We start from the raw sequence: 53,555 nt of genomic DNA, 5'->3' as shown, positions 1-53,555 counted from the left end.
TGAAGGCGTGCGCGGCCGAATAGACCGCGAAGCAGATCTGGTTGTCGAGCCGTAGCCATTGGTCGGAGGCCTGCGGTTTTCGGGCCATTTTCTTTGTTCCTGTCATGATTCCCCGCCATTGTGGGCCGCACAGCAGCAACATTCAATTGCGAACAATTAAATGTGAGGCCGCACTTTTTATATTGTGCACAATCTAATTGTTTGCAATACAGAGCGCGCGATCAAAATCAAACAGGAGAAGCCCAATGTCCGTGAACGTGCTCTACAAGACCCAGGCCAAGGCCACCGGCGGCCGTGACGGCGAAGCCGCAACGCTGGACGGCGCGTTCAGCGTGAAGCTCTCGACGCCGAAGGAACTCGGTGGTGGCGGCGGCGCCGGCAACAATCCGGAACAGCTTTTCGCCGCAGGCTATGCCGCCTGCTTCATCGGCGCGATGAAGTTCGTCGCCTCGCAAGGCGGCCCGAAGGTTCCCAACGATGCATCGGTGACCTCAACGGTTGGCATTGGCCCGCGTTCCGAGGGCGGATTCGGCCTCGATGTCGCGCTGCAAGTTTCGCTGCCGGGCGTGCCGCGCGCCGAAGCCGAGGCGCTGGTCGCCAAGGCCCATCAGGTGTGCCCCTATTCCAACGCCACGCGCAACAACGTCGACGTCAAGCTGACGGTGGTCTGACGGAATTCCGCGGGGCGGCCCATCTTGCGAACGGATGGGCCGCCTGCGGCAAAATGCATTGATGCGGCCCGCGAAGACCGCTAGCTCTGAAAACCTATTCGGATTTGAGCGAAGGTTTTCGATGACTGAAGCCAATTCAGGCGCGATGACGGGCCTGCGCGTGATCGATCTCACGCGCGTGCTCGGCGGCCCCTATTGCACGCAGATTCTCGCCGATCACGGCGCCAACGTGATCAAGGTCGAACCGCCGGCCGGCGACGAAGTCCGCGACTGGGGCCCGCCCTTCCATGAGGACGACGCGGCCTATTTCGTCGGCATCAACCGCAACAAGCGCTCGATCGGCCTCGACCTCGCCTCCGAGGGCGGCCGCACCGTGCTGATGAAGCTGCTCGAGGGCGCCGACGTTCTGATCGAAAATTTCAAGCCCGGCACGCTGGATAAATGGGGCATCGGCAACGACGTGCTGCGCGCGAAATTCCCGCGACTGGTTCACTGCCGGATTTCCGGCTTCGGCGCCGACGGGCCGCGCGGCGGCAATCCCGGTTATGACGCCATCATCCAGGCGATGACCGGCATGATCATGGCGACGGGCTCGCCGCAATCGGGTCCAACGCGGATCGGCGTTCCCGTGGTCGACATCACGACCGGACTTTACGCCGCGATCGGCATCCTGATGGCGTTGTCCGAGCGGCAGCGCTCGGGCCAAGGACAGTTTCTCGAAACCACGCTGTTCGAGACGGGTCTGTCGGTCATGCATCCACACAACGCGAACTACTTCATGCATGGCAAGCCGCCCGCGCTCACCGGCAACGAGCATCCGAACCTCGTTCCTTATGCGATCTTCCCGACCCGCACCGACAACATCTTTATCGGCGTCGGCAATGACGGCACCTTCCGGAAGCTCTGCAAGGAGATCGGCAAGGAAGAACTCGGCAGCGATCCGCGCTTTGCCCGCAACCGCGATCGGATCGCCAACCGCGAAGCTCTGCGCGAGGAGCTCGCCGCGGTGTTCAGCCAGTACGAGGCTGAGCCCTTGTGCGATCGCCTGCTCGCCGCAGGTCTCCCCGCGGGCCCCGTGCAGTCGATCGCCCAGGCCCTGACCAGCGCCCATGTCGCCCATCGCGGCGACGTCATCGAAAAGGATTGGTACAAGGGCGTGGCTTCGCCGATCCGGATGTCGCGCAGCAAGGCGAGCCTGCTCAGCGTTCCACCCAAATTCGGCCAGCACACTCGAGAAGTGCTCGCCGAGTTCGGCTATTCCAAATCGGAGATCGAGGACCTTTCAGCGAGGGGCGTGATCTCAACCCAGCGCCGCCGTTAACGTTCCGAAAACGCCTTTGGGGGAAGGTCTTGGCGGGGCGGCAAGGTGCTTGAACCCCCTGGAATTATGCCCATATTGGTTTTGACCGGAGGGTGAATCCACCTTCAGGTCATACTGGGGTGCCGCAAGGGCCCTACAAACTTCAAAGTCGCTTCGAGAGGGCTTTGCAAACTATGTCTCGTGTTCCCTCGTTATCGAGTCCGTTTCTGCTGGGGTTTGACGAGATCGAGCGTGCGCTCGATCGCGTCGTCAAAGGCGCTGACGGCTATCCTCCTTACAACATCGAGCGTTGCGATCGTGCCAACGGGCAGCCGGAACGGCTGCGCATCACGCTCGCGGTCGCCGGATTTACCCGCGACCAACTTGATGTAACCACTGAGGAAAATCAGCTCGTCATCCGCGGACGCCAGCAGGACGACAAGGCCCGGCAATACATCCATCGCGGCATCGCCGCGCGCCACTTCCAGCGCACCTTTGTGCTGGCGGAGGGGATGCTGGTGCTGGGCGCGGATTTGAAAAACGGGCTGTTGTCGATCGATCTCGCCCGGCCGGAGCCGGAAAGGGTCGTTAAGACAATCGCTATCAATGAACACGAATAATGGAACGAGTAGCGGACTCGACCGCTTGGACTTGAGAAGGAGTCGAGACCATGACTGAAGGTAATTTTGCTCTGGAACCTCGCGTCTCCCTGGAGGCGCTGGCAAGCCTCGGCGAAGGCCACATCGCCTATGTGAAGCAGATCCGCTCGGAAGACGTGCCGGGCCTGTTTCCGGAAGCGCCGGAGATCGCGCCGGGACTGAAACTGTTCGCGCTCCATGCCGCCGACGGCACGCCGATCATGCTGACCGATTCGCGCGAGGCCGCGATTGCCAACGCTTGGAGCAACGAATTGCAGGCCGTGAGCGTTCACTGACGCGCGCGCCGTAGAAGCGAATTCAAGAACGGCGGGCTTGCCGAAGCTCGCCGTTTTATTTTGGCAATAACGGCGATCAGATTTAGCTTGGAAGAATTACGCCGCGCTCGCAGGCGGCAGGGCCAGCACCGAATAGATGGCCTGGGCCTCGCGCGAGGCGCGCAGCTTCTTTGCGACATCCTGATCGCGCAACAACCGCGCAATGCGCGCCAGCGCTTTCAGGTGATCGGCGCCCGCGCCTTCCGGCGCCAGCAAAAGAAACACGAGGTCGACCGGCTGGCCATCCATCGCCTCGAAATCGATCGGCCGCTCCAGCCGCGCGAACAGGCCGAAGATCTTTTCGAGCTTGGGCAGCTTGCCGTGCGGGATCGCGACGCCGTATCCGACGGCGGTGGTGCCGAGTTTCTCACGCTGCAACAGCACTTCGAAAACCGAGCGCTCGTTCTGCCCGGTCAGCTCTGATGCGCGCGCGGCCAGTTCCTGCAGCGCTTGCTTCTTGCTGTTGACTTTCAATGCCGGGAGAATCGCCTCGGGTGCGACCAGATCGGTAATCGTCATGGGGCGTTCCGAGGTAAATTGCGAGACAAGTCGATCGTCGGGTTGCGAACAGGTTTTGGCGGATCAACGAGATGGCGAAGGCGGCCGTCCGCCGCCCCGGTCCTAGTTGGGTGGGCTTCTACTCCAACGCAAGAGCAGTGCCAACACCCGTAAAGATACCGCCAACCCACATCGTTAAGGGCGCGGAACATAGGGAGGGTCCCCCTGCTCGTCAATGCCGATTTTCCCACAGGAGCGGATTTCTGATTCAATCGCCATGACGGATTAATCCGTTGTTTCGCCATGATTTTTCCGCAAAAACGGACGCTCGTTTTGCTGCTCCCCGCGTGCCTTCTCCCGTCTCATTCCTCAGACTTCACAGCGGGCGGATCGATCCACCCGACATGGCCGTCGACGCGGCGGTAGATGATGTTCACCCGGCCGGAGGAGCCGTGCTGGAACACCAGGCAAGCCGCGCCGGTCAGATCCAATTCCATGACGGCTTCCGAGACCGAAAGGCGTTTCAGGGAGGTCGTCGCTTCGGCGATGATGACGGGGCTGTAGCCGGTCACTTCCTCGTCGCCCTCGCCCGGCGCCTCGATCACGTAGCTCGGCGCATCGAGCGTCGCCAGCGCCTCGCTCGCCGCGTGCGCCTTGCGGGCCGAGCGATCCTTGAGGCGGCTCTTGTAGCGGCGCAGCCGCTTCTCGATCATCAAGAGCGCCTGGTCGGCGCTGGCATAGGCATCGGCGGCGTTGGAATCGGCTTCCAGCGTGATGCCGGAATCAAGATGCAGCGCGCAATCGGTGCGGAAGCCCGAGCCGTCCTTGCTCAGCGTGATGTGGCCGGAATAGTTGCCGTCGAAATATTTGCGCAGCACTTCGTCGGTGCGCTCCGAGACCCGCCCGCGCAAGGCGTCGCCGATCGAGATGCTTTTTCCAGAGATCCGGAGAGTCATGGTGTGCCTCAATCGTTGAGCCAACACTATTCCGATTCGAGGAGGACGCAATCAGGCGGGCTGAGGATCCTTCGAGCGGTCGGGAGATGCGGCGGGCGCTGAAAGGGCATTGCCAAGCATACCTTGTTTGTCGCGCCGCCGCTGGACCGAAGATGGTATACGCATCGCCTCCCGGTACTTGGCGACGGTACGGCGGGCGATATCAATGCCGGTTGCGCGCAATCGTTCCACGATCGTGTCATCGGAGAGGATGAGCGCAGGGTCTTCCGCATCGATCAACTGCTTGATGTGGTGACGCACGGCCTCGGCCGAATGCGCCTCGCCGCCATCGGCGGAGGCGATCGACGCCGTGAAGAAATATTTTAGTTCAAAAATTCCGCGATTGGTCGCCATGTACTTGTTGGCGGTCACGCGCGAGACCGTCGATTCGTGCATCTGGATCGCGTCCGCCACAGCCTTCAGGTTGAGCGGCCGCAAATGCGCAACGCCGTGTGTAAAGAAGCCGTCCTGCTGACGAACGATTTCAGTCGCCACCTTGAGGATGGTGCGGGCGCGCTGATCGAGCGCGCGAACGAGCCAGGTCGCGTTTTGCAGGCAATCGCTGAAATAGGATTTGTCGCCGTCCTTGCGGATCGTCTTCGACAGCTCGGTGTAATAGCTCTGGTTGACCAAGACGCGCGGCAGCGTTTCGCTGTTGAGTTCGACATGCCATCCGCCGTCGGGACCGGGCCGCACATAGACATCGGGCACCACGGTCTGCGCGCGCGAGGCGCCGAATTTCAAACCCGGCTTGGGATCAAGCCGCCTGATCTCGCCGATCATGTCGGTGATGTCTTCGTCATCGACGCCGCACAGTTTTCGTAGCGCGGCGACGTCACGCTTGGCCAGCAGTTCGAGATTTTCAACGAGCGCGCGCATCGCGGGGTCGTAACGGTCGAGTTCGCGCAGCTGGATCGCGAGACATTCGCTCAGGGAGCGCGCGCAGACGCCGGGCGGATCGAATTTTTGCAAGACGGCGAGCACCGCCTCGACATCGTCTACCGAGGCGCCAAGCCGCTCGGCCGCCTGTCCGAGATCGCCCGGCAAATAACCGGCCTCGTCGACCAGATCGATCAAATACTGGCCGATCATGCGCTGGGCGGGCGCGGTGAAGGCCACAGCCAATTGCTCTGCCAGATGGCCCGCCAGCGTCACCTCGGCGGCGGCAAAGGCCTCGAGATTGTAGTTGTCGTCGCTAGATGCGCCGCCGCCCCATTCGGTATAGGTGGTGGGCGCCGCATCCTGTGCGGTGCGCGCGGCGGCTTCCGCGGGTTCTTCGGAAAACACGTTGTCGAGCGGGGTATCGAGCGTCTGTTCGATCTCGGTGCGGCTGCCGAGGTCGCGGCTCATCCAGTCTTCCTGGGCGGATTCAAACTGGGAAGGCTCGAAGCCGTCGGCGGCGGATTCGGACGCCTCGCCGGAAAATTCCTCGCCAAAAGAGCCTTCTGCGGTCTCGGCAGAGCCGGCGGCCGGCTCCCCGGCGACAGGCGCCTCGGGACCGTCGCTCTCCCGCTCCAGCAGCGGATTTCGCTCCAATTCCTCCTCGACGAAGGCCGACAGGTCGAGATTGGACAGCTGAAGCAGCTTGATCGCCTGCATCAGCTGCGGCGTCATCACCAGCGACTGCGACTGGCGGAATTCTAATCTCTGCGTCAGCGCCATGGAGGCAAGAACTCGATTCCCAAAAACTTGGTCCGATTCCTGCTTATCCTAGTCGTCAGCCGATGTACACGGCTTGACTCCATGGAAAAAAGGCTGAAGTCGCGAGCGGGTTAAGGACCGGTCAATTCCGCTTAGAGACGGAATTCCTCGCCGAGATAGAGCCGGCGGACATCGGGATCGCTGACGATCTCGTCCGGGCTACCTTCCGTCAGGATCTCACCGGCATAGACGATATAGGCGCGGTCGGTCAGGCCGAGCGTTTCACGGACATTGTGGTCGGTGATCAGCACGCCGATGCCGCGATTGGTGAGATGGCGGACGAGGTCCTGAATGTCGCCGACCGCGATCGGGTCGATGCCGGCGAAGGGTTCGTCGAGCAGCATGTAGTTCGGGCGCGTCGCGAGCGCGCGCGCGATTTCGACGCGCCGCCGCTCGCCGCCCGAGAGCGCGATCGACGGCGACTTTCGCAGGCGCGTGATGTTGAACTCATCGAGCAGGCCATCGAGTTCGGCCTCGCGCTTCTTGCGCGAGGGTTCGACGACTTCGAGCACCGCGCGGATATTCTGCTCGACGGTGAGGCCGCGAAAGATCGAGGCTTCCTGCGGCAGATAGCCGATGCCGAGCCGGGCGCGCTGATACATCGGCAGCTTGGTGACGTCGTGGCCGTCGAGTTCGATGGCGCCTCGATCGGCCTTGATCAGGCCGGTGATCATGTAGAAGACGGTCGTCTTGCCGGCGCCGTTCGGTCCTAGCAACCCGACGGCCTCGCCGCGGCGGACATAGATGCTGACCCCGCGCACGACCTTGCGGGTCCCAAAACTCTTTTCCACGCTATGCACAGCCAGGTATCCGGCACGCGGGGCCTGCCGCGGCGCGGCGGCGCCGCTTGGCCTTGATGCCGCCGGTTTAGGCGCCGCCTGTGGGCGGGGAGCCGGCCGCGGCGTAGGCTGCGGATCCTCGACGCGGGGTAATTCCAGCACAGGCGATGGCGCCGTGCGGGCAAGCGGCGGCGCATCGCGCACCGGACCCCTCAGCATGTCGCCCATGCTGTCGCCGAGCGCGGTAATGTCCTCGCGCGAACGCGCAAAGCCTGCCTTCCCGCGTTTGGCGGGGCGCCGCCGGAACATGCCGAGTAAATCCACCATCCCCGCTTCGTCCGAACCCTCTGTAGAAGTCCGCTAGTCTGGCGCGGCGAATGATTCGCCCGCGCAGCATGAATGAACGGATGCCCGTTGCCCAGCGGATGCCCATCCCAGAAGTGTTTGACCCCGCGAGCTAGATACAGGCTCGGGAGACCGGCTTCAACCGAGCCCAAGCTTCACTTTTGTTAAAGCGTTGGCCTTACTTGGGTTTATTTGGCGACAGGGACTGGGGCGCGCCCGGCTGCGGCGAAGCCTGCGGCGCAGCGCCGGGGAGCCCCGGTCCATTCCCGCTTTGGCCGGACGAAACAAACAAGCCCTGGACGCGGCCGGAATCGGATTCGACGCGGGAAACGCCGGTGGTCATATCCACCAGCAAGCGATCGCCCTTCAGCACGTTCTTGCCTTGTGTGAGCACCACGCCGCCCGCCATCGTGATCAGGTTGGTCTTGGTGTCGAAAACAGCCGTTTCGCCGGTCACGACCTGGTCCTTTTGCGTCACGATGACATCGCCCTTGGCCTCGAGCCGCTTGATCGACGATGCACCACCGGGGCCCGGCGCCGCCGATTGCATCGGCGCGGATTGTGCAGGCGCCGACTTCGCAGCGGCCTTCGCATTGCCGCCGGCGGGCGTTGCCGGAGCCGCGTTCTGATCTTTCGATTCGTAATAAACCACCAGAACCTTCGACGTCATGGTGGTGTCGCCCTGAATCACCTTCACATTGCCGGTGAAGGTCGCTTCTTTTTTCTTGTCGCGCATCTCGAGCGAGACTGATTCGATTTGAATCGGCTGATCGCGATTTTGCGAAAAACCCTGCATCGCGTTTGGCACGCCGCTCACGGTGCTTTGCGCGGCAGCGTCGCTTGCGACAGGAGAAGCGAACGCAAAGGCCGCGCAGGCGATCCCGGCGGCGAGGCGGCCTCTCAGAAATCTCGGGTGGGACGGCGTCATCGGATCACTTCGCGTTGGAGGATTTTGCGTTGGGCCGCGATTTCGTGGGCTTGGCCGGCGCAGCGGGCTCCGGCGGCGGGGTATCGGCCGCCGGCGGCATCTTGTCGATGTTCATCACAACATGGCCGTCGAAGCGGACGGTTTCTCCGCCGCCCAGCACTTTCATGGTGTCGGCGGATATCCGTCCGTCGGACCACTTGACGTCGACATGCTCGTCGGATGTCACCGTGTTCTTGTTCATGTCGACGAAGGCCTGGCTGAGCCATGCCTGATAGCCGTTGCTGGTCTGGACATAGATATCCTTGTGAAGATCGAGCAGTTGCTGCTTGGTGTCCATCTTTCCGTTGACCGCCTCCAGCGTGACGGTCGATTGATCTTCCATCAGCATCTTGCCCCGCAACGTGTGCAGCTCGACATGATCCGAATCGGTCACGTCCTGAACCGCGGTGTTGGCCCAGACCTCGTAGGGGCGCCGGTCCGTCGAATAGCCTGCCAAATGTGGCGATTCCATCGTCACCTTGGTGCCGGAGACAACGAGGTTGCTCATGTCGACCGGCAACTTGGGGAGCAGCATTCTGAACGGGTTGAACACCGACACCAGGATGATGGTCGCAAGCGACAGGGCCACCGCCGCCGGAACGGCGACCCGCAAAACGCGCACCATCCGGCTGTGGCGCGCCGCGATCGCAAAGCGCGCCTCCATGCCGGCGACGTCATAGGTGGGATTCTGGGCCGAGTTCAAAAATGCTCCACTTCCGAAGTTCGCAAAGACCCGGCTATTTTACCCTGATAGCAGGGGTTGAGACACACCCCTTTTTACTGGAGGCGTCATTCACGGTGTAACCTAGTGGAGTGGATTTGACATTCGCTGCCCACCCAACCGTGAGCTCCGAAAGCGAATGTCAAATCCCAAACTCCACTAGAAACCTATATTTTGCTAGTGGTCCTTTGATTCTAACATTCGCAAAAGGGCCTGCTGAGAAGGGATGCGAATGTTAGAATCGGACCACCAGTGTGTCCGAAAAACGGCGGGATTCCGCCCGATCGGGCGAGCAATTGCTTCGTTTTGCTTCAGCAAAATCCAAGCAAACGTCGACCACTCACACTCACATAGATTCTTATTGGGCGCGGCAGCGCAACGCGTCAGGAGTGGGCGAAAATGTCCTCGGCTTCCCAGCCCTGCAGATCGAGCCTTGCGCGCGTCGGCAGGAATGTGAAACAGGCTTGCGCCAGCTCGGTGCGGCCTTCGCGCGCGAGCATCGCATCCAGGCGCTCGCGCAGCGCATGCAGATGCAGGACATCGGAGGCCGCGTAAGCGAGCTGCGCTTCGCTCAGGGTCGACGTCCCCCAGTCGCTCGATTGCTGCTGCTTCGAAAGCTCGATGTTGAGCACCTCGCGCACCAGGTCTTTCAGGCCATGGCGATCGGTGTAGGTGCGGCAAAGCCGCGAGGCGATCTTGGTGCAATAGACCGGCGCAGGCATGACGCCGAGCGCATTGTAGAGCGCGGCGAGATCGAAGCGGGCGAAGTGGAAGATCTTGGTGATCTTCGGGTTGGCGAGAAGCGCCTTCAGGTTCGGCGCGTCGTTTGCGCCCTTGCCGTAGTCTTTCGGAATTTGCACGACGTCCGCGCTGCCGTCGCCGTTCGATAGCTGCACGACGCAAAGCCGGTCGCGATGCGGATTGAGCCCCATGGTCTCGGTGTCGATCGCCACGGCGTCGGTATAGCGGGAGAGATCGGGCAGATCGCCGCGATGCTGGCGTACGGTCATGACTACTAGGCCTCTGGTCGATTCGGAGGAGAACCAAGTAGTAGTAGCGCTCATTATGGTGAGAGGCGAGCCGCGCACTCGTCTCGTGTGGCTTTGATCAGCAAATTCCGTCCCGGCCGTAGGCCCGGCGACGTCTCAATGCGCGTCTTCGTCCGGCAGTCTCGGCGGTTGAAGCTCGTGGCTGTTGGCCCAGCGCTCCAGATTGTCGATGATTTTGTGGTGGCTCGGACGCAGCGGCTTTGGTGGGTTCGGTTCGTCCGAAAGCGCGCGAGGCAGCTTGATTTGGTCGGCCATGGGAAGGTCCTCCCGTTGGCGAATGATGACTCCTCCGTATCCCAAAATAAATACTAAGATATTGTTTTTATTGAAATTTTTTACTAAATTAACTGCCTTGAAGGAACCTTTGCCACCTTAGTGAATTGAGTAGGTTACTCAACTGGCTAAAATTTGGGTGACTTCCATGAACGACGTCCGCGGTGAGCGTTTGCAGGTCATGCTTTCCCCCGAGGAACTGGCCCTATTGGACGATTTTCGCTTCAAACACCGGATGCCGACGCGCGCAGCCGCCGTGCGCGAGCTCCTGAAAATGGGGCTGACGGTCGTGACGACCGACGGAGTCGCCGGCATGAAATCCAGCAATTTCGGCGTCTTCGACCGCGGCCCTGACGGGCACAGGCAGGGGGACGTGCCCGAGGATGCAGCATAGCTCGGACGGACACGTGGTTATCATTTTCTAATTTTTTACAGTTTTTGCACGGCTTTTGAGCCATCCCGGTGACCGGTTCTCTACCCGTTTTGCAGGCTGCGAAGGCGCTGGCTCCGGGCCGTGATACAATTCCGTCATGCTCAAAACGCGTCGTCCCGAACGTTGCGCCACGATCAAGGTCCATTCCAGACCCGTCATCGAACCTCATCGCAAACAGGGGTGGGAGCTTGTCCTGTGGACAGGCGACGCCTTCGATCGCTCGACCCCGTTCCGGGACATGCTGAGCGACATCGCCACGGTGCTGAACAAGGAAGCGCCGACGTCAGTCGAATTGCCCGGCTACAAGGCCTCGGAGGACGACGTCGAGGGCGTGCTCCGGTTCGGCGATGAAGAGATCGGCATCTACTACGAGCACTCGCTGAGCTATCTCTCGCTGATGAGCGCCAACGCCAACACGCTCAACATCATCGCGGACCGGCTTCAGCCGCTGGTGGCCCTCGCCGCCTGATCCCGTCAGAGACGGACGATCTCAGCTGATCGATAAGGGAGTGGTGCCCAGGAAAGGACTCGAACCTTCACGACTGTTAGGTCACTGGCACCTGAAGCCAGCGCGTCTACCAATTCCGCCACCTGGGCATGGGGCCGCTAGTTAAGGTTCGGTCGCGCGCTTGTCAAATTGGCGCGCGTGAACCGAAAAAACTGTACAGAAATCGGGCGATGGCGTATCGGCAAATCGCCGAATACTAGTGCCCACTTTCCGAAGTTCGTGCTCCATTGCAGCAGCCACTTTCCACGAACTTCGGAAAGTCATGGGCACTAGCAAACCTATTGATTCTAGTGCCGCTTTCTATTTGAAGTTCCTGGATCGAATTCGCCGCTTGTGGTGCAGGAACTTCAAATAGGCGGCACTAGCCCCATCAGACCCAAAGGCTCAAGAACATGGCATCGAATCTGGAAACCCTGGTCACGGTCTATGGCGGGTCGGGCTTTCTGGGCCGGGCGGTGGTCCGGGCGCTGTGCAAGCGCGACTACCGGATCAGGGTCGCGGTGCGGCGGCCGGAGCTGGCGGGGCACCTGCAGCCGCTCGGCAAGGTCGGCCAAATCCACGCCGTGCAGGCCAATTTGCGTTATCCAGCCTCCGTCGCGGCCGCGATGCGCGGTGCCGAGATCGCGGTCAACCTCGTCGGCATCCTCGCCCAATCAGGCGCACAGACCTTTGACGCCGTGCAGGGCGAGGGGGCGGGCACGGTGGCGAAGGCTGTGGCCGCAGCCGGCGCGCGGATGGTCCATGTTTCGGCGATCGGCGCCGATGAGAATTCCACCTCGCGCTATGCCCGCTCCAAGGCGGCCGGCGAACAGGCGGTGCTTGCGGCCGTCCCATCGGCCACCATCTTCCGCCCCTCCGTCGTGTTCGGCCCCGAAGATGATTTCACCAACCGCTTTGCGGGCCTCGCGCGGATCTCGCCGGCGCTTCCGCTGATCGGCGGCGGGACGACCAAGTTGCAACCGGTCTATGTCGGCGACGTCGCGACCGCGATTGCGGACGCCGTCGACGGCAAGGCCAAAGCAGGCGGCGTTTACGAGCTCGGCGGACCGGAAGTGCTTTCCATGCGCGAGATCATGGAAATGATCCTTTCGATCACCGGGCGCGAGCGCATGCTGGTGTCGCTGCCGTTTGGCCTCGCAAAACTTCAGGCGCTGTTTTTGCAGTTCGCACCCGGCCCGTTCAAGCTGACCGGAGATCAGGTCGAGCTCCTGCGCAGCGACAATGTGGTGTCGGACGCCGCAAGGAGCGCCGGCCTCACACTGGAAGGGCTCGGCATCGCACCGGATTCGATCGAAGGCGTCGCGCCGCAATATCTCTGGCGTTTCCGCAAAGCGGGCCAGTTCGCGCAGAAGAACGCGTAAACTTCCTCTCAGCCAGAACAGGCCCATCCTGAGGAGCGGCGACTTCGCCGCGTCTCGAAGGATGGGCGCATCATGGCCTCATGGTTCTCCTGGCGATGCGAAGCATCGTCCAGCGACGGCGCGTTATATTTTGTGCCGTTCGCTAACGGCCTCGCTGCTGCCCGGCCTGCTCGGGCACGCGCGCCTCCTCACCATGAGGAACCATCAGTGCCCCAGCGCGAGCGCGATCAGACCGAGCGTGCCGACGACCACGCGCCACCACGCAAACAGCGCAAAGCCGCGGCGTGACACATAGCCGAGAAACGCCTTCACAACGATGATGGCGACGACGAACGACAGCACGAAGCCGATTGCGACGGTGCCGAGATGGTCCGCCGTCATCTCGGCGCGGTTCTTGTAGAAATCGTAGGCGAACGCGCCGATCATGGTCGGGATCGCCAGGAAGAACGAGAATTCCGCCGCTGCGCGCTTGTCGGCGCCGAGCAGCATCGCCGCGACAATGCTGGCGCCGGAACGCGACACGCCGGGAATCATGGCGAGGCACTGCGCGATGCCGATCCAGAGGTACGTCAGCAGCGGAAATTTCGTCGCGTCGTGCTCGGTGGGCTTGTGATCGAGCTGGTCAACCCAAAGCAGGATCGCGCCGCCGACGATCAGCGAGAAGCAAACCACCCACGGATTGAATAGGACCTCCTTGATGTATTTGCCGGCGATCAGGCCGATGATCACCGCCGGCAGAAACGCGATCAGGACGCCGATGACGAAGCGGCGGTCGTCGCGATTCGAAAACATGCCGAGCGCGATTTTCCACAGCTTGGCGAAATAGAGCACGACGATCGCGAGAATCGCGCCGAGCTGAATCAACACGATGAAACTGTTCCAGAAGGCGCCCTCCCCCAAACCGAAGAAGCGCTGCACGAGCAGCATGTGGCCGGTGGAGGAAACAGGCAGAAACTCGGTGATGCCCTCGACGATGCCGAGAATTACCGCCCGCAACGAATCAGTCAGCATGATTGGGCATCCTCTTTGTCAGGTTATCGGGTTGGTGATTGCACGATCGCGATCCGCCTGGGACCGTGCGCAGGCGATAGCGGCTGAAAATGGCCGGATTCTTCTCGCTTATTCGAATGCATGCCGCAACGGTAAAAACTCGGAAACTAGTGGAGTGGATTTGACATTCGCTACCCGCCTAGCCACAAGCTCTGAAAGCGAATGTCAAATCCTAAACTCCACTAGAAACTCTATATTTGCCAGTGGTCCTTTGATTCTAGCATTCGCAAAGGTGCCGGCTGAGAAGGGGTGCGAATGTTAGAATCGGACCGCTGGTAGGGTTGCCACCGTCAAAAGCTTCGGTAGAAGAGCTTCATGTTCACGCTGTTCCATCACCCGTTCTGTCCGCATTCGCGCTTCATTCGCCTCGTGCTCGGCGAACTCGGCGCCGATCTCAATCTGGTGGAAGAACGAACCTGGGAACGGCGCGAGGCTTTCCTGGCGCTCAACCCCGCAGCCACCACGCCGGTGCTGATTGCAGAGCGCGAAGGCGCTGTTCCCGGCGCCGGCGTCATTGCCGAATATATCGACGAGACCTTTGGCGCCGAGATGGCCGAGCGGCGGCTGTTGCCGCAGGCCATTGCGGAACGCATCGAAGTGCGGCGGCTGATGGCGTGGTTCAACGAAAAGTTTTTCGAGGAAGCGTCCGGTCCGCTGGTCACCGAGCGCATCTACAAGCGCTTCATGAGCGAGAACGACGGCGGTGGTCCGCCGTCCGCCGACGTGATGCGCGCCGCGAAAACCAACGTGCGCTATCACCTCGCCTATATCGGCTGGCTGGCCGGGACGCGAAATTATCTGGCCGGCGACCGCCTCACCTTTGCGGACCTTGCCGCGGCCGCGCATCTGTCGGCGATCGATTATCTCGGCGACGTGCCGTGGAGCGAGGACGATGCGGCAAAGGCCTGGTATGCGCGGGTCAAGTCGCGGCCTTCGTTCCGCCCGCTGCTCTCGGAATGGCTCGCCGGCGTGCCGGCGTCACGCACCTACGTCGATCTCGATTTCTAGGCGAGATGACGCTTCATCTCCGGCCGCGCTTTCAGCGCCGCGCCCTGTTTGGCGAATATCCTGGCGATTCGTTCCGGCGCAAAGTTCATGTCGACGAAGGCCGGCGCGGTGTTGGCGACCTCGTGGTAACTGGCAATCTTGCCATTGCGCAGCTTCATGATCGCCACGCCCTCGAACATCACCCGCGCGCCGTTCGCCTCCGCCAGCAATGAGCGGTAGCTGAACGTGTAACGCGCATAGAGCGTCTCGCCGTCGCTGAGCGGATCATGCATGTCCCAGCGGAAGTCGGTCGCGGTCCGGCCAAACACCTCGTCGATCATCTCGGCGATTTTGGCGCGGCCCTCGAAGGCGCCGTAGAACACGTCGTGATAGACGCCGTCATCAGTAAACAAATCGGCAAAGGCCTTGCCGTTGCGCGCTTCGGCGGCGTCGCAAAAGGCGCGCAGAAGTTCTTCGGTGGTCATGGCACTCTCTCCTCGCGAGACGAGACCAAATTTTGTTTTTGACGCGTTTTCTTCACGCGAACCGGTTCCCACTTCGCTTGAAAACGCTTTAGCCGAATTCAGCGACGGCTGCGAGAATCCGCGCAATGTCCTGCGGCCGCGACAGGCGGTGATCGCCGTCCTGGATCAGGGTCAGCACCACATCGTCTGCCGGCAGCCGATGCACCAATGCAAAGGCATGTTTCCACGGCACATCGGGATCCTTTGCGCCCTGCAGGATATGCACGGGACAGCCGACCTCGATCGCAGCCCCGAGCAGCAGGTGATTGCGGCCCTCTTCGATCAGGCTCCTGGTGATCGGATAGGGATCGCCATATTCGGACGGGCGCAGCCAGACGCCTGTCGTCTCGATCTGGCGCCGCGTTTCGGGGGAAAATCCCTTCCACATCAGTTCTTCGGTGAAATCGGGCGCCGGCGCGATCAGCACGAGCGCTTTGAGTGAGGCGCGGGAAGCTGGGCGCCGCACCAGTTCGCGCGCCAAAAGCAGCGCCATCCAGCCGCCCATCGAGGACCCGATCACGACCTGCGGCCCTTCACAGAACCTGTCAAACACCGCGACGCTCTCTTCGAGCCAGCGCCCGATGGTCCCGTCGGCAAAATCGCCACCGGATTCCCCGTGGCCCGAATAGTCGAACCGGGTACAGGCGCGGCCGCGCTCGGCGGCCCAGGCGTCGAGCGCGAGCGCCTTGGTCCCCCGCATGTCCGACTTGAAGCCGCCGAGCCAAAATAGCCCGGGCATGGCGCCCTTGCGGGCGCGGACCGCGATGCGGCGCGGCGCACCGGCCTCGCCGACCTCGATGAAGACGGGGGTTTGCTGATCGGTTTCGGAACTGGTCATGACATCACTCCGAAAACCTCTGTGCGCGAGCCGAAAGAGTCCGTCAACCAAATGGGGGTTGGTGCGTTATCGAGCTTGCGGAAAGCGCCCTCGCGTCCTATGTCGCCGCTGACCCAGCATTCCCGTGGCCAAAATGCCTCTCATTTGATGCTTTTTGGCCCGTCAAGAGCAAGTCGGCTTGCCCGCGAAGCCTTAATCCTTCAAACTACAACCTTCGTTCACAACTTTGGAGAAATACCCATTCGCCGTCCCAATAGAGCCCCGCCCGTCGTCGCCAAGGATGGGCCGCGCACCAATGATGAGATCCGCAACGCAACGGTTCAGCTAATCGATCAGAACGGCACCAACCAGGGCACCGTCGAGACGATCGTCGCCATCAGACAGGCGATCGAAGCCGGCATGGATCTCGTGGAGATTTCGCCGAACGCCTCTCCTCCCGTCTGCAAGATCATGGACTACGGGAAGTACAAATATTCGGCGCAGAAGAAAGCGGCAGAAGCCCGCAAGAAGCAGAAGACCGTCGAGATCAAGGAGATCAAGCTTCGGCCGATGATCGACGATCACGACTATGACGTGAAGATGCGCGCGATGCAGCGTTTCTTCGAGGAAGGCGACAAGGTCAAGATCACCTTGCGCTACCGCGGCCGTGAAATGGCGCACCAGGAAATCGGCACCAAGCTGCTCGACAAGATCAAGACGGACGTCGCGGAGTTTGCCAAGGTCGAGCAGGACGCCCGCTTCGAGGGCCGCCAGGTCGTGATGGTTCTGGCGCCGCGCTGATTCCTTCGCTGAAAATAGCCCGATCGTTCACAGTCTCCCGCTCGCGCGGAGACTGTGCCGTCAGGGTTGCCGCGAAGATCGGCCTCACGTCCGGCTCGCCGCCCAGGTACCGCTGCACTTGTCGCCGGAGATGATGCCGGTCCAGCGGCCGGTGCCGGAATTACCGACCAGGCGGCCCCTTCCGCTCGCGTGCGACAGGCCGACCGAAATGTTGACGGCTACCGCGCCGCCGCGGCTGATGCCGCCGGTCACTTTGCCGCCGCCAGCCGACGAGACCTGAGTGCCCGCAACGTTGAAGGGCGCGCTGTTGGTCGCGCTGCAATTGCCGGCGCGGGTGGTGAAGGTCACGTTCCAGGTGCCGTCATAGACGCCGGGCCTCGGACCCGCATTGGCGGGCGTAGAAATTCCGCTCGCAAAAGCAACCGCCGCCAGGGCGAGCAGCCCCAGCGTTGCGCGGAGTGGGAAATTCGAAGATGACTTAATCGATTGGGCTGAAATGCGCATTTTGACCTGGCCTGATGAAGACGTTGGTGACGCCAAATGCCGGCATCCTGACATCAGTCGGCGAAGCTGATTTGACGGTTCATCGTTGCCAAAATGAACTTGTTCTGCCATAAGCCCGACCTTCATCGCCCGGCTCATTTAGGGCTGCCGTGGCGATGGCCGTGCGGGTTTTGTCGAACGACATAAAAACCTGAGCACTTTCAACGCTCTAACGAGCATTTTAGCCGCCAAAGCACCGCCTCGGGCGGGCTTTTTCTGCGGCCATAGGAGAGCCAAATGCCCAAGCTGAAGACCAAGTCGGGCGCCAAAAAGCGCTTCAAAGTGACTGCCACAGGCAAGGTGCTGCACGCCCAGCGCGGCAAACGCCACGGCATGATCAAGCGGACCAAGAAGCAGATCCGGCAGCTGCGCGGCACGCGCGTGCTGTTCAAGACCGACGGCGACAACGTCAAGAAGTACTTCCTGCCGAACGCCTAAAGCTTCGTCCGCCGCGCCGCGTCCGCGCGGCGATCCGTCACTCATTTTTCCGATTTCGAAGGAGCTTCGTCATGTCTCGCGTCAAACGCGGTGTGACCGCCCACGCCAAGCACAAGAAAGTCTACAAGGCCGCCAAGGGCTATTATGGCCGCCGCAAGAATACGATCCGCGCCGCCAAGCCTGCTGTCGAAAAGGCCGGCCAATACGCCTTCCGCGATCGCAAGCGCAAGAAGCGGACCTTCCGCGCGCTCTGGATCCAGCGGCTCAATGCGGCCGTCCGTCCGTTCGGCATGACCTACAGCGTGTTTATCAACGGCCTGTCCAAGTCGGGCATCGTGGTCGACCGCAAGGTGCTCTCGGATCTCGCGATCAACGAGCCGGCCGCGTTCCAGGCGATCGCCGAGAAGGCCAAGGCTGCGCTCGCGGCGTAAGGCGTAAGCTCGCCCGACAAAGATCGTCATGGCCGGGCTTGACCCGGCCATCCACGTCTTCCTTCTCGCAAACACCTAAGACGCAGATGCCCGAGACAAGCTCGGGCATGACGGCTAGGAGCACCGGCTTAGCATCCTGGCTAAAAAGGATCGCCATGTCCGACCTCGCAACGCTCGAACAAGAAATCCTGAAGCAGATCGCAGCTTCGTCTGACGAAGCCGCGCTCGAAGCCGTGCGCGTCGCGGCGCTCGGCAAGAAAGGCTCGATCTCGGCGCTTCTGGCAACGCTGGGCAAGATGTCGCCCGACGAGCGCAAGACGCAAGGCGCGGCGATCAACCTCGCCAAGGACAAGGTGAGCGAAGCGCTGAGCGCGCGGCGCGAGGTGCTGAAGTCGGCCGCGCTCGATGCGCGGCTGGCGTCCGAGACCGTCGACGTCACGCTGCCCTTGCGCGATGCGCCCGCGGAAGCCGGCCGCATCCATCCGCTCAGCCAGGTTTGGGATGAACTCACGGCGATCTTCGCCGACATGGGATTTTCGGTCGCCGAAGGGCCGGACATCGAGACCGACGACTACAACTTCACCAAGCTGAATTTCCCGGAAGGCCACCCGGCGCGGGAAATGCACGACACGTTCTTCTTCAACCCGAAGGAAGACGGCTCGCGCATGCTGCTGCGGACCCACACCTCGCCGGTGCAGGTGCGCACGATGTTGAGCTCGAGCCCGCCGATCCGCGTGATCTGTCCGGGGCGGACCTATCGCATCGATTCCGATGCGACCCATACGCCGCAATTCCACCAGGTCGAAGGGCTCGTCATCGACAAGCATTCGCACCTCGGTCACCTCAAATGGATCCTGCACGAGTTCTGCAAGGCCTTCTTCGAGGTCGACCACATCAACATGCGCTTCCGGCCGTCGTTCTTTCCGTTCACTGAACCCTCGCTCGAGGTCGACATTCAGTGCCGGCGCGGCAACGGCGAGATTCGTTTTGGCGAAGGCGAGGACTGGCTGGAAATTCTCGGCTGCGGCATGGTGCATCCGAACGTGCTGCGCGCGTGCGGCATCGATCCTGACGTCTATCAGGGCTTTGCCTGGGGCATGGGCATCGACCGCATCGCGATGCTGAAATACGGCATGAGCGATTTGCGGCAGCTGTTCGAGAGCGACGTGCGCTGGCTTTCGCATTACGGCTTCAAGCCGCTCGACATCCCGACGCTGGCGGGAGGGTTGAGCACGTGAAATTCACCCTCTCCTGGCTGAAGGACCATCTCGACACCGACGAGTCCGTTGAAAAGCTCGCCGACAAGCTCACCATGATCGGGCTGGAGGTCGAGAGCCTCGAAGACAAGGCGAAGGCGCTGGCGCCGTTCACCATCGCGCGCGTGATCTCGGCCGAGCAGCACCCGAATGCGGATCGCTTGCGTGTGTGCATGGTCGACACCGGAGACGGTGCCGCGCCGGTGCAGGTGGTCTGCGGCGCGCCGAACGCGCGCGCAGGGCTCATCAGCGTGTTCTCGCCCCCCGGCACCTATATTCCGGGCAAAGACATTACGCTCGGCATCGGCACCATCCGAGGCGTCGAGAGCCGCGGCATGCTGTGCTCGGCGGCTGAACTGCAAATCTCCGACGACCACGACGGCATCATGGAATTGCCGGCCGATGCGCCGCTCGGCAAGCCCTACGCCGCATGGGCCGGGCTCGGCGATCCCGTCTTCGAAATCAACCTGACGCCGAACCGGCAGGATTGCACCGGCGTCCACGGTATCGCACGCGATCTCGCCGCCGCCGACATGGGCAAGTTCAAAGACCCCGGCATCAAACCGATCAAAGGCGAATTCCCCTGCCCCGTGAAGGTGACGGTGGAAGATGCGAGCCTCTGCCCCGGCTTCGCGTTGCGCCTCGTGCGCGGCGTCAAGAACGGCCCCTCTCCCGACTGGTTGCAAAAGCGCCTGACCTCGATCGGCTTGCGGCCAATCAACGCACTGGTCGATATCACCAACTTCATGACCTACGATCGCGCCCGGCCGCTGCACGTGTTCGATGCGGCGAAGGTAAAGGGCAATCTCGTGGTCCGTCGCGGACGCGATGGCGAGACGCTGCTCGCGCTCGATGGCCGCACCTACACGCTCGATTCGTCGATCTGTGTGATCGCGGACGATCACGGCGTCGAGTCGCTCGCGGGCATCATGGGCGGCGAAGCGTCAGGCTGTTCGGAGACCACCACCGACGTGCTGATCGAATCGGCGCTGTGGAACGAGATCAACATCGCGCAGACCGGCCGCAAGCTCGGCATCAATTCCGACGCGCGCTATCGTTTCGAGCGCGGCGTCGACCCGGCCTTCATGGTGCCGGGGCTGGAAATGGCGACCAGGCTCGTGATGGAGATCTGCGGCGGCGCGCCATCGGACAACATCGTGGTGGGCAATGCGTTCGGCGACGACCGCATCATCGAATTCCCGATTACCGAGGTGAAACGCCTCGCCGGCATCGACGTCGCATTCCCCGAGATGAAGCGCATCCTCGGCCATCTTGGTTTCATGGTGGCGGGAAGCGGCGCGGTGGTGAAGGTCGCGATCCCCTCCTGGCGCTCGGACGTGCACGGCAAGGCCGACATCGTCGAGGAGATCGTGCGCATCGTCGGCGTCGATCAGGTGCCGATGACGCCGTTCGAGCGCGGTGATGCGCCGCGCAAGCCTGTGCTCAAGCCGACGCAGCTGCGCACCCGCCGCGCCAAGCGCGCGCTCGCCGCGCGCGGCATGGTCGAGGCCGTGACGTGGTCGTTCATCTCGAAACCGCATGCTGAACTGTTCGGCGGCGGCAAGGCCGAACTTTCGCTTGCCAATCCGATCGCGGCGGACCTGTCCGACATGCGGCCGAGCCTGCTGCCGGGTCTCGTCGCCGCAGCGCAGGCCAATTCCGACCGCGGCTTTGCCGATGTTTCATTGTTCGAGGTCGGCCAGGTGTTTCGGGGCGACAAGCCTGAAGATCAGCTCACCGCTGCCGCCGGCGTTCGTCATGGCTTTGCCTCGCAGGCGGGTCTCGGGCGCAACTGGACCGGCTCGGCGGCGGCGAACGCCTTCGACGCCAAGGCCGACGCCTTTGCCGTGCTCGCGGCCGCCGGCGCGCCGATGCAGGCGCTGCAAGTCGTGCCGGGCGGCGCGAGCTGGCTGCATCCGGGGCGCTCCGGCACCATCCAGATCGGCCCGCAAAACGTGCTCGGCACTTTCGGCGAGTTGCACCCGCGCGTTGCGGAAAAGCTCGGCGCCGACGGCCCGCTGATCGCCTTCGAGATCATTCTCGATCGAATCCCCGAGGCCAAGCAGCGGGCAACTCGGGCCAAGCCCGCGATCGAGCTATCGGCGTTCCAGCCGGTGTCGCGCGATTTTGCCTTCATCGTCGACCGCGCGGTGAAGGCGGGCGACATCCTGCGCGCCGCGCAAGGCGTCGACAAGAAGCTGATCACCGGCGTGACGGTGTTCGACGTCTACGAAGGCAAGGGCATCGACGAGGCCAAGAAATCGGTCGCGATCGCCGTGACGATCCAGCCGCGCGAAAAGACCATGACCGATCAGGAGATCGAGGCGGTCGCGGCCAAGATCGTGGCCGAGGTCAACAAGAAAACCGGCGGCGTTCTGCGCTAGGCAAGCAGCGCTAACCCCTCATCCTGAGAAGCGCGCTTGCACGCGTCTCGAAGGATGAGGCCGTACTAGTGGCCTCATGGTTCGAGACGGCGCTAACGCGCCTCCTCACTACGAGGGTCGTGGAGCGGTAAGCATCAATTGTATGCCGCGCCTCACCTGCGGCGGCGAGCCGGCGTGCGCGCCGGCGCGGCGTTGGGATCGACGAGCGCGCCGATCTTGCGCAGCGCCGCTTCGGCGGAGCGCTCGCCGCTTTCCCAGGCGCCGTCGACCGTGCCCCACAATGTCTCGTGCGTGGCCTCGCCCGCCAGGAACAGATTGCCTGTGGGTTCTGTGAGAATTTTTCGCGAGCCTTGCGCGCCGGGCGCGGCCACCGACATGGCGCCGAGGATGTAGGGCGAGGCGTTCCAGCGCGTCACGCTCGATTTCTTCACAGCGGATGCGAGATCGTTGCCGAACAACTTTTTCAGCCATTCGGTGGCAAAGGAAATCATCGCTTTCTCGCCCTGGCTGGACAACTCGCGGCCAAAGGAGCCTCCGACGTCGAGCAGACAGACCGCCGAGCCGGCGAGATTGGCCGACAGCAGCGCCGTGGCGGTGGAATTGCTCTGCTCGATGACCGCTTCGTCATTGGCGAGCGCGAGCGGGTTGCCCGGCAGCAGCAAGGCGATGCGATCGTAGCTGCCGAGCGACAGTTTTGACGCGGCGTCCAACTGACGCTTCGGTTCCGGCGTGAACTTGATGTTGCCCGCGGCGAGCACATTGCTCGAAACGGTGACGATCGCGGCTCGCGCGGCGATCTTGCCCGATGGCGTTTCCACCACAACGTCGTGGTTGTTCCAGATGACTTGATTGGCCGGGGTCGATAGCGCGATCGGCACCGGCTCTGCCAACTTGGCAATCAGCGTGCCCAAGCCCTGACGGCAGCCGATCGCCGCCATGCGATCCTGCGCGCGCGCCTTGTCCATGACCGAAACGTCGCGAAGGTCCTTCCCGACTCCACTGGCGCCGAGCGCGAAGTCCACGGCGCCGGCCCAATCGCCGAGATCTTTCGGCAGCACGGATTCGCAAGGAACGTCGGCCTTGCCACCGCGCGAAGCATCGTCGATGGCGCGGTTGGCGCGAACCAGCGCAGCAAGAAACTGCTCGATTTCGCCGGCGCGGGCATTGCGCAGGCCGATGCGGATTTTCTGACCCAGAGGCGCTGCCGAAATATCGAGCCCGGCGCTGCGCGCCAGCCTGATCATCGGATTGGTTTCGGGATTGTGCAGCCAGCGCGCGCCGCGGTCGAGCGGCACGTCGAAGGTGGCGCCGTCGGTCCAGCAACGGCCGCCGAGGCGCGTATCGGCCTCGACCACGATCACCTTGCGACCCGCCGCCTGGACACGCCGCGCTGCCGCAATGCCGGCCGCGCCCGCACCGATCACGACGATGTCGGCCTCTCGCGGCAACGCCGCCGCGAACGCACGGCGGCCGAGGCCAGGCAAGGCCGCGACGGCGGAGGCCGCCAGGAAATCGCGCCGCGTGATGGCCATACCAGGTTTCCGGAAAATCTTGAGAACAAAGTGAACAACTAGTAGACCCGCAAATAACCCCGCGGGCACTTTTTCAGACTAGCCGCATCCAAGCATGAGCGGCAAGCATCATGGTAAATCAATCATGATTGAAGCACTTTTGGCATGAACCAAATTGCAACGGCTTTCGACCATGATATTGATTGAAAAAAGCAGCCGAAAAGCTGCTTGGGGGGAACAATGGGCGTAATGCTCGACACCTTCGGCAAGTGGATCGCTTCCTATCTTCAGCAGGAAGTGCATGGCTACGAGCCGTTCACGCCGAGCGACCCCGACCATCTCCGCGGCATCGTCCAGCCCGGCGACGTGCTGCTGGTCGAAGGCAACAACCGTGTTTCCGGCATCATCAAATACCTGACCCAGTCGACCTGGTCGCACGCCGCGCTCTATGTCGGGCCGGTCGACGGCGCCGTGGAAGCCGACGGTGAGCAGCATGTGCTGATCGAGGCCAATATCGGCGAAGGCGTCACCTCGGCGCCGCTGTCGAAATATTTCAGCTATCACACGCGGCTGTGCCGGCCGGTCGGCCTGTCCTTCGAGGACCGCTACACGGTGTGCCGCTATGCGATCAACCGCATCGGCTTCGGCTACGACACCAAGAATATTCTGGACCTGATGCGCTTCCTGATTCCGCTGCCGATCCCGCAGCGCTTTCGGCGTCGGATGATCGCGTTCGGCTCCGGCGATCCCACCAAGATCATTTGCTCGGCCCTGATCGCGCAAGCCTTCGACGCCGTGCGCTATCCGATCCTGCCCAGGGTCACGCTGGCCGGTTCGCGGGCAGCGCGCCGCGAAATCCTGCACATCCGCGACTCCTCGCTGTACATGCCGCGCGATTTCGACATCTCGCCCTATTTCGAAATCGTCAAGCCGACCATCATTACCGGGTTCGACTACACCGCACTGCACTGGGCCGATAAACAAAAGCCGCTCCAGGAGGTAGCGGGCCAGTTCGGTGTGTTTCCAGAAGCGCTCGAAGCGCCGTCGCTTGTTCCTGAAGCGGTTGACGAAGAAGCGCCGCTTCCAACTGCGTAAATAGCGCGCGCGAAACGCCGCTCCCTTCACAACATCGCCACTTTGTCGATCCCCTTGAGCCGAGACTGCAAGAAGTAGCATCAGGCCAAGGCCTTGCCGAACGCATCCACCGTGGCTACCTCTCGCTGACGCTTCGTGGGAAGGAAAAGTGGATGATTGACGCGGCCATCAAGGCGCTGTCGCAAATGCTGTCGCCGCCAATGCGCTCGATCCTGTGGCGATCGATTGGCATGGCGCTGGCGCTGATCGTGGTGGTGGCGATCGGATTGCAGCGGCTGCTCAGCTGGCTTGCGACGTCGGGCGAAGTCTGGGCCGAGGCGGCGCTCGGCCCCAAATTCCAGACGTCACTCGATATCCTCGCTTGGATCATTTCGATTGCCGCTGGCCTCGGCATCGTGGTCGGCGCGGTGTTTCTGATGCCGGCCATTACGTCGCTGGTTGCGAGCTTCTTCGTCGACGAGGTGGCCGACCATGTCGAGCGCGAGCATTATCCGGCCGAGCGGCCCGGCACCGCGCTGCCGCTGAGCATTGCCATCCCTCAAGGGATCAAGACGGCGCTGCTCACCATCATCGTCTATCTGATCGCGCTGCCTTTCGTGTTGTTCGCCGGCGCCGGCTTCATCATCTTTTTCATCGCAACGGCCTGGCTTCTGGGACGCGAATATTTCGAACTGGCAGCGATGCGATTCCGCTCGCCGCGAGAAGCCAAAGCGATGCGCAAGGACAATTCCGCTACGGTGTTCACCGCAGGGCTCTTCATCGCAGCCTTCGTTTCGATTCCTGTCGTCAACCTGGCGACGCCGGTCTTCGCCATGGCCTTCATGGTCCACGTGCACAAGCGCCTGAGCGGGCCAAGACCAGAGCTGATCGAGCCGGCCCGAAAGACGAGACTGCCAGTGGCGTGATGGCGTGGTGCCTAGTGCCCACTTTCCGAAGTTCGTGTTACGTCTCAGCAGGCACCTTTCACGAACTTCGGAAAGTCTTGGGCACTAGCAAACTTATGATTCTAGTGCCGCTTTTCTATTTGACGTTCCTGGATCGAGTTCGCCGCTTGTGCTGCAGGAACGTCAAATAGGCGGCACTAGTCGGCGACGTAGCCTTGCGGAAGGCTGACGATCTGGCCGCCCCTTGTGAGCGTGACCGCGCCCGGAAAGTCCTGCTCGAACGTCACGCCGCGATCTGCCAATCGGCGAAGCAATTCGCCAAGGCGCGCCAAACACCCGCCTTCGATGTCGTGCAGCACGACGACGCTCCAGGGCTCCGTTGAGACCTGCGCGATACAGCGATCGACCCAACCATCGGGGTCCTTCCAGTCGCCGGGCACGTTGTTCCAGGTGATCGTTCGGTAATTTTGCGCGAGGAGGTGGTCGAGCGCCGCCCGGCTGAGGAGGTGCGGTCCGAGATGCCCGGAGTTGCCGTAAGGCCGAAACAGTTTCTCGGCATGTGCGCAAGATCCGATGCGCGCTTGCGCACCTTCGATCTCGCTCAGCGCGTAGTCCCGCCCGGTGCGATCTCCGAGCGCAACCGTATGCGAGAGCGTGTGATTGCCGATCCAGTGGCCGGCCGCATGCGCTCGTCTCATCAACCTGGCGGCAGCGGGATTGTCGAGATTCCGTCCGATGACGAAGAAGGTCGAGCGTATCCGCGCCTGCTCGAGAATCTCCAGCACGCGTTCGGTGACGCCAGGCACAGGTCCATTGTCAAACGTCAGCGTGACGCGCTTTGTGGTCGGCTCAGCGTGCTCTGCAATGTTCATCGGCCAAGATTAGCAGACACCGATCGCGGCCGACACATCGCATGACGCCGGGAAGCTGTGCCTGTCCCGCGCAACTAACGCCCGCCCGGTTTGGTCGTCTCCGAAAGCCATTCGTCGATCTGGGAGGGCTCGATCACTCTCTTGGGCGTCACGGGGTTAAGCGTTCCAGCGCTGACCCTCGTGCCGACCGAAATCTGGCCCGCAGCATATTTCTTGGCCTCGGCTTCGCTGGCGAAGCCTTCCGAACGACGGGAATAGTGTCCAGTTTTTTGATTCTCTGGCAGGTGGATCGAAACGTACCAAGTATTTGGTTTTCTCTTAATCACGACGGACGGGCGCCCCTACTACCTATGTTTGCCGACATGGTAGTCGCCGTGAGCTGGCTATCGGTTCAGGGGCAGAGGCCGCCTTTTTCTATGCGGAAAAGGAAGTTAAGGCCTTTTCCGAGAGAAATTCAGTGCGCGACACCAGAGCTCCGATTCCGAAGTTCGTCCGCCCTCGCGGCAGCCTCTGATACGAACTTCGGAATCAAAGGAAGCTCTGGCAATATTGGCTTCTCATGCGGCTTTGAATTTGAAGTCCCTATGACGAAACCTCAGCGACATTGATAGGGACTTCAAATTCACCGCACGAGCGGGCAGCCGCCATCGGCCAACGAGCGGAACGCCTGATCGCCGGGGATGGTGGACAGGATCTTGTAGTAGTCCCACGGCCCCCGGGATTCGGCCGGCGTCTTGACCTGGGCCAGATACATGTCGTGCACCAGACGGCCGTCCGCGCGCAGGTGCCCATTTTTGACATAGAAATCGTTGACCGGGCGCTCGCGCATTTTTGCCATCACAGCTTTCGCCTCGTCGGTGCCGGCGGCAGCAATCGCACCGAGATAATGCGTGATCGCCGAATAGACCGCGGCCTGCGGCATGGTCGGCATCCGCCCGAACTTTTCAAAGAAGCGCTTCGACCAGGAGCGGGTTTCCTCGTTGCGGTCCCAGTAAAACGCGGTGACGAATTTCAATCCCTGCGCGGCCTGAAGCTGCATGCTGTGCACGTCGGAAATGAAAACCAAAAGCGAGACGATGTTCTGGTTTTTGGTGAGACCAAACTCGTTCGCCTGCTTGGTGGCGTTCACCATGTCGCCGCCGCCATTGGCAAACGCGACCACCTTCGCGCCGGAAGCCTGGGCCTGCAGCAGGTAGGAGCTGAAATCCGCGGTGTTGAGCGGATGGCGCACGCTGCCGAGCACCTTGCCGCCGGCCGCTTTCACCGCCGCGCTCGCATCGGCTTCCAGCGAATGGCCAAAGGTGTAGTCGACCGTAAGGAAGAACCAGCTGTCGTGCCCTTCCGCCACGACGGCTTTCGCAAGACTGGTGGTCAGCGCGTAAGAATCGTAGATCCACGACGCCTCCAGCGGCGTGCAGGATTTCCCGGTAAAGGCGGTCGAGCCGACGGCGCCGGCAATCGCGATGCGATTTTTCTCCGCCGCGAGCTGCGAGACGGCGAGCGCCACGGCCGAATGGTCGAAGCCGATCGCCATGTCGACCTTGCCGACATCGAACCATTCGCGCGCAATCGCAGCACCGACGTCGGATTTGTTCTGGTGATCGCCGGATACGATCTCGATCGGCTTGCCGAGCACCTTGCCGCCGAAATCCTCCACCGCCATTTTGGCCGCGACCACCGAGCCCGGACCGCCCAGATCGGCGTAAAGGCCGGTTTGATCGTTGAGCACGCCTATTCTGACGACATCGTCGGAAATTTGCGCGCGCGCCGGCAGCGCAGCAAGCCCCGTGACCATCAGCGCTGTTACCAGCGCAAGCCGCAACCGCATGGCTTCTCTCCCCTTGTCGCGCGGCCCTTTTTGACGGGCCTTGTTTGACGAGCTTTGGCGCTTTTGGCGTGAGCCTAGGCTGCGCGGTCCTCCGGGACAAGGTCCCAATCGTCGCGGCGTCTATCCCCTCATTGTGAGGAGCGCATCTTCGCGCGTCCCGAACCATGTGGCCCCGATGCGGCTATCCTTCGAGACGCCGCGCATGCGCGGCTCCTCAGGATGAGGTCGAGCAGGTGGCTCACCTTATTCACAAAGTCTTTTCGGGCCAGCGGCAGAGATCGTTGATCAGACACACCGCGCAGCGCGGCTGACGCGCCAGACAGGTGTAGCGGCCGTGCAGGATCAGCCAGTGATGCGCGTGCAGCATGAATTCAGCGGGAATGACGCGCTCGAGCCCCAGCTCCACTTCCAGCGGCGTCTTGCCGGGCGCCAAACCAGTTCGGTTGCCGACGCGAAACACATGCGTATCCACCGCCATGGTGCGCTCGCCGAAGGCCATGTTGAGAACGACATTGGCGGTCTTGCGCCCGGCGCCCGGCAGCGACTCGATCTCCGCCCGCGTGCGCGGCACTTCACCGCCGAATTCGCGGATCAGTTTTTCCGACAGCGCAATGACGTTCTTCGCCTTGGTGCGGTAGAGGCCGACGGTCTTGATGTAATCGCGCAACTTCTCCTCGCCGAGCGCGATCATCTTTTGCGGCGTATCGGCAACTGGGAACAGAGCGCGCGTGGCGCGGTTGACCCCCGCGTCCGTCGCCTGCGCCGACAGCACAACCGCAACCAGCAACGTGAAGGGATTGAGATGTTCCAGTTCACCCCTCGGCTCCGGATTGGCTTTGCGAAAGCGTTCGAACGCCTCGCGCACTTCGGCTTCGGTCCAGGGTTTTGGTTTTTTCGCAACCGCTTTGGGTTGCGGCTTGACCACCTTGGCCTTGCCGGATTTCGCCGCGGGCCTGGTCTTTTTGGTCCTGGTCTTGGACTTCGATTTGGCTGCGGCGCGGCGGGTGATTTTCGGCATGTTCACCAGTGTCCCGGTTCTGACATTCGTACGCCATCGCGGCACGTTCGTTTACGAATGTCAGAACCAAAGGGACACTAGCAAACTATAATTCTCCAGTGTGGTTTTGGATTTGACATTCGCATTGGAAACCCGCGGCGCCACTGACGCGAATGTCAAATCCACCACACTGGGATATAGTAGCAGGTCATGACCCCAGGCAACGATTTTGATCCGAACGAGATGGAGCTGTTTTCGGCGCGGCTGCGACCGCACCGCTCGCTGGGCCGCACCGGCTTCCTGGTGCTGATGGCCTTTGTCAGCGTGGTGAGCTTTGCCGCCGGTGTCGCATTTCTGCTGATGGGGGCGTGGCCCGTGTTCGGCTTCTTCGGGCTCGATGCACTGGCGATCTATTGGGCCTTTCGCATCTACTTCCGCCGCGCCAAGGCGCGCGAGGAAATTCGCGTCACGCCGTCCGAAGTCCAGGTGCGGCGGATCAGCCACCGCGGCCATGTGGTTGAATTCAGCTTCAATCCGCTGTGGGTGCAGCTCGATCGCGAGACACATGCGGAATTCGGCATCGAGCGGCTTTATCTCGTCTCCAAGGGACGGCGGATCGCCATCGGCAGTTTTTTGGGCGCCGATGAAAAAGCAAGTTTTTCCAATGCCTTGATGGCTGCGCTCCAGACCGCCCGGCGCGGGCCGACCTATAATCCGATCCGCTAGAGGTCGTCGGAAATCGGGTGGTTTGGACGATACGTCGGGCCTACATCGGTAGCATGATCAATCGTGCCATGAATGACGCCATGACATCAGCCATGAACGACCTCCGCCTGGCCAAGCCGGGCGCCCAGAACGCCGCGCTACGCGATTACGATTCCGTACGCCGCGCCATCGCCTTCATCTCGGAGCGCTGGCGGACGCAGCCGACCATCGAAGCGATGGCGGAAGCGGCAAGCCTGACGCCGGATGAGCTGCACCATCTGTTTCGCCGCTGGGCCGGGCTGACACCAAAGGGCTTCATGCAGGCGCTGACGCTCGATCATGCCAAGAATCTGCTCCGCGATTCCGCGAGCGTGCTCGACGCCGCACTCGATTCAGGCCTGTCCGGTCCCGGCCGGCTGCATGACCTATTCGTCACCCATGAAGCGATGTCGCCGGGCGAATGGAAGGCCGGCGGCGCCGGCATGACGCTCCGCTACGGCTTTCATCCCTCGCCATTCGGCACCGCGCTTGTCATGGCGACCGATCGAGGTCTTGCCGGTCTCGCCTTTGCTGATGCCGGCGGGGAGAAAGCGGCGCTCGCCGACATGACCGGCCGCTGGCCTAGCGCCATCTACATCGAGGATTATCTCGCCACCGCGCCGCTGGCGCAGCGCATCTTTGACAAGAAATTGTGGCGCGCGGATGAGCCGTTGCGCGTGACCTTGATCGGCACCGACTTCGAGGTCCGGGTCTGGGAAACGCTGCTGAAGATCCCGATGGGTCACGCCGTCTGCTATTCGGATATCGCGAAAAAGATCGAGAGTCCGAAGGCCTCGCGCGCCGTCGGCGCTGCAGTCGGCAAGAACCCGATCTCGTTCGTGGTGCCCTGCCATCGCGCGCTCGGCAAGAGCGGCGCACTGACCGGTTATCACTGGGGCATCACCCGCAAGCAGGCGATGATCGGCTGGGAGGCGGGACAGGTGGGGATGCAGTAGGCGTTCGCCGTCGTCCCGGCGAACGCCGGGACCCATAACCACCGAAGTCCGCGGTCGCGCAAAGCCGTGGCCACAGCGTTCTAGAACAGCCAAAATCTGTGGTTATGGATCCCGGCTCGCGCTTCGCTTGGCCGGGACGACAGCGGGAAATTATCTCAGCCGCTTCCACATGATCGCGGTGGCGCAGAGACGGCCGTCGGGAAACAGCGCGTAATCCGGCACCGTGCCGCTCTGCTGCCAGCCGGCCCGCAGATAAAGCCGGTGACCGCTTTCGCCGGGCACGGTGTCAAGCACCAGCAGCCAGCGGCCGCGCTTGAGCGCCTCATCCTCGATCGCCTTCATCAGCGCCATGCCGATGCCGCGGCCGCGCACCGAACGATGAACCAGCATTTTCTTGACGTCGGCGCGATGCGGCTGGTTCGGTGGCGTATCGAGCCCGAGCTGCACGGCGCCGACGATCTTGCCGCCAACGCGCGCCGCCAAGAGAACCAGATCGCCACCAGCAATGCCGCCTTCAACCTTGTCGAAAAACTTGCGTGCGTCGCTTTGCGAAAATCCCGCCATGAAATTGACGCTGGCGCCGCCGGCGACGCAATCGACCAAAACTTCCGCCAATTCGTCGAGCGCGCGAGCGCCGATCGGCGCGGCTAGAGCAACGATCTCGATCTCTTCGCTCACGCGAGATCGAGCTTGGACGCGACGGTGGAGTCGGCGTTCAGGCGATAGATGATGGGCGCGCCGGTTGCGAGTTCGCGCTTCAAAATGCCTTCCGGCGACAGCTTTTCCAGCACCATGATCAGTGCGCGCAGCGAATTGCCGTGGGCTGCGACCAGGGTACGCTCGCCGCGCAGCACGCATGGGAGAATTTCCTGAACGTAATAAGGCAGCGTGCGCGCGAGCGTATCCTTCAGGCTCTCGCCGCCGGGCGGCGGCACGTCGAAGGAACGGCGCCAGATCAGCACCTGATCCTCGCCCCATTTCTTGCGCGCGTCGTCCTTGTTGAGGCCGGAGAGATCGCCATAGTCGCGCTCGTTGAGCGCAAGGTGCTTGTGAACGGGAAGATTCGTCTGGCCAAGCTGGCTCAGCATCAGGTCGAGCGTGTGCTGGGCGCGCGTGAGCACCGAGGTAAAGGCGACGTCGAACACGAGGCCTTGCTCTTTGAGTTTACGGCCGGCCGCATTGGCCTCGGCGATGCCCTGCTCGGTGAGATCAGGGTCCTTCCAGCCGGTGAAGAGATTCTTCAGATTCCATTCGCTCTGGCCGTGACGCACCAGCACGACAAGACGTTCGCCCATGTCCAAACTTTCGTTTTTGACGTGATCAGAAATTGGTGAGGCCGAGCACGTCGGCCATGGTGTAGAGCCCCGGCTTCTTGTCGCGCGCCCACAGCGCCGCCTTCACCGCGCCTTGCGCAAACATCGTGCGATCCTCGGCGCGATGGGTGAGCTCGATGCGCTCCATGGCGCCGGCAAAGATCACGCTGTGATCGCCGGTGACGGAGCCGCCGCGCAAGGAGGCAAAGCCGATATCGCCCGACCGGCGCGCGCCGGTCTCGCCATCGCGCCCGCGCGCCGAATTGGTGCCGAGCGCAATCCCGCGCCCCGCGGCGGCCGCCTCGCCCAGCATCAGCGCGGTGCCCGAGGGCGCATCGATCTTGGCGCGGTGATGCATTTCGAGAATTTCGATGTCGAAGCTCGCATCAAGCGATTGCGCAACGCGCTTGACCAGCGCGGCGAGAAGATTGATGCCGAGGCTCATATTGCCAGACTTCACCACCGTGGCACGCGAGGTCACGCTCTGGATCACCGCATCGTCCGACGCCGACAGCCCGGTGGTGCCGATGACATGGACGAGCCCGCGTTGCGCGGCGATCGCGACATTGGCGATGGTCGCGCCCGGCACGGTAAAATCGAGAATGCCGTCGGCATTGGCCGACATCGACCACAGGTCGGCCGACAGCTCGATGCCCTTGGCAGGAAGCCCTGCAAGCACGCCGGCATCCTTGCCGAGCAGGTCCGAGCCCGGCGCCTCCAGCGCCCCGGCCAACACGGCTCCTGGCGTCTCGGAAATCACACGCGTGAGCGCCCGGCCCATCCGGCCGCCGGCGCCTGCAACAATCAAACGCATATCGGACATGGCAATACCTCTCCCCGCCGTATTAGCGGCCACGGGAAGTTCCGGCAACCGATCAGGCCCGCTTATTGGCCAGGCTGCGGGCCGTCGTACCCTTCGATGATCACGAGATCGCCTTCGGAATGCGGCGCACGAAGCGCCACCAGGCGCACATATTCCGGCGAATTGTAGCAGGCGATCGCGGTGTCGTAGTCCTTGAACTCGATCACCACGTTGCGGGTGCGCGCGGAGCCCTCCTTGGAGACATGCCGGCCGGCGCGCACGAGAAACTTGCCGCCATATTTCGCAAAGACCGGCCCGTTCTGCGCGACGTAATCCTTGTAGCCTTCAGGGTTGTGCACATCGATGCGCGCGATCCAGTAACCTTTCGCCATGCTGGTCTCCTTCTTATTCTAGCGCTTGCGCGATTTCGGCCTGGATGGCGTCCGCCGCGGCTCTCGGATCGGCCGCCTCCATGATGGGCCGGCCGACCACGAGATAATCGCTGCCGGCCTTGATTGCACGTGATGGTGTCATGATGCGCTTCTGATCGCCGACGGCACTCCCCGCGGGGCGGATACCCGGCGTCACGAGAGCCATCTGGGCGCCGACGATGTTGCGCACGGCCGCGACCTCTTCCGGCGAGCATACAATTCCGTCGACGCCGATGTCCTTGGCCTGGCGGGCGCGAATGGCGACGAGGTCGGCGATACCGTGCCTGTAGCCGGCCGCTTCCATGTCCACCTGACTATAGGATGTCAGCACCGTGACCGCGAGAATCCCAAGGCCGGAATTGCCTCGTCCCTCGACCGCCGACTGCATGGTCTGAGGATAGGCATGCACGGTGACAAAGGTCGCTCCGAGCGAGGACAGGCTTTCGACACCGCTTTTGACGGTGTTGCCGATGTCGTGCAGCTTGACGTCGATGAACACCTTCTTGCCGGCGTCGCGCAGCTTTTGCGCCAGCGGCAGGCCGCCGCGATACACCAGCTGATAGCCGATCTTGTAGAACGTCACGGCATCGCCGAGACGCTTGATCATCGCCTCCGCCGGCTCAAGACCCGGCAGGTCGAGCGAGACGATCAGCCGGTCTTTTGGCGCGATAGGCAATGGCATGGTTCCTCACATCAGGCGTTGAGAGACATCGATCAATTGCCGCACCAACGCGGTCAACGCCTCGATGTCGGGCATGTTCTTCAGGCGATCCATATCGTCATAGGCATCATTGGCAAAGGCCAGCGAAAGCTGGCTCGGAATCACCAGCGCATGGCAGGCCGTCAAAATCAGGCGCAGCGCGGCAGCCGCGCGCGCGCCACCGAGCCGGCTTTGCGAGGCGGACGCAACCGCAAAGGCGCGGCCGCGAAACACCTGTCCCCTCGTCTCATGGGCATCCTGCACGCGGCTGACCCAGTCGATCGCGTTCTTGAGCAGCGGCGGCACCGACGAGTTGTATTCCGGCGTGACGAACAGCACGCCGTGATGGGCGCCGATCATGCGCTTGAGATCGACCGCGTTCTTCGGCACGCCGGATTTCGTCTGCAGATCGCCGTCATAGATCGGCAGCGGGAAGTCGGCGAGCGAGAGTTTTGTCACTTCCGCGCCGGCTTGTGCGAATTGATGGGCGGCAACGGCGGCGAGCTTCGCGTTCAGCGAGCCGGTTCGCAGCGAGCCGGGGATCACCAGGATCTTTAGCGCAGCCATGATTATGGTGCCGTGTTGCGCCCCCACCCAACCCTCCCCCGCAAGCGGGAGAGGAAGCGCACGTCCGTCGTGGAGACAGATTTTGCCTAACCCTTGCGATACACCCAGACGCGGGCGGGCGGAAGGTTCATCCAGACGCGCTCGGAGGCTTCGGTGGAAACACCGGGCAGCGATTTCGGTATCGGCGGCGCGACCGAATAGGTGAACTGCACAAAGGGAGCGCCGGGCGCGAGCGCCACGAAAGCATCGCGGATCAACCGCAGGCGGATCTGCATCGGCTTGGTCACCAGCGGCAGGCCGGAAACGACGGCCGAGGCCGGCGCGGCGAGCTCCTTATGAAGGGAGTCGCGCAGGCGGTAGGCATCGCCCTGGATCACCTTGGCCTGCGGATAGCGATCGCGCAGCAGCGCGCAGAAGCCCGGATTGTACTCGACCAGCACCAGACGCTTCTGGTCGACGCCGCGCTCGATCAGCGCGTTGGTGATCGCGCCGGTTCCCGGGCCCAGTTCGACAACGGGGCCTTCCGAATCGACATCGACGTAGTGAGCCATGGTGCGTGCGAGCAGCTTGCCCGAAGGCATCACCGCTCCCATGTGAAGCGGCTTTTCAATCCACGAGCGGAGAAAGCGAACTTCGTCATCGAGACGAAGGGGTTTTTTCAACGCACGCGCGGACGATTGCAATGGCATGTCGCTACTAGTGCCCAGGCGGGACCGCTTTCGCGGCACTGTCAGAAAATAGTCATAAAGACGTATAGCTAGGCAACGATCCGGTCAAGCAAAACGCGCCTTGCGGCGCGGTGTCCCGACATATCAGCCTTGAGTAAGGCGCTGCGCAGATTGGCGTTTTGTGCAAACCGAAAAGCACATCCAAAGAGCAGCACGTCTCACGTGCTGGCGCGGGTGCCGAAGAAGTCCTTAACCTTGGCAAAGAAACCCGCAGCCTCGGGTTGGGTTGCACCGGAGGACAATTTTTCGAACTCGGTCAGCAATTCCTGCTGCTTCTTGGTCAGGTTCTGCGGCGTCTCGACCATCACCTGAACGTACATGTCGCCGGTCTGGCGCGAACGCAGCACCGGCATTCCCTTTGACGCAATGCGGAAGCGCCGGCCGGTCTGGGTTCCCGAGGGTATTTTCACCTTGGTCTTGCCCTTGTCGATGGTCGGCACCTCGATCTCGCCGCCAAGAGCGGCATTCACCATCGAGATCGGCACCCGGCAATGCAGGTCGGCGCCGTCGCGCTGGAAGAATTCGTGGCTCGCCAGCGACAGGAAAATATAGAGATCGCCGGGAGGCCCGCCGCGCAGGCCCGCCTCGCCTTCGCCGGCGAGGCGAATGCGCGTGCCGTCCTCGACGCCTTGCGGAATGTTGACGGACAGCGTTCGCTCGCGCGTCACCCGGCCCGTGCCGGTGCAGGAGGGACACGCATCCTCGATCGTCTGGCCGCGGCCCTGGCAGGTCGGACAGGTCCGCTCCAGCGTGAAAAAGCCCTGCGCCTGCCGAACCCGCCCCATGCCACCGCACATGCCGCAGGCCTTCGGCTTGGTGCCGGCTTTGGCGCCGATACCCGAACAGGCTTCGCAGGTGACCGAGACGGGAATCTCGATCTGCGCGGTCTTGCCCTGAAAGGCTTCTTCCAGGGAGATTTCCATGTTGTAGCGCAGGTCGGCGCCACGCTCGCGGCCGCCGCGGGAGCGCTGACTCGCCATGCCGAACAGGTCTTCGAAAATATCGGAGAAGGAGGACGCGAAGCCGGTGCCGAAACCGTGGCCCCCACCGCCCTGCTCGAACGCGGCGTGGCCGAACCGGTCATAGGCGGCGCGCTTGTCGCCGTCCTTCAGGACCTCGTAGGCTTCGTTGATTTCCTTGAACTTGATTTCGCTCTGGGCGTCGCCGGGATTGCGGTCGGGATGCCATTTCATCGCGAGCTTGCGAAAGGCCGACTTGAGCTTGTTTTCGTCCGCGTTCCGCTCGACTTCCAGGGTCTCGTAATAACAGCGCTTGGTGGACATCCGTCAAACCCGCCCGAAGTCTTTCCTCATCCCGAAGGAGTGCCGCCTAGAATGCCGCCTTCGGCTTAACGAAAAATAACCCCCACTCTTTCGAGACGCCAGTCGCGCACTCGCAAGAAGTGGGGGTCATGATCTCCGCTCTCAAGCAGATTTCTTGTTGTTCTTGTCGTCGTCGACTTCGGTGAATTCCGCGTCGACGACATCGTCCTTCGCAGCATCCTTGGCCGCATCGGCCTCGGCCTGCTGCTTGTACATGGCCTCACCGAGCTTCATCGAGGCCTGCGCCAGCGTATTGGTCTTGGCCTTGATGGCTTCGGCATCGTCGCCCTTCAGCGCTTCCTTCAGATCGCTGACGGCATCCTCGATGGCGCGGCGCTCGGTGTCCGCGATCTTCGAACCATGCTCGGAAAGCGCCTTCTCGGTGGAATGCACCAGCGCGTCAGCGTGGTTCTTGGCATCGACCGCCTCGCGGCGCTTCTTGTCCTCGGCCGCATTGGCCTCGGCGTCCTTGACCATCTTGTCGATGTCGGATTCGGACAGGCCGCCGGAGGCCTGAATCCGGATCTGCTGCTCCTTGCCGGTCGCCTTGTCCTTGGCGGACACGTTGACGATGCCGTTGGCGTCGATGTCGAAGGTGACCTCGATCTGCGGCATGCCGCGCGGCGCCGGCGGAATGCCCATCAGGTCGAACTGGCCGAGCATCTTGTTGTCGGCCGCCATTTCACGCTCGCCCTGGAAGACGCGGATGGTGACAGCGTTCTGATTATCCTCGGCCGTCGAGAACACTTGGCTCTTCTTGGTCGGGATCGTGGTGTTGCGGTCGATGATGCGGGTGAACACGCCACCCAGCGTCTCGATGCCGAGCGACAGCGGCGTGACGTCGAGCAAGAGCACGTCCTTGACGTCGCCTTGCAGCACGCCGGCCTGGATCGCAGCGCCGATGGCCACGACTTCGTCGGGGTTGACGCCCTTGTGCGGCTCCTTGCCGAACAACTGCTTCACGACTTCCTGCACCTTCGGCATGCGGGTCATACCGCCGACCAGCACCACTTCGCCGATTTCGCCAGCGGTAAGGCCGGCATCCTTCAGCGCCTTGCGGCAGGGCTCGATCGTCTTCTGCACGAGGTCATCGACCAGCGCCTCGAACTTGGCGCGCGTCAGCTTCATGGTCAGATGCTTCGGCCCGGTCTGGTCCGCCGTGATGAAGGGCAGGTTGATTTCGGTCTGCGTCGTCGACGACAATTCGATCTTGGCCTTTTCAGCGGCCTCTTTCAGGCGCTGCAGAGCCAGCTTGTCGTTGCGCAGGTTGATGCCCTGCTCCTTCTGGAATTCGTCGGCGAGATAGCCGACCAGGCGCATGTCGAAATCTTCGCCGCCGAGGAAGGTGTCGCCGTTGGTCGACTTCACCTCGAACACGCCATCGCCGATCTCGAGAATGGAAATATCGAACGTGCCGCCGCCGAGGTCGTACACCGCAATGGTGCCGGACTTGGTCTTGTCGAGACCATAGGCCAGCGCTGCCGCGGTCGGCTCGTTGATGATGCGCAGCACTTCGAGGCCCGCGATCTTGCCGGCATCCTTGGTGGCCTGGCGCTGGGCGTCGTTGAAGTAGGCGGGAACCGTGATGACGGCCTGATCGACCTTCTGGCCGAGATGGGCCTCAGCGGTCTCCTTCATCTTCTGCAGGATGAAGGCGGAAATCTGCGAGGGCGAGTAGGTCTTGCCGTCGGCCTCGACCCAGGCATCGCCGTTGGAGGCTTTGACGATCTTGTAGGGGACGAGCTTCTTGTCCTTTTCCACCATCGGATCGTCATAGCGGCGGCCGATCAGGCGCTTCACCGCAAAGAAGGTCCGCTCGGGATTGGTGACTGCCTGGCGCTTGGCCGGCTGGCCGACGAGGCGCTCGCCATCATCGGTAAAAGCGACGATCGACGGGGTCGTCCGCATGCCCTCGGCGTTTTCGATAACTTTGGCGTTCTTGCCATCCATGACGGCGACGCACGAATTCGTCGTGCCGAGATCGATCCCAATGACCTTTCCCATGGTCCCTATATCCTTCTTTTTGCGGCAGGTCGGCTAGGCCCTTTACGGCGCCCTCAACCGGACCCCCAACGATCAAATACTCGCGATATTGCGACGGTGAGCCTCATATAGGAGGGGGTGTATGGCCTGCAAGGAGCTTGGCGCAACCTTCGGCCGTTAACACCCTCAACTTTTAAAGATAGTTTCGAGGCGAGACCACGGCCGAGCGGCCCCGGGGTAATACCGGGAGCGGGCCAGCCCCCGCGCCGGCCATGCCCTGTCGCAGCCGCGGTAAAACCGCTAAAAGCGCCCCAGCCATTGAAGGGATTCGGGCCACCGATGCCCCCATCGATCGGTCCCAATCATGACCCGAGAAAATCGCCGATGACCTATCTCCGACTGCTTTCCGTCTTCGCCTGGCTTGTCGTCACCGTGGGTGGCGCGCTTGCGGCCGACCCGGTTTTCCCCCCGGGAGCCCGGGTCGGGATCACGCCGCTAGTGGGCCTTAACCCCGCCAAGGCCTTCACCGGCTTCGAGACGGAAGACCAGAGTGTCAAGGTCCTGATCGCAGAGCTGCCGGCCTCCGCCTATGGCGAGGTCATGAACTCCTTCAAGAACAATCCGTCGATCCCCGCGGCCGTCAAGCCGGAGAGCCTCGAGACATCAGCCGGAACCGCCTACTACACGGTCGAGAACGCCAAGAATGCGTCCGGCCCCGTTCGCCATTACGCGATGATTCTCTCGGGCGGCACCTTCTCGGGCTATGTCGATGTCCAGGTGCCCGAGAACGCCACCAGGATCTATAGCGATGATGCGGTCCGCCAGATGTTTACCTCGGCGGTGATTCGCAAGGAAGTTCCGGTCGACGAACAGCTCGCGCTGATGCCGTTCAAGGTCGGCAATCTCGGCGACTTCAAGAGTGTTCGCGCGCTCGGCGCCACCGGCGCGCTGCTTCTCGCCGACGGCGATGAGACCACCGGCTTCGAGGCCGCGCCCTTCATGGTGATCGGCCTGATGGCATCCTCGCCGACCCAACCCGATGACCGCGCCCGCTTTGCCGAGCAGGCGGCGCGCGCCATTCCCGGCATGCACTCCGGGCGCATCACGATGTCCGAACCCGTCCGCATCGACGGATTGGCCGGCTACGAGACGCGGATCGACGCCACCTCCGGCCGCAACGACACGCAGGTGACGCTGGTGCAGTGGTTGCGCTTCGGCAGCGGGGGCGCCATGCGGGTGATCGGCAGCGCGCCGCGCGACCAATGGGAAAAGGCGTTTCCGCGTTTTCGTGCCGTCCGCGACGGGATTGAGCCGCGCTAGCCCAAATGAGCCTCGTCGCGTCCGCCTATCTCGACAAGACGTTCTCGGAACGCGACGAGGCCAGCCTGGCATTTCTGTCCTCCCTCGTCTGTGGCACGCAGGCGTTTGACGAGCGGCATGCAATTTATGGCCTGCCACCGCCTCTCTTTCTGTTCGTCGAAGACCTGCTCTGGTTTGCGCAAGCGTGGCGATCCGGTTCCTGGACCTATTTTGAAGCAACGCCGCCAGAGCGGCAGCAGGCCATGCTGGAAGCATTGCGAACCGATGCTCCGAACGGCTGGTCGGATCAGTACGCGTCCGGCATGCGCCGCTGGCAGGAGGCCGAACCGCTTCGCGCCCTCGATGCGTGGATGATGCAACAAGATCAGGCCAATTCCGAATTCCTTTGGGACCATCTGGCGCGGCATCGGGCGATCCTTGAAGGCCTCCCGTGACCGGCTCGATCAAGCCGCAGGCACTTCTTTGACCTTCCCACGGGTCGCGGATTTGCTAGCATCACCCATCGGTGATGCGGACTTTTGAACCGCCACACTACTCAAGAGGGAGGTGCAGCATGATCGATCGAAGGAAGACACTCGCGGCGTTAGGGAGCCTGGCCATGACAGCGATTGCCTCGCGACCGGTTTCAGCAGCAGCCTCGATCAAGATCGACGATACGTCGGTGCTGCTCGTGATCGACGTGCAAAACTGTTTCCTGCCCGGCGGCAGCCTCGCCGTGAAGGACGGCGATGCGGTCGTGCCTGTGATCAACAAGCTCGCACGCGGATTCGCCAATGTCGTGATGACGCAGGACTGGCACACGCCGGGCCACGTTTCTTTCGCGTCATCGCATAGCGGCAAGAAGCCGTTCGAGACCATCGATCTTGCTTACGGCAAGCAGGTGCTGTGGCCCGACCACTGCGTACAGGGCACCGATGGCGCATCGCTGTCGAAGGACCTGTCGATCCCGCAGGCCGAACTCATCGTCCGCAAGGGCTATCACAAGGACGTCGACAGCTATTCGGCCTTCACGGAGGCCGACGGCAAGACGACGACGGGGCTTGCTGCCTGGCTCAAGGCGCGCAAGCTGCAACGGCTTTTCATCGCGGGGCTGGCCACCGATTTCTGCGTGGCATGGACAGCGCTCGATGCGCGCAAGGCCGGCTTCGATGCATTCGTGATCGAGGACGCCTGCCGCGGCATCGATACCCAGGGCTCGCTTGCGAAAGCCTGGGCGGACATGGCGAAAGCCGGCGTGAAGCGAATCCAGTCGACCGATATCGCCGTATCGTAACGGCGTTTGACCCTCATGGTGAGGAGGCGTGTCAACGCCGTCTCGAACCATGAGGCCATCGACTCGGGCCTTCATCCTTCGAGACGCGCGCGAATGCGCGCTCCTCAGGATGAGGTTGAAAGCCGTTACTGGTGTTCGCCCGCCGGCGCCGTCTTCGCGCCGCCCTTGGAGACGCCGACCAGCGCGGGGCGCAGCACGCGTTCGCCGATCGTGTAGCCGGCCTGAACCACCTGCACCACGGTGCCCGCGGGCACGGACGGATCCGGAACCTCGTACATCGCCTGCTGGAAATTCGGATTGAACTTCTCGCCTTGCGGATCGAACTTCTTCACGCCGTTTTTCTCCAGCGCGCTGAGCAGCGACCGTTCGGTCAACACGACGCCTTCGATCAGCGCTTTGAGCATCGGATCGGCCGATTCGCGCGTCTCGGCGGGAACCGCATCGAGCGTGCGCTGGAGATTATCGGCGATATCGAGCACGTCCCGCGCAAAGCCGGTGATGCCGTAGATTTTGGAGTCGGCAACCTCACGCCGGGTGCGCTGACGAAGATTCTCCATCTCGGCCAGCGTGCGCAGCGTCTTGTCGCGGGCGTCGGCCAGTTCCTTGGCGAGCGCCTCTACCGATCCCGGCTCGGGATCGTCAGGCATGATGTAGGGCTTGGAAACCACGGGCTCAGCCGCCTGTTCCGGATCGGCCGAATTGTCGTTCTGCCCGTTGGGGTTGGTCATGCGACACCCTTCTCGAAAATTGTCTTCAAAAGTGCATTGCGGTGGTTGGATTGCTCGGCGGGATATCGTGCTTTAGCGGCCGAAAATCAAGCGGCAATCAGCCACCCAGCAGGCGGCTGACGATCCGCGCCGCATAATCCACGGTCGGGATCACGCGGGCATAATTGAGCCGGGTCGGCCCGATCACCCCGAGCACGCCGACGATCTTGCCCGCGGCATCCCGGTAGGGCGCGATGATGGTGGAGGACCCCGACAGCGAGAACAGCTTGTTCTCCGAGCCGATGAAAATCCGCACCCCTTCGGCGCTTTCCGCGCGGCCGAGCAGATCGATGACGCCGCGCTTGGTCTCGAGATCGTCGAACAGGAGGCGGACACGCTCGAGATCTTCGAGCGCGTGCAAGTCTTCGAGCAGATTGGCGTGACCGCGCACGATCAGCTGCCGGTCCTCGTTTTCACCGCCCGACCAGCTCGCAAATCCGGCCGCGATCACCTTCTGTGTCAGCTGGTCGAGCTCGGCGCGGGCCTGCACCAATGCGGTTTCGAGTTCGAGGCGCGCTTCCGCCAGCGTTCGTCCCCTGATCCGCGCATTGAGAAAATTAGTCGCTTCGATCAGTGCCGAGGACGGCACGCCGGGCGGCAAGGCCAGCACGCGGTTCTCGACCTGGCCATCCTCGCTGACCAGTACGACCAGCGCCCGCTCCGGCTCCAGCCGCACGAACTCGATGTGTTTCAGGCGCGAGTTGGATTTGCCGGTCAACACCACCGCGGCCGCGCGCGTGAGCCCCGAGAGCCGCGTCAGCGCCTCGCCAAGGGCGGCTTCCACCGATTGCGCCCGGCCGACGGCGGCGAGCTGGGTCTGGATCGATTGCCGCTCGGCCTCTGTGAGATCGCCGACCTGCATCAGGGCGTCGACAAAGAACCTCAGGCCCACTTCGGTCGGCAACCGTCCCGCCGAGGTATGCGGCGCATAGATCAGCCCGAGCGCTTCGAGATCGGCCATCACGTTGCGCACCGAGGCCGGCGACAACGGAACCGCGATCAGGCGTGAAATGTTGCGCGAGCCAACCGGTTCGCCGGTCGCAAGATAGCTCTCGACGATCTGGCGAAAGATGTCGCGCGAGCGCTCGTTGAGCTGGGCAAGCCCGGAATGCGACGAGATCAGGCCAATCGGTTCGTGGTGGGCCAAGACAGAAACTCCGCAAACACCAGGCTAATTTGTCCCTCTCGTTGCCCCGTGACAAGCATGGATCAAGGAAAAGCCTTGCCGCTTGGCAAACGCCCTCCTACAAGCACGCCCGACGTGGGTGGCAGAGCCATTCTTTGGTTAATTCGGAGGATTTTCAATGCGTCCAAGCCGCCGTGCGCCGGATGAGCTGCGCGCCGTGTCGCTGGAACGCGGCGTGGTCAAATATGCGGAAGGGTCTTGCCTCGTGAAGTTCGGCGATACCCATGTCCTGGTGACGGCCACGCTGGAAGAGCGGCTGCCGCCATGGCTCAAGGGCCAGGGCCGCGGCTGGGTCACGGCGGAATACGGCATGCTCCCGCGCGCCACCCTGGAACGCACGCGGCGCGAGGCATCGAGCGGCAAGCAGAGCGGCCGCACCGTCGAAATCCAGCGCTTGATCGGGCGATCGCTGCGCGCCACGCTGGATCTCGAGGCGCTCGGCGAGCGGCAGATCACGGTCGACTGCGATGTGCTGCAGGCCGACGGCGGCACGCGGACCGCCTCGATCACCGGCGCCTGGGTCGCGCTCGCCGACTGCATCGCCTGGATGAAGGCGCGCAACATGATCAAGACCGACGTGCTGCGCGACCATGTCGCTGCGATCTCCTGCGGCATCTATAACGGGACGCCCGTGCTCGATCTCGATTATGCCGAGGATTCGTCCGCCGAGACCGACGCCAACTTCGTCATGACCGGCGATGGCCGCATCGTCGAGGTGCAGGGCACCGCCGAGAAGACGCCGTTCTCGCAAGCCGAGTTCCTGGCGCTGATGGCGCTGGCGCAAAAGGGCGTCGCGCGGCTCGTGGATTTGCAGAAGATGGCGGTGGGTTAAGCATGCCCCGCCGCATCAGTGGCCAGCTTGTGATCGCAACCCACAATCCGGGCAAGCTTGCCGAGATGCGCGAACTCCTGGCCCCTCACGGCGTCACCGCGATCTCGGCGAGCGAACTTAACCTCGCCGAGCCGGACGAGACCGGCGACAATTTTGCAGCGAATGCGAAGATCAAGGCGGCCGCGGCGGCGATGACGGCAAAGCTCCCGGCCTTCGCCGATGACTCCGGACTTGCCGTCGATGCGCTCGACGGCGCGCCCGGAATTTATTCGGCGCGCTGGGCCGGCCCCTCGAAAGATTTCAACGCGGCGATGACCCGAATTGAGCGGCTGCTTGCCGAACGCGGCGCGAGCGAGCCCGCACAGCGCAGGGCACACTTCGTCTCGGCGCTCTGTGTTGCCTGGCCGGACGGCCATGTCGAGGAAGTCGAAGCGCGCGTCGACGGCACGCTGGTCTGGCCGCCGCGCGGGAGTGCCGGCTTCGGCTACGATCCGATGTTTTTGCCCGACGGGCATGAGCGCACCTTCGGCGAGATGACCTCGATCGAAAAGCATGGCCTGCCGCCGCTCGGCATGGGGCTTTCACATCGGGCACGCGCCTTCGTCAAACTGGCGGAGCGCTGCCTTGCTTAGCGCGGCGAGCAAAAACGAGGCCTTCGGCGTCTATGTGCACTGGCCGTTCTGCCTGTCGAAATGTCCGTACTGCGATTTCAACAGCCATGTCCGGCACGCCGCGATCGACGAGGACCGCTTTGCCCGCGCCTTTGCGCGCGAGATCGAGACGACCGCAAGCCGCATAGGCGGCCGCGACGTCACTTCGATCTTTCTCGGTGGCGGCACGCCGTCGCTGATGCAGCCGCAGACGGTGGCCGCGATCCTTGATGCGATCGGCAAGCACTGGCGCGTCGCGCCTGACGCCGAAGTGACGCTGGAAGCCAATCCCACCAGCGTGGAAGCGACGCGCTTTGCCGGCTATCGCTCCGCCGGCGTCAACCGCGTCTCGCTCGGGGTGCAGGCGCTGGACGATGCTTCGCTGAAAATGCTCGGACGAATGCACAGCGCGCGCGAGGCGCTCGATGCGGTCGCCATCGCGCGGCGCTCGTTCGAGCGTTATTCGTTCGACCTGATCTATGCGCGTCCCGACCAGACCGCGGAGGCCTGGACGAGCGAGCTGGAGCTCGCGATCAAAGAGGCCGCCGAGCATCTCTCGCTCTATCAATTGACCATCGAGGAAGGCACGCCGTTTTTCGGCTTGCACGCGGCCGGCAAGCTCAAGACGCCGGACGAAGGGCTTGCGCGTGACCTCTATGACGTGACGCAGGACGTCTGCGATCATCACGGCCTTTCCGCCTACGAAATCTCAAACCATGCGCGGCGGGGCGCGGAGTGTCGGCACAATCTCGTCTACTGGCGCGGGCAGGAATATGCCGGGATCGGCCCCGGCGCGCATGGCCGTCTCGATATTGACGGGATCAGGCACGCGACCTCGACCGAAAAGCGTCCCGAGGCGTGGCTGGTGCGGGTCGAGGCAGGCGGCCATGGCGTCGTCGCTGACGACGTCCTCAACAGCGAGGAGCGCGCCGACGAATTTCTGCTGATGGGACTGCGGCTGGCCGAAGGCATCGATCCCCGCCGCTATCAGGCGCTGGCTGGCCGGCCGATCGATCCACGGCGGATCGCGCTGCTCCGCGAGGAAGGCGCGATTGCCGTCGACAGCGACGGACGGCTGCGCGTGACGCAGGCGGGTTTTCCGCTGCTCGATGCCGTGGTGGCGGATCTGGCGGCTTAGTTTTTTCTCGTCGTCCCGGCCAAGCGAGTGAAACGAGCGCGAGCCGGGATCCATAACCACAGGCGTTGATTGTTGGAGCGAGCTGGAGCCACAGCGCGTCGAAAATTCAAATGGCTGTGGTTATGGGTCCCCGCCTTCGCGGGGACGACGGAAATGGACTACGCCCCAAAGCTTCGCGGCGAGCCCGCAATCGGCGTCGCGCCTTTCGAGGTGACCTTCATGACCGCAAGGCCGCGTTCGTTGGTGCCGTCTGCCTTGAAGCGAAACAGCCCGTCGATGCCGGCAAAGCCCGACGAATTTTGCAGCACTTCTGGACTGAAGCGCTTGCCGCCTTGCGTGCGCGACAGCGCCGCTACCAGCGCCACCGCGTCATAGGCCAGCGTCGCAGTCCGTACCGGCTCGCCGCCATATTTGTTCTTGTAGCGGTTGGCGAAGGAGCGGAAGCCTGCCGGATCCGGCGCCGCGTACATGCCGTTCTCCAGCGACGAATTTGAAAACACGCGCGGATTGTCCCACAGGCCGGTGCCGAGCAGTTGCACCTTCTGAAAGTTGGCGCCGGCAGCCGCCAGCGCGTCCGCGACCTGTGCGACGGCCTCGCCATCGTCGGCGAGAAGCAGCGTGTCCGCCGAAGCCAGCGATCCCGCGACATTGCGCGCCACCGTGGCGCGGTCAGCGCCGTATTTTTCAAACGCAACGATGCGGCCGCCGCGTTTCGGCACCGCCTGCTTGAAGGCGGCCTCGACCACATTGCCATAGGCATTCTCGGGCAGCATCGCCGCGAAGGAGCGTTTGCCGATGGCGCCGGCATAACCGACGATGCGCTCGACGTCCGACTCCGGCAGGAAGCTCAGGAGATAGACGCCATGGCCGGCGACGCTCGAATCGGTCGAGAACGCGATCACCGAGACGCCGCGGCCGCGCGCCACGCCTGCGACCGCCGGCACGGAAGCCGCAAACAGCGGCCCGAGAATGATCTCCGCGCCTTCATCGACCGCCTGCTGGGCGGCGGCTTGCGCGCCTTGTGCGGAACCGCCGTCGTCCTTGATCAGGAGCTGAAGGTTGGGATTGAGGAATTCCGCCAGCGCCATCTCGGAGGCGTTTTTCATCGACTGGGCGGCAACGGCGGCATTGCCGCCGGCTGACAGCGGCAGGAGCAGCGCGACCTTGACGCTGCCATTGCCGACCGCAACGCCCTGTTGCTGCGCGCCGGCAGGAGGCGGCGACGACGACGAGAACGGGTTGGAAACCGAGAATGAGCTGATGCTCTGCTGGACGTTGGCACAAGCGCCAAGCAGCGGCGCGCCCAGGATGAGTCCAAGCGCCGATCGCCGGGTTGCCGGCGCGCCCAAAATCCTGGATTTTCCGGTTCCGTTCTCCGCGGCTCCAGACGGTTCGTTTTGAAAATCGGGCTCTGACGCACCCACTGTAATTTCTCTTTCTTGTCCAGCCTCACAAAGGCCAGGACTTCGCCCCATCAGGAGGGGTGGATTCAGGCATATTGTCGGCGAAATAGTTAACCAAAACAAAAGGATTTTAGTCTTCCGGGGCAGGCTCACCTCTTGCGCACAGCGCTGCCGGCCTTGTTCCGGTCTATCCTGATCCGGCCGGCGCGAACTCTCGCCGTGGTTCACCCGCTCGTTTAAATTACCATTATGCGCCCAAAAGCCGTTTCCACCAATCCACCCAATGTCTCAGACGACCCCGCCAGACGTCATTACGCACTCGGCGGCGAAAAGTTGACCGCGCCAAGGGCCGCGGCGGGCCTTTATCTGGTGGCGACGCCCATTGGCAATCTCGGCGATATTACGCTCCGCGCGCTCGAAACGCTCGCCGGCGTCGACATGATCGCGTGCGAGGACACAAGGATCACCCGCCGCCTCACCGAGCGCTATGCCATGTCGGCGCAGCTCACGCCGTATCACGAGCACAACGCCGCAATCGCGCGGCCGAAGATTCTCGCGCAGCTGGCGCAGGGCGCATCGGTTGCGCTCGTCTCCGACGCCGGAACGCCGCTGATCTCCGACCCCGGCTTCAAGCTGGTGCGCGAGGTGTGCGCGGCCGGACATCGCGTGACTGCCCTGCCCGGCCCGTCATCGGTGCTGGCGGCGCTCTCGCTGGCGGCGCTGCCGACCGATCGCTTCTTCTTCGAAGGTTTTCTGCCGCCCAAGGCGACCGCACGACGCGCGCGTCTCGCGGAGCTCGCGCGGCTCGATGCCACGCTGGTGCTGTTTGAATCCGGCAGCCGCGTGCAGGAAACACTCGCGGACCTTGCCGCCGTCATGGGCACGCGAAGCGCGGCGATCTGCCGCGAACTGACCAAGCTGCACGAAGAGATCAGCCGCGGCACGCTTCTCGAACTCGCGGAAGGTGCCGCGACGCTGGAGACCCGCGGCGAATTCGTACTGGTGATCGGACCGCAGGCCGAAGGCACAGAGGTCATGACGAGTGAAGCGATCGACGATCTCCTGCGCGATCGATTGGCGCGCGACAGCGTCAAGGATGCGGTCGCGCATGCGGTGGAGGTTTCCGGGCGGCCGCGGCGCGAGATCTATGCCCGCGCGCTCGAACTCGCCAAGGAAAACGAAGAGCAAAGCGAAAAGCATGGCGGGTCCTGACGAAGGCGAACCCAATCCGGTTTCACTGGCTCGCGCGCGAGCGTTCCGCACCGGCCTCTCCGCAGAGTCGCGCGCGGCGGCCTTTCTGATCGCCAAGGGCTATCGCATCCTCGCCAAGCGTTTTCGTACGCCGCACGGCGAGATCGATCTGGTGGCGCGGCGGCGCAATCTGGTCGCCTTTGTCGAGGTCAAGGCGCGCGAGACCCTCGATGCAGCGGCCTATGCGGTGACGCCGCGCCAGCAGGCGCGCATCATCGCTGCCGCGCAAATCTGGCTGATGGCGCATGGTGAATATGACGGATATGATCTGCGCTTCGACGCCATGCTGGTTGCGCCGCGCCGTCTGCCACGCCATGTCATGGCGGCCTTCGATGCGAGCCCTTAAGTAATCTTCGAATGAACGCTGTGATACAGATTGGCCACATGGTTCTCCCGGCGATGCAAAGCATCGTCCGGAACGGCGCTTTGCTTGATCTGCGCCGTTCGCTAACGTCCTCGCTATGGCTCGGCCTGCTCGGGCGCGCCGCGCCTCCTCACCATGAGGGTCTTAGACCTCATCCTGAGGAGCGCGCAGCCGCGCGCGTCTCGAAGGATGAAGCCCGCGAAATCAACCGAACCTCAGACTTTCAGAGACCCCGCCCATGAAATTGAACGTCGCCGTCCAGATGGACCCGATCGCGCGCATCAACGTCCGCGGCGATTCCACCTTCGCGCTGCTGCTCGAAGCGCAAAAACGCGGACATGGGCTGTCCTACTACACGCCCGACAAGCTCTCGCAGAAAGGCGCTGACATCGTCGCGCCGGTACAGCCGCTGACGGTGCGCGACGAGGTCGACGACCACTTCACGCTTGGCGAGCCAAAGCGCGAATCCTTGTCCGCTTTCGACGTCATCCTGCTGCGGCAGGATCCGCCGTTCGATCTCGCCTACATCACCTCGACCCATCTGCTGGAGCGGCTGCAACCGAAGACCCTTGTCGTCAATGACCCCGCCGCCGTACGCAACGCGCCGGAAAAACTGTTCGTGATGGAGTTTCCGCAGCTGATGCCGCCGACTTTGATCTCGCGCGACCTGGACGAGATCAACGCGTTTCGCGACCAATTCGGCGCGGTGGTGATGAAGCCGTTGCACGGCCATGGCGGCGCGGCGGTGTTTCGCATCATGCCGCAGGACATGAACTTCGGCTCACTGTTCGACATGTTCTCGGTCACGTTCAGGGAGCAATGGGTGATCCAGCAGTTCCTGCCGAACGTGAAGCACGGCGACAAGCGCATCATCCTGGTCGACGGCGAATTCGCCGGCGCCGTCAACCGCGTGCCGGCGGCGGACGACTTGCGCTCCAACATGGTGCGCGGCGGGGCCGCGGCGGCGACCGAACTCACCGACCGCGAGCGCGAGATCTGCACAACGCTCGGACCTGCCCTGCGCAAGCGCGGGCTCCTGTTCGTCGGCATCGACGTGATCGACGACAAACTCACCGAGATCAACGTCACCTCGCCGACCGGCATTCGCGCGATTTCACGTTTGGGCGGACCGGACATCGCGGCGAAGATCTGGGACGTGATCGAGAGCAAGCGCAGCTGAGAAACTCGACGTCATGGCCGGGCTCGTCCCGGCCATCCACGTCTTTCTTTCCATGCCAACGCTAAGCGAAGACGTGGATGGCCGGCACAAGGCCGGGCATGACGAGCTAACCAATTAACTCCGCGTCGCCCCCCGCTTCGCCGTTCACGCCCTCCAAATGTCGTAAAGCGGTCGCAACCTCTGATGTACCTTCGGACAGTTCCTGGCCGGAGCAACAACCATTATTCAAAAAACAGCGGAGGAAGACGCATGACATTGGATGTTTCGCGAAGGTCCCTGTTTGCGCTCGGTGCCGGTCTTGGTGCCTCAGCCGTGCTGGGCGACGTGGCGCACGCGAAGGCGCCGAAACTCGGACCGGCGCCGCAACACTTCTATCGTTTCAACGTCGGCGACGCCGAGGTGACGGTCGTCTCCGATGGATTGCTCGACCTCGGCAATCCCAAGGGCACGTTCACCGGCGTATCCGACGATGAAATGAGCAAGATGCTCACCGACAACTTCCTCGATCCAGCCGATGTCGTGCTGCAGCAGAATTCTCCGATCGTGAATACCGGCGACAAGCTGATCCTGTTCGACACCGGCATGGGCACGTCGACAATGTTCGGCGACGCCACCGGCAAGCAGCAGAAGAGCATGAAGGAAGCCGGCATCAAGGCGGAAGACATCGACGCCGTGGTGTTCTCGCATGGCCATATCGACCACATCGGCGGCGTGGTGGGCCAGGACGGCAAGAACCTGTTCCCGAACGCGCAGTTCTACATCGCCGAGAGCGACTTCAACTACTGGACCGATTACGACAAGGCCGGCCCGAAGCTGAAGGATTTCGTCGACCACGCCAAGAAGAACTTGATGCCGGTGCGCGACCGTCTGGTGTTCTACAAGGACGACCAGGAATTCCTGCCTGGCGTTCACGCGCTTCACGCGCCCGGCCACACCGTCGGCCACACCATCTTCATGATTTCCTCTGGCGGCAAGCAGTTCTGCTACACCGCCGACCTCACCCACCATCCGATCCTGTTGATGGAAAAGCCGCTGATGGAGTTTTCCTTCGACACCGATCCGAAACAGGCGGCGCAAAGCCGCGTGAAGATGCTGGACATGCTGGCGACGAACAAGATTCCGATCCTGGCCTATCACTACGCCTGGCCGGGCGTCGGCCATGTCGCCAAGAATGCCTCCGGGGGCTTCCACTACTACCCCGAGGGGATGCAGCTATAGCTGTGAGTCGATCCGGCCCCTTCTCCCCGCTTGCGGGGAGAAGGTTGGGATGAGGGGGAGTCGACGCGCATCCGGTCTATCGGAGAATCCCCCTCACCCGATTTGCTTCGCAAATCGACCTCTCCCCGCAAGCGGGGCGAGGTGAAGAAGCCCCGCTCGTCACACCTTCCCCGCCAGCCGCTCCGCCAATTCCGCATCAAGCTCCGGCAGCAGCACGATGCCGTCCTGGTCGCTGCCGGACGAATGCACCACGATCCACGTGCAGGGCTTGCCGCTTTCGTTGCGCGGCGCGTGCGGAATGTTGGCGTCGCAGAAACATTGCTCGCCCTGCGCGACAAGAACACGCTTTTCCAGGTGGTCGCCGTAATAGACCGCGCATTCGCCCTCGAGCATGTACGCGATCGTCTCGATATCCAGGTGGAAGTGCGCCTTGGCCACCGCGCCCGGCGGCATCGGCATCACGTTCATGCAGATCTTTTGCGCGCCGACCGTCTCTTTCGACGCGCCCGCGCCGTAAACGATGCCCTGCTTGCCGAGATAGGTCTGGCCGGGCTTGATCAGCGCAAAGCCATCCGCTGGGCGTGTCGTCATGCCGTTCTCCTCTGTCGTTTCGCCGGCTCGGCCGGTCGTGCCGTTGACTTCATCAGCGCTTTCACGAAGGTTACGCCTTTCATCGGCGGCCTTCCCTTCGGAGATTTTACGATGCGCATCGTTGCAATGCTATCGATCGGTTTTGCGCTTGTTTTGCTGTCGGTGCCCCTTCACGCGGGCGAGGTCAAGGTTGGGGTCGTTGCGGTGCAGCTCTCGCCGCCGTCGGGCTATTGCGAGATGGACAAGTCGTACGACTACGACAAGACGCTGGAGGCGAACACGGCCAAGCTTGCCGAAGGCGCCGGCAACAGCTTTTTTGGCCTTTTCCTCGACTGCGACGGTTTGAAGAGGGCGCGGCCGACAAAGGAATTCATTTCCACGAAAATCATCATTCAGGGCACCAAGCTCGGCGTTGCCGAAGTGAAGAATATTCAAGCCACCTGCGACGAGCTGAAAACGCTCAAGGTTGCCGATCAGCAGAAGGGCATGCAGGACAACGTCAAAAAGAATTCCGGTGGCAATACCCTCGGCGACCAGTCGGGCCTGGGAGTGCTCGACGAAGTCAAGGATGAGGTCTGCTATTACGGGCTCATCCAGAACATCGTCGCCAGCGGAAAGAATGTCCGGCTGCTGACGATCTTTGCGTCCGCCCTGCGCAAGCATAGCATCTTTTTCATCTACGACGTTCAGCCGCTGGATTCGACGTCCGTCGCCGCGACGCTTGCCCACCTGAAATCCGTGTACGCCGATTTTGCAAAGGCGAATCCGGATTAAGGGCGGGGGGCGTCGTCACCTCCGCCTGCGGCATCGCGGCGACATCAGCGACAAGCCATCGACGCAAGTGCGTCCCATTCTCGTCACAGAGCTGGAAGACTCATGACGAGGTCAATGGAGGCGGTGATCAGGCTTGTCGCCATCCGAAGTGCGCACAAGCGAGGGATATCAAATGAAGAGAACGACGATCGGCCTGGCCTTTGCCCTGGCACTGCTGTCATCAGCCGCGACCGCCCAGGAACGCGCGGGCGACGCCGCGCTCGGCGCGGTCTCGGGCGCCGTCGTGCTTGGGCCGGTCGGCGCGGTGGCCGGTGCCTTTGTCGGTTATGCGGCCGGACCGTCGATTGCGAGCTCCTGGGGATTGCGGCGATCAAGCCATCACAGACACGCGCGCAGGCCGGCGGCGGAGCCCGCCGCGAATGCAGGCAGCAACGCGCCTGCTCCGCGAAACCATGCCGAGGTTGCCACGGTGGCATCGCCTCCTCCGTCACCGCAGGCTGCGCCATCGCCACCACCTGCGCCAAAGGCTGCGGCCATGCCGCCGGTGCAGCCGCTGGAATAAGCGCGTTCGCGGACTTGAAGCTACGACGCGGCGGGGTGTTCTTTTAAAGTGATCCGCGATCGATCATGCGCGTTGCCATTTCGTGCGCGGCACCATCGGCATCATGGTCATGATCTTCTGCGCGCCGACCGTCTCGGCGGACGCGCCTGCGCTATTCACGATGCCCTGCTTGCCGAGATAGGTCTGTCCCGGCTTGATGAGCGCGAAGCCGTCGGGCGGGCGAGTGGTGATGCTGGTCTCCGCATTCCTCGAACCACGAACGTTTGATCAACGTCTAGAGGTGAATGTACATTTGAATGGGAAGATTTCCGAGATGCTTTTGCATCAGAGGTCCAACGTCATCCCAAGATAAGCCGCCGTTTCCGCAACCAAGTTGGGGGAACGAAATCTCGACGATGCCAAGATCTTGATAATTGCGAACGAATTCCTCGAGCCCGGCTTCGATCCATTCAAGCTTCGACGGGTTGCGCCAATGTTGTTTGGTTGCAAAGTTCAATATCAGCGAAGC

At 62.6% G+C, this 53,555-nt stretch carries 60 protein-coding genes and 1 tRNA gene (2 of these 61 cut by a window edge); 29 read left to right on the top strand and 32 right to left on the bottom strand.

The window, feature by feature from the left end:
• On the bottom strand, positions 1-88 hold the start of the coding sequence (locus VFB05_RS19080; RefSeq protein ID WP_325014896.1) for a MarR family transcriptional regulator. Its footprint begins 374 nt before the window's first position; 88 of the gene's 462 nt are visible here — the first part of the coding sequence; the start codon lies at positions 86-88; its stop codon lies beyond the left edge, outside the window.
• A 157-nt stretch (positions 89-245) separates the two neighbouring features.
• Between VFB05_RS19080 and VFB05_RS19075 the strand changes: the two genes are divergently transcribed.
• The 4 genes from VFB05_RS19075 (at position 246) to VFB05_RS19060 (ending at position 2,905) form a co-directional block, all read left to right on the top strand.
• Positions 246-671: an organic hydroperoxide resistance protein gene (locus tag VFB05_RS19075; protein ID WP_325014894.1), complete on the top strand. Its 426-nt coding sequence runs from the start codon at positions 246-248 to the stop codon at positions 669-671.
• A gap of 121 nt (positions 672-792) precedes the next feature.
• The gene (locus VFB05_RS19070) at positions 793-1,992 is read left to right on the top strand and encodes a CaiB/BaiF CoA-transferase family protein (protein WP_325014892.1); all 1,200 of its coding nucleotides are present in this window, start codon (positions 793-795) and stop codon (positions 1,990-1,992) included.
• 173 nt (positions 1,993-2,165) lie between these two features.
• Complete coding sequence (locus tag VFB05_RS19065) at positions 2,166-2,591, top strand: Hsp20 family protein (protein ID WP_057839164.1); 426 nt, start codon at positions 2,166-2,168, stop codon at positions 2,589-2,591.
• Positions 2,592-2,641: 50 nt separating this feature from the next.
• Positions 2,642-2,905: a DUF1150 domain-containing protein gene (locus VFB05_RS19060; protein WP_325014890.1), complete on the top strand. Its 264-nt coding sequence runs from the start codon at positions 2,642-2,644 to the stop codon at positions 2,903-2,905.
• A gap of 96 nt (positions 2,906-3,001) precedes the next feature.
• On the opposite strand, the gene ptsN is transcribed toward VFB05_RS19060, so the two are convergent.
• From ptsN to VFB05_RS19020, 8 genes are all read right to left on the bottom strand, one after another.
• Positions 3,002-3,463 carry a PTS IIA-like nitrogen regulatory protein PtsN gene (gene ptsN / locus VFB05_RS19055; RefSeq protein WP_325014889.1) on the bottom strand — a complete coding sequence of 154 codons (462 nt, stop codon included), beginning with the start codon at positions 3,461-3,463 and terminating at the stop codon, positions 3,002-3,004.
• 341 nt (positions 3,464-3,804) lie between these two features.
• Positions 3,805-4,398 (bottom strand): ribosome hibernation-promoting factor, HPF/YfiA family, encoded by a 594-nt coding sequence (gene hpf / locus VFB05_RS19050; RefSeq protein ID WP_325014887.1) that lies wholly within the window; start codon positions 4,396-4,398, stop codon positions 3,805-3,807.
• A gap of 51 nt (positions 4,399-4,449) precedes the next feature.
• On the bottom strand, positions 4,450-6,099 hold the full coding sequence (rpoN, locus tag VFB05_RS19045; RefSeq protein ID WP_325014885.1) for an RNA polymerase factor sigma-54: 1,650 nt from the start codon (positions 6,097-6,099) through the stop codon (positions 4,450-4,452).
• Between the two features lie 131 nt (positions 6,100-6,230).
• Entirely contained in the window at positions 6,231-7,244 is a 1,014-nt protein-coding gene (gene lptB / locus VFB05_RS19040; protein WP_325014883.1) for an LPS export ABC transporter ATP-binding protein, read from the bottom strand.
• A gap of 196 nt (positions 7,245-7,440) precedes the next feature.
• Positions 7,441-8,190, bottom strand: a complete 750-nt coding sequence (locus VFB05_RS19035) for an LptA/OstA family protein (RefSeq protein ID WP_325014881.1) — start codon at positions 8,188-8,190, stop codon at positions 7,441-7,443.
• Positions 8,191-8,194: 4 nt separating this feature from the next.
• Complete coding sequence (gene lptC / locus VFB05_RS19030) at positions 8,195-8,932, bottom strand: LPS export ABC transporter periplasmic protein LptC (RefSeq protein ID WP_325014878.1); 738 nt, start codon at positions 8,930-8,932, stop codon at positions 8,195-8,197.
• Between the two features lie 401 nt (positions 8,933-9,333).
• Positions 9,334-9,960 (bottom strand): ribonuclease D, encoded by a 627-nt coding sequence (locus tag VFB05_RS19025; RefSeq protein WP_325014876.1) that lies wholly within the window; start codon positions 9,958-9,960, stop codon positions 9,334-9,336.
• A 135-nt stretch (positions 9,961-10,095) separates the two neighbouring features.
• The gene (locus VFB05_RS19020) at positions 10,096-10,254 is read right to left on the bottom strand and encodes a hypothetical protein (protein WP_325014874.1); all 159 of its coding nucleotides are present in this window, start codon (positions 10,252-10,254) and stop codon (positions 10,096-10,098) included.
• A 166-nt stretch (positions 10,255-10,420) separates the two neighbouring features.
• On the opposite strand from VFB05_RS19020, the gene VFB05_RS19015 reads away from it, so the two are divergent.
• Both VFB05_RS19015 and VFB05_RS19010 read left to right on the top strand, forming a co-directional pair.
• Positions 10,421-10,666 (top strand): hypothetical protein, encoded by a 246-nt coding sequence (locus tag VFB05_RS19015; RefSeq protein ID WP_325014872.1) that lies wholly within the window; start codon positions 10,421-10,423, stop codon positions 10,664-10,666.
• 136 nt (positions 10,667-10,802) lie between these two features.
• Entirely contained in the window at positions 10,803-11,174 is a 372-nt protein-coding gene (locus VFB05_RS19010) for a hypothetical protein (RefSeq protein WP_325014870.1), read from the top strand.
• A 41-nt stretch (positions 11,175-11,215) separates the two neighbouring features.
• Here the strand turns inward: VFB05_RS19010 and VFB05_RS19005 are convergent.
• Positions 11,216-11,302: transfer RNA gene (locus VFB05_RS19005), tRNA-Leu, on the bottom strand.
• 303 nt (positions 11,303-11,605) lie between these two features.
• On the opposite strand from VFB05_RS19005, the gene VFB05_RS19000 reads away from it, so the two are divergent.
• On the top strand, positions 11,606-12,574 hold the full coding sequence (locus tag VFB05_RS19000; RefSeq protein WP_325014868.1) for a complex I NDUFA9 subunit family protein: 969 nt from the start codon (positions 11,606-11,608) through the stop codon (positions 12,572-12,574).
• Between the two features lie 204 nt (positions 12,575-12,778).
• Here the strand turns inward: VFB05_RS19000 and VFB05_RS18995 are convergent, their stop codons facing one another.
• Complete coding sequence (locus VFB05_RS18995; RefSeq protein WP_325014866.1) at positions 12,779-13,585, bottom strand: undecaprenyl-diphosphate phosphatase; 807 nt, start codon at positions 13,583-13,585, stop codon at positions 12,779-12,781.
• A gap of 354 nt (positions 13,586-13,939) precedes the next feature.
• Between VFB05_RS18995 and VFB05_RS18990 the strand changes: the two genes are divergently transcribed.
• The gene (locus tag VFB05_RS18990) at positions 13,940-14,632 is read left to right on the top strand and encodes a glutathione S-transferase family protein (RefSeq protein ID WP_325014864.1); all 693 of its coding nucleotides are present in this window, start codon (positions 13,940-13,942) and stop codon (positions 14,630-14,632) included.
• On the opposite strand, the gene VFB05_RS18985 is transcribed toward VFB05_RS18990, so the two are convergent.
• Positions 14,629-15,096: a nuclear transport factor 2 family protein gene (locus VFB05_RS18985; RefSeq protein WP_325014862.1), complete on the bottom strand. Its 468-nt coding sequence runs from the start codon at positions 15,094-15,096 to the stop codon at positions 14,629-14,631. The genes VFB05_RS18990 and VFB05_RS18985 overlap by 4 nt on opposite strands.
• A gap of 88 nt (positions 15,097-15,184) precedes the next feature.
• Positions 15,185-15,973 (bottom strand): alpha/beta hydrolase, encoded by a 789-nt coding sequence (locus tag VFB05_RS18980; RefSeq protein ID WP_325014860.1) that lies wholly within the window; start codon positions 15,971-15,973, stop codon positions 15,185-15,187.
• A gap of 240 nt (positions 15,974-16,213) precedes the next feature.
• Between VFB05_RS18980 and infC the strand changes: the two genes are divergently transcribed.
• The gene (gene infC, locus VFB05_RS18975) at positions 16,214-16,753 is read left to right on the top strand and encodes a translation initiation factor IF-3 (RefSeq protein ID WP_325014993.1); all 540 of its coding nucleotides are present in this window, start codon (positions 16,214-16,216) and stop codon (positions 16,751-16,753) included.
• An 84-nt stretch (positions 16,754-16,837) separates the two neighbouring features.
• Here the strand turns inward: infC and VFB05_RS18970 are convergent, their stop codons facing one another.
• Positions 16,838-17,257 carry a hypothetical protein gene (locus tag VFB05_RS18970; protein WP_325014858.1) on the bottom strand — a complete coding sequence of 140 codons (420 nt, stop codon included), beginning with the start codon at positions 17,255-17,257 and terminating at the stop codon, positions 16,838-16,840.
• A 276-nt stretch (positions 17,258-17,533) separates the two neighbouring features.
• Between VFB05_RS18970 and rpmI the strand changes: the two genes are divergently transcribed.
• From rpmI to pheT, 4 genes are all read left to right on the top strand, one after another.
• The gene (rpmI, locus tag VFB05_RS18965; RefSeq protein ID WP_072818481.1) at positions 17,534-17,734 is read left to right on the top strand and encodes a 50S ribosomal protein L35; all 201 of its coding nucleotides are present in this window, start codon (positions 17,534-17,536) and stop codon (positions 17,732-17,734) included.
• Between the two features lie 71 nt (positions 17,735-17,805).
• Positions 17,806-18,165: a 50S ribosomal protein L20 gene (rplT, locus tag VFB05_RS18960; RefSeq protein ID WP_298107144.1), complete on the top strand. Its 360-nt coding sequence runs from the start codon at positions 17,806-17,808 to the stop codon at positions 18,163-18,165.
• A gap of 155 nt (positions 18,166-18,320) precedes the next feature.
• Positions 18,321-19,403, top strand: coding sequence for a phenylalanine--tRNA ligase subunit alpha (gene pheS, locus VFB05_RS18955; protein WP_325014852.1), 1,083 nt, complete (start codon positions 18,321-18,323; stop codon positions 19,401-19,403).
• Positions 19,400-21,805 (top strand): phenylalanine--tRNA ligase subunit beta, encoded by a 2,406-nt coding sequence (gene pheT, locus VFB05_RS18950; protein ID WP_325014850.1) that lies wholly within the window; start codon positions 19,400-19,402, stop codon positions 21,803-21,805. Before pheS ends, pheT begins: the two co-directional genes overlap by 4 nt.
• A 152-nt stretch (positions 21,806-21,957) precedes the next feature.
• Here the strand turns inward: pheT and VFB05_RS18945 are convergent, their stop codons facing one another.
• On the bottom strand, positions 21,958-23,337 hold the full coding sequence (locus tag VFB05_RS18945) for an NAD(P)/FAD-dependent oxidoreductase (protein WP_325014848.1): 1,380 nt from the start codon (positions 23,335-23,337) through the stop codon (positions 21,958-21,960).
• A 219-nt stretch (positions 23,338-23,556) separates the two neighbouring features.
• On the opposite strand from VFB05_RS18945, the gene VFB05_RS18940 reads away from it, so the two are divergent.
• Both VFB05_RS18940 and VFB05_RS18935 read left to right on the top strand, forming a co-directional pair.
• Positions 23,557-24,411, top strand: coding sequence for a YiiX/YebB-like N1pC/P60 family cysteine hydrolase (locus VFB05_RS18940; protein ID WP_325014846.1), 855 nt, complete (start codon positions 23,557-23,559; stop codon positions 24,409-24,411).
• A 152-nt stretch (positions 24,412-24,563) separates the two neighbouring features.
• The gene (locus VFB05_RS18935) at positions 24,564-25,316 is read left to right on the top strand and encodes a sulfate transporter family protein (RefSeq protein ID WP_325014844.1); all 753 of its coding nucleotides are present in this window, start codon (positions 24,564-24,566) and stop codon (positions 25,314-25,316) included.
• A gap of 176 nt (positions 25,317-25,492) precedes the next feature.
• Here VFB05_RS18935 and VFB05_RS18930 read toward each other — a convergent pair whose 3' ends face one another.
• The 3 genes from VFB05_RS18930 to nth all read right to left on the bottom strand — a co-directional run bounded on the left by VFB05_RS18930 (position 25,493) and on the right by nth (position 29,013).
• Positions 25,493-26,167 (bottom strand): polysaccharide deacetylase family protein, encoded by a 675-nt coding sequence (locus VFB05_RS18930; protein ID WP_325014842.1) that lies wholly within the window; start codon positions 26,165-26,167, stop codon positions 25,493-25,495.
• Positions 26,168-26,789: 622 nt separating this feature from the next.
• Positions 26,790-27,995 (bottom strand): ABC transporter substrate-binding protein, encoded by a 1,206-nt coding sequence (locus VFB05_RS18925; RefSeq protein ID WP_325014840.1) that lies wholly within the window; start codon positions 27,993-27,995, stop codon positions 26,790-26,792.
• A gap of 247 nt (positions 27,996-28,242) precedes the next feature.
• Positions 28,243-29,013 (bottom strand): endonuclease III, encoded by a 771-nt coding sequence (nth, locus tag VFB05_RS18920; RefSeq protein ID WP_325014838.1) that lies wholly within the window; start codon positions 29,011-29,013, stop codon positions 28,243-28,245.
• A 189-nt stretch (positions 29,014-29,202) separates the two neighbouring features.
• Here nth and VFB05_RS18915 point away from each other — a divergent pair, with 189 nt between their 5' ends.
• On the top strand, positions 29,203-29,718 hold the full coding sequence (locus tag VFB05_RS18915) for a DUF2244 domain-containing protein (RefSeq protein WP_325014837.1): 516 nt from the start codon (positions 29,203-29,205) through the stop codon (positions 29,716-29,718).
• A gap of 80 nt (positions 29,719-29,798) precedes the next feature.
• Positions 29,799-30,692, top strand: coding sequence for a bifunctional helix-turn-helix domain-containing protein/methylated-DNA--[protein]-cysteine S-methyltransferase (locus VFB05_RS18910; RefSeq protein ID WP_325014835.1), 894 nt, complete (start codon positions 29,799-29,801; stop codon positions 30,690-30,692).
• 150 nt (positions 30,693-30,842) lie between these two features.
• On the opposite strand, the gene VFB05_RS18905 is transcribed toward VFB05_RS18910, so the two are convergent.
• The 9 genes from VFB05_RS18905 to dnaK form a co-directional block, all read right to left on the bottom strand.
• Positions 30,843-31,370: a GNAT family N-acetyltransferase gene (locus VFB05_RS18905; RefSeq protein WP_325014832.1), complete on the bottom strand. Its 528-nt coding sequence runs from the start codon at positions 31,368-31,370 to the stop codon at positions 30,843-30,845.
• Positions 31,367-31,987, bottom strand: coding sequence for a 2,3-bisphosphoglycerate-dependent phosphoglycerate mutase (locus VFB05_RS18900; RefSeq protein ID WP_325014830.1), 621 nt, complete (start codon positions 31,985-31,987; stop codon positions 31,367-31,369). The genes VFB05_RS18905 and VFB05_RS18900 overlap by 4 nt, the downstream gene beginning before the upstream one ends.
• Positions 31,988-32,012: 25 nt before the next feature.
• A complete protein-coding gene (gene dapB, locus VFB05_RS18895; RefSeq protein ID WP_325014828.1) occupies positions 32,013-32,828 on the bottom strand; it encodes a 4-hydroxy-tetrahydrodipicolinate reductase in 816 nt (271 codons plus the stop codon).
• Positions 32,829-32,890: 62 nt separating this feature from the next.
• Positions 32,891-33,199, bottom strand: coding sequence for a DUF1330 domain-containing protein (locus VFB05_RS18890; RefSeq protein WP_325014826.1), 309 nt, complete (start codon positions 33,197-33,199; stop codon positions 32,891-32,893).
• A gap of 13 nt (positions 33,200-33,212) precedes the next feature.
• Entirely contained in the window at positions 33,213-33,920 is a 708-nt protein-coding gene (gene pyrF / locus VFB05_RS18885) for an orotidine-5'-phosphate decarboxylase (protein ID WP_325014824.1), read from the bottom strand.
• A gap of 6 nt (positions 33,921-33,926) precedes the next feature.
• Entirely contained in the window at positions 33,927-34,505 is a 579-nt protein-coding gene (locus VFB05_RS18880) for an NAD(P)H-dependent oxidoreductase (RefSeq protein WP_325014822.1), read from the bottom strand.
• An 86-nt stretch (positions 34,506-34,591) separates the two neighbouring features.
• Positions 34,592-35,194, bottom strand: coding sequence for a class I SAM-dependent methyltransferase (locus VFB05_RS18875; RefSeq protein WP_325014820.1), 603 nt, complete (start codon positions 35,192-35,194; stop codon positions 34,592-34,594).
• 197 nt (positions 35,195-35,391) lie between these two features.
• Positions 35,392-36,516, bottom strand: a complete 1,125-nt coding sequence (gene dnaJ, locus VFB05_RS18870) for a molecular chaperone DnaJ (RefSeq protein ID WP_325014818.1) — start codon at positions 36,514-36,516, stop codon at positions 35,392-35,394.
• A 141-nt stretch (positions 36,517-36,657) separates the two neighbouring features.
• Entirely contained in the window at positions 36,658-38,559 is a 1,902-nt protein-coding gene (gene dnaK, locus VFB05_RS18865) for a molecular chaperone DnaK (protein WP_325014816.1), read from the bottom strand.
• A 363-nt stretch (positions 38,560-38,922) separates the two neighbouring features.
• Here dnaK and VFB05_RS18860 point away from each other — a divergent pair, with 363 nt between their 5' ends.
• The 3 genes from VFB05_RS18860 (at position 38,923) to pncA (ending at position 41,131) form a co-directional block, all read left to right on the top strand.
• Positions 38,923-39,858 (top strand): hypothetical protein, encoded by a 936-nt coding sequence (locus tag VFB05_RS18860; RefSeq protein WP_325014814.1) that lies wholly within the window; start codon positions 38,923-38,925, stop codon positions 39,856-39,858.
• A 5-nt stretch (positions 39,859-39,863) separates the two neighbouring features.
• On the top strand, positions 39,864-40,292 hold the full coding sequence (locus tag VFB05_RS18855) for a hypothetical protein (protein WP_325014812.1): 429 nt from the start codon (positions 39,864-39,866) through the stop codon (positions 40,290-40,292).
• Positions 40,293-40,411: 119 nt separating this feature from the next.
• Entirely contained in the window at positions 40,412-41,131 is a 720-nt protein-coding gene (pncA, locus tag VFB05_RS18850) for a bifunctional nicotinamidase/pyrazinamidase (protein ID WP_325014810.1), read from the top strand.
• A gap of 125 nt (positions 41,132-41,256) precedes the next feature.
• Here pncA and grpE read toward each other — a convergent pair whose 3' ends face one another.
• Both grpE and hrcA read right to left on the bottom strand, forming a co-directional pair.
• Positions 41,257-41,859: a nucleotide exchange factor GrpE gene (gene grpE, locus VFB05_RS18845; protein ID WP_325014808.1), complete on the bottom strand. Its 603-nt coding sequence runs from the start codon at positions 41,857-41,859 to the stop codon at positions 41,257-41,259.
• Positions 41,860-41,956: 97 nt separating this feature from the next.
• On the bottom strand, positions 41,957-43,045 hold the full coding sequence (hrcA, locus tag VFB05_RS18840) for a heat-inducible transcriptional repressor HrcA (protein ID WP_325014806.1): 1,089 nt from the start codon (positions 43,043-43,045) through the stop codon (positions 41,957-41,959).
• Positions 43,046-43,202: 157 nt separating this feature from the next.
• On the opposite strand from hrcA, the gene rph reads away from it, so the two are divergent.
• Genes rph through hemW form a run of 3 tightly spaced genes read left to right on the top strand, consistent with a single transcriptional unit; the run spans position 43,203 to position 45,704 of the window.
• Positions 43,203-43,916: a ribonuclease PH gene (gene rph, locus VFB05_RS18835; protein WP_325014804.1), complete on the top strand. Its 714-nt coding sequence runs from the start codon at positions 43,203-43,205 to the stop codon at positions 43,914-43,916.
• A gap of 2 nt (positions 43,917-43,918) precedes the next feature.
• The gene (rdgB, locus tag VFB05_RS18830; RefSeq protein ID WP_325014802.1) at positions 43,919-44,548 is read left to right on the top strand and encodes an RdgB/HAM1 family non-canonical purine NTP pyrophosphatase; all 630 of its coding nucleotides are present in this window, start codon (positions 43,919-43,921) and stop codon (positions 44,546-44,548) included.
• Positions 44,541-45,704: a radical SAM family heme chaperone HemW gene (gene hemW, locus VFB05_RS18825; RefSeq protein WP_325014800.1), complete on the top strand. Its 1,164-nt coding sequence runs from the start codon at positions 44,541-44,543 to the stop codon at positions 45,702-45,704. The genes rdgB and hemW overlap by 8 nt, the downstream gene beginning before the upstream one ends.
• Positions 45,705-45,862: 158 nt before the next feature.
• Here hemW and VFB05_RS18820 read toward each other — a convergent pair whose 3' ends face one another.
• A complete protein-coding gene (locus VFB05_RS18820) occupies positions 45,863-47,053 on the bottom strand; it encodes a penicillin-binding protein activator (protein WP_325014797.1) in 1,191 nt (396 codons plus the stop codon).
• A gap of 303 nt (positions 47,054-47,356) precedes the next feature.
• Here VFB05_RS18820 and rsmI point away from each other — a divergent pair, with 303 nt between their 5' ends.
• The 4 genes from rsmI (at position 47,357) to VFB05_RS18800 (ending at position 51,120) form a co-directional block, all read left to right on the top strand.
• A complete protein-coding gene (rsmI, locus tag VFB05_RS18815) occupies positions 47,357-48,319 on the top strand; it encodes a 16S rRNA (cytidine(1402)-2'-O)-methyltransferase (protein WP_325014796.1) in 963 nt (320 codons plus the stop codon).
• Positions 48,306-48,704: a YraN family protein gene (locus VFB05_RS18810; protein ID WP_325014794.1), complete on the top strand. Its 399-nt coding sequence runs from the start codon at positions 48,306-48,308 to the stop codon at positions 48,702-48,704. Before rsmI ends, VFB05_RS18810 begins: the two co-directional genes overlap by 14 nt.
• 256 nt (positions 48,705-48,960) lie before the next feature.
• Positions 48,961-49,902, top strand: a complete 942-nt coding sequence (gene gshB / locus VFB05_RS18805) for a glutathione synthase (protein ID WP_325014792.1) — start codon at positions 48,961-48,963, stop codon at positions 49,900-49,902.
• A 249-nt stretch (positions 49,903-50,151) separates the two neighbouring features.
• The gene (locus tag VFB05_RS18800) at positions 50,152-51,120 is read left to right on the top strand and encodes an MBL fold metallo-hydrolase (protein ID WP_325014790.1); all 969 of its coding nucleotides are present in this window, start codon (positions 50,152-50,154) and stop codon (positions 51,118-51,120) included.
• 159 nt (positions 51,121-51,279) lie between these two features.
• Here VFB05_RS18800 and VFB05_RS18795 read toward each other — a convergent pair whose 3' ends face one another.
• A complete protein-coding gene (locus VFB05_RS18795) occupies positions 51,280-51,711 on the bottom strand; it encodes a cupin domain-containing protein (RefSeq protein ID WP_325014788.1) in 432 nt (143 codons plus the stop codon).
• Positions 51,712-51,822: 111 nt separating this feature from the next.
• Between VFB05_RS18795 and VFB05_RS18790 the strand changes: the two genes are divergently transcribed.
• A complete protein-coding gene (locus VFB05_RS18790; protein WP_325014786.1) occupies positions 51,823-52,485 on the top strand; it encodes a hypothetical protein in 663 nt (220 codons plus the stop codon).
• Positions 52,486-52,657: 172 nt separating this feature from the next.
• On the top strand, positions 52,658-53,047 hold the full coding sequence (locus VFB05_RS18785; protein ID WP_325014784.1) for a DNA-directed RNA polymerase subunit N: 390 nt from the start codon (positions 52,658-52,660) through the stop codon (positions 53,045-53,047).
• A 274-nt stretch (positions 53,048-53,321) separates the two neighbouring features.
• On the opposite strand, the gene VFB05_RS18780 is transcribed toward VFB05_RS18785, so the two are convergent.
• A protein-coding gene (locus VFB05_RS18780; RefSeq protein ID WP_325014782.1) for a macro domain-containing protein crosses the window boundary here: on the bottom strand, positions 53,322-53,555 show its 3' portion. The gene runs 198 nt beyond the window's last position; 234 of the gene's 432 nt are visible here — the last part of the coding sequence; its start codon lies beyond the right edge, outside the window — the gene reads right to left on this strand; its stop codon occupies positions 53,322-53,324.

Source organism: Bradyrhizobium sp. (genome assembly GCF_035652035.1).
GTDB lineage: Bacteria > Pseudomonadota > Alphaproteobacteria > Rhizobiales > Xanthobacteraceae > Bradyrhizobium.
This window is presented reverse-complemented; position numbering and strand designations above follow the sequence as displayed.

What these genes read in the sequence shown, in the direction of transcription:
- dapB (WP_325014828.1), bottom strand. Translation starts at nt 32,828, where the DNA reads ATGTCCGATATGCGTTTGATTGTTGCAGGCGCCGGCGGCCGGATGGGC.
- rph (WP_325014804.1), top strand. Translation starts at nt 43,203, where the DNA reads ATGCGTCCAAGCCGCCGTGCGCCGGATGAGCTGCGCGCCGTGTCGCTG.
- hpf (WP_325014887.1), bottom strand. Translation starts at nt 4,398, where the DNA reads ATGACTCTCCGGATCTCTGGAAAAAGCATCTCGATCGGCGACGCCTTG.
- rpoN (WP_325014885.1), bottom strand. Translation starts at nt 6,099, where the DNA reads ATGGCGCTGACGCAGAGATTAGAATTCCGCCAGTCGCAGTCGCTGGTG.
- dnaJ (WP_325014818.1), bottom strand. Translation starts at nt 36,516, where the DNA reads ATGTCCACCAAGCGCTGTTATTACGAGACCCTGGAAGTCGAGCGGAAC.
- rpmI (WP_072818481.1), top strand. Translation starts at nt 17,534, where the DNA reads ATGCCCAAGCTGAAGACCAAGTCGGGCGCCAAAAAGCGCTTCAAAGTG.
- rdgB (WP_325014802.1), top strand. Translation starts at nt 43,919, where the DNA reads ATGCCCCGCCGCATCAGTGGCCAGCTTGTGATCGCAACCCACAATCCG.
- VFB05_RS18785 (WP_325014784.1), top strand. Translation starts at nt 52,658, where the DNA reads ATGAAGAGAACGACGATCGGCCTGGCCTTTGCCCTGGCACTGCTGTCA.
- VFB05_RS18810 (WP_325014794.1), top strand. Translation starts at nt 48,306, where the DNA reads ATGGCGGGTCCTGACGAAGGCGAACCCAATCCGGTTTCACTGGCTCGC.
- VFB05_RS18800 (WP_325014790.1), top strand. Translation starts at nt 50,152, where the DNA reads ATGACATTGGATGTTTCGCGAAGGTCCCTGTTTGCGCTCGGTGCCGGT.
- VFB05_RS18940 (WP_325014846.1), top strand. Translation starts at nt 23,557, where the DNA reads ATGGGCGTAATGCTCGACACCTTCGGCAAGTGGATCGCTTCCTATCTT.
- VFB05_RS18925 (WP_325014840.1), bottom strand. Translation starts at nt 27,995, where the DNA reads ATGCGGTTGCGGCTTGCGCTGGTAACAGCGCTGATGGTCACGGGGCTT.
- nth (WP_325014838.1), bottom strand. Translation starts at nt 29,013, where the DNA reads ATGCCGAAAATCACCCGCCGCGCCGCAGCCAAATCGAAGTCCAAGACC.
- VFB05_RS18990 (WP_325014864.1), top strand. Translation starts at nt 13,940, where the DNA reads ATGTTCACGCTGTTCCATCACCCGTTCTGTCCGCATTCGCGCTTCATT.
- VFB05_RS19035 (WP_325014881.1), bottom strand. Translation starts at nt 8,190, where the DNA reads ATGACGCCGTCCCACCCGAGATTTCTGAGAGGCCGCCTCGCCGCCGGG.
- VFB05_RS18795 (WP_325014788.1), bottom strand. Translation starts at nt 51,711, where the DNA reads ATGACGACACGCCCAGCGGATGGCTTTGCGCTGATCAAGCCCGGCCAG.
- VFB05_RS19000 (WP_325014868.1), top strand. Translation starts at nt 11,606, where the DNA reads ATGGCATCGAATCTGGAAACCCTGGTCACGGTCTATGGCGGGTCGGGC.
- VFB05_RS19065 (WP_057839164.1), top strand. Translation starts at nt 2,166, where the DNA reads ATGTCTCGTGTTCCCTCGTTATCGAGTCCGTTTCTGCTGGGGTTTGAC.
- pncA (WP_325014810.1), top strand. Translation starts at nt 40,412, where the DNA reads ATGATCGATCGAAGGAAGACACTCGCGGCGTTAGGGAGCCTGGCCATG.
- VFB05_RS18880 (WP_325014822.1), bottom strand. Translation starts at nt 34,505, where the DNA reads ATGGCTGCGCTAAAGATCCTGGTGATCCCCGGCTCGCTGCGAACCGGC.
- gshB (WP_325014792.1), top strand. Translation starts at nt 48,961, where the DNA reads ATGAAATTGAACGTCGCCGTCCAGATGGACCCGATCGCGCGCATCAAC.
- VFB05_RS19075 (WP_325014894.1), top strand. Translation starts at nt 246, where the DNA reads ATGTCCGTGAACGTGCTCTACAAGACCCAGGCCAAGGCCACCGGCGGC.
- lptB (WP_325014883.1), bottom strand. Translation starts at nt 7,244, where the DNA reads ATGGTGGATTTACTCGGCATGTTCCGGCGGCGCCCCGCCAAACGCGGG.
- VFB05_RS18935 (WP_325014844.1), top strand. Translation starts at nt 24,564, where the DNA reads ATGATTGACGCGGCCATCAAGGCGCTGTCGCAAATGCTGTCGCCGCCA.
- VFB05_RS18915 (WP_325014837.1), top strand. Translation starts at nt 29,203, where the DNA reads ATGACCCCAGGCAACGATTTTGATCCGAACGAGATGGAGCTGTTTTCG.
- rplT (WP_298107144.1), top strand. Translation starts at nt 17,806, where the DNA reads ATGTCTCGCGTCAAACGCGGTGTGACCGCCCACGCCAAGCACAAGAAA.
- VFB05_RS19070 (WP_325014892.1), top strand. Translation starts at nt 793, where the DNA reads ATGACTGAAGCCAATTCAGGCGCGATGACGGGCCTGCGCGTGATCGAT.
- VFB05_RS19060 (WP_325014890.1), top strand. Translation starts at nt 2,642, where the DNA reads ATGACTGAAGGTAATTTTGCTCTGGAACCTCGCGTCTCCCTGGAGGCG.
- ptsN (WP_325014889.1), bottom strand. Translation starts at nt 3,463, where the DNA reads ATGACGATTACCGATCTGGTCGCACCCGAGGCGATTCTCCCGGCATTG.
- pyrF (WP_325014824.1), bottom strand. Translation starts at nt 33,920, where the DNA reads ATGCCATTGCCTATCGCGCCAAAAGACCGGCTGATCGTCTCGCTCGAC.
- VFB05_RS19020 (WP_325014874.1), bottom strand. Translation starts at nt 10,254, where the DNA reads ATGGCCGACCAAATCAAGCTGCCTCGCGCGCTTTCGGACGAACCGAAC.
- VFB05_RS18890 (WP_325014826.1), bottom strand. Translation starts at nt 33,199, where the DNA reads ATGGCGAAAGGTTACTGGATCGCGCGCATCGATGTGCACAACCCTGAA.
- grpE (WP_325014808.1), bottom strand. Translation starts at nt 41,859, where the DNA reads ATGACCAACCCCAACGGGCAGAACGACAATTCGGCCGATCCGGAACAG.
- VFB05_RS18860 (WP_325014814.1), top strand. Translation starts at nt 38,923, where the DNA reads ATGACCTATCTCCGACTGCTTTCCGTCTTCGCCTGGCTTGTCGTCACC.
- VFB05_RS18980 (WP_325014860.1), bottom strand. Translation starts at nt 15,973, where the DNA reads ATGACCAGTTCCGAAACCGATCAGCAAACCCCCGTCTTCATCGAGGTC.
- VFB05_RS18900 (WP_325014830.1), bottom strand. Translation starts at nt 31,987, where the DNA reads ATGGGCGAACGTCTTGTCGTGCTGGTGCGTCACGGCCAGAGCGAATGG.
- pheS (WP_325014852.1), top strand. Translation starts at nt 18,321, where the DNA reads ATGTCCGACCTCGCAACGCTCGAACAAGAAATCCTGAAGCAGATCGCA.
- VFB05_RS19025 (WP_325014876.1), bottom strand. Translation starts at nt 9,960, where the DNA reads ATGACCGTACGCCAGCATCGCGGCGATCTGCCCGATCTCTCCCGCTAT.
- VFB05_RS18945 (WP_325014848.1), bottom strand. Translation starts at nt 23,337, where the DNA reads ATGGCCATCACGCGGCGCGATTTCCTGGCGGCCTCCGCCGTCGCGGCC.
- VFB05_RS18995 (WP_325014866.1), bottom strand. Translation starts at nt 13,585, where the DNA reads ATGCTGACTGATTCGTTGCGGGCGGTAATTCTCGGCATCGTCGAGGGC.
- VFB05_RS18910 (WP_325014835.1), top strand. Translation starts at nt 29,799, where the DNA reads ATGACATCAGCCATGAACGACCTCCGCCTGGCCAAGCCGGGCGCCCAG.
- VFB05_RS19010 (WP_325014870.1), top strand. Translation starts at nt 10,803, where the DNA reads ATGCTCAAAACGCGTCGTCCCGAACGTTGCGCCACGATCAAGGTCCAT.
- VFB05_RS18985 (WP_325014862.1), bottom strand. Translation starts at nt 15,096, where the DNA reads ATGACCACCGAAGAACTTCTGCGCGCCTTTTGCGACGCCGCCGAAGCG.
- VFB05_RS18930 (WP_325014842.1), bottom strand. Translation starts at nt 26,167, where the DNA reads ATGAACATTGCAGAGCACGCTGAGCCGACCACAAAGCGCGTCACGCTG.
- VFB05_RS19015 (WP_325014872.1), top strand. Translation starts at nt 10,421, where the DNA reads ATGAACGACGTCCGCGGTGAGCGTTTGCAGGTCATGCTTTCCCCCGAG.
- VFB05_RS18875 (WP_325014820.1), bottom strand. Translation starts at nt 35,194, where the DNA reads ATGCCATTGCAATCGTCCGCGCGTGCGTTGAAAAAACCCCTTCGTCTC.
- VFB05_RS18970 (WP_325014858.1), bottom strand. Translation starts at nt 17,257, where the DNA reads ATGCGCATTTCAGCCCAATCGATTAAGTCATCTTCGAATTTCCCACTC.
- VFB05_RS18855 (WP_325014812.1), top strand. Translation starts at nt 39,864, where the DNA reads ATGAGCCTCGTCGCGTCCGCCTATCTCGACAAGACGTTCTCGGAACGC.
- dnaK (WP_325014816.1), bottom strand. Translation starts at nt 38,559, where the DNA reads ATGGGAAAGGTCATTGGGATCGATCTCGGCACGACGAATTCGTGCGTC.
- rsmI (WP_325014796.1), top strand. Translation starts at nt 47,357, where the DNA reads ATGCGCCCAAAAGCCGTTTCCACCAATCCACCCAATGTCTCAGACGAC.
- VFB05_RS18790 (WP_325014786.1), top strand. Translation starts at nt 51,823, where the DNA reads ATGCGCATCGTTGCAATGCTATCGATCGGTTTTGCGCTTGTTTTGCTG.